The following is a 55,888-nucleotide window of genomic DNA, read 5'->3' on the forward strand; positions in this document are numbered from 1 at the left end:
AGCGCAAGCTCGACTCCGGCAGCGGCACGCTCGCCATCACCCAGCAGGAGATCAGCGAGATGGTGGGGATGACGCGCGAGAGCATCAACAAGCAATTGCGCGCCTGGGCCGGCCGCAACTGGGTTCGTCTCGAGCACGGCGCCATCGTCGTGCTGGATACCGATGCGCTGCGCGAACTCGCCGAGAGCGGTCTCGCCGGCGAGTGACGCCGTCCGCCTAAAGCGGAATGGCCTTAGGTTGAATCGATTGCCGCGGGCTCGGTGCAACCTCTCCCGCTTGCGGGAGAGGTCGCGCCGAAGGCGCGGGTGAGGGCTTTCTCCTCTAGGGGATTATCCCATCGCGGAAACACCCTCTCCCCAGCCCCTCCCGCAAGCGGGCGAGGGAGTGCACCTCCGTTTTAGCGATCGAACTGATCTCATCCGCTCTAGCTATCGATGATGGCGACCGCGCGGGTCCAGCCTGCGGAGGCGCGTTCGATCTTCACCGGAAAGCATGAGACCATGAATCCGGTCGAGGGCAATTGATCGAGATTGTGCAGCTTCTCGAGATGACAATAGCCGATGTGCCGTCCCGCCTTGTGGCCTTCCCAGATCACGCCGGCATCCCTTGTTTCGGCGTATCTCTTCGCGGTGTAGACGAACGGCGCGTCCCAGCTCCAGCCATCGGTGCCGGTCAGGCGGACGCCGCGTTCGAGCAGGTACATGGTGGCTTCATAGCCCATGCCGCAGCCGGAATTGACGTAGTCGGCTTGGCCGAATTTCGCGCCGGCGCTGGTGTTGATGACGACGATCTCCAGCGGCGACAGCGTGTGCCCGATCCGTTTCAGCTCCTTCTCGACATCGTCGGCGCTCGCCACGTAGCCGTCGGGCAGATGCCGCAAGTCGAGCTTCACGCCGGGTTGAAAGCACCATTCCAGCGGCACCTCGTCGATCGTCCATGACCGTTCGCCGCGGTTCATGGTCGGATGGAAGTGCCAGGGCGCATCGAGATGCGTGCCGTTATGGGTCGACAGCGAGACCTGCTCGACGGCCCAGCCCTGGCCATCCGGCAGGTCTTCCGCCTTGAGGCCGTCGAAGAACTGCAGCATGCGCGGCAGGCCCTGCTGGTGATCGATGTACTGGATCGTCGGATGGTTGCCGGGCGGATCGGCCGTCACGTCGTTTCGGAGCGGCACTGAGATATCGATCAGCTTCCGCGGCATGGGCATTCCCTCGAGATGGTCCGCTGTTTCGAACATGTTGAGGGGGCTCCGTAGGTGGCGTCAAGTCACGTGCCGGCGACGTCGAGCGAGTGCCGTACCCCACCTAATGCGAATTGCGCCAGAAATTGATCGATGCAACTCTTGCATCGATCAATGCTGGATTTGGCTTGGACTCAGAATGCCGCCCGCCCTAGGGACGACATTGGCGCTTGACTTCACACCGGAAGTGGGGCGACCCAAGGCGGCCTGCAGCCGGCCCGACAACGACATAATCAACCCAGTCGACCAGGAGGAAAGCCCAGATGAAGACGCTCACCGGTATCATCACAGCCGTTGCACTGGCGGTCTCAGCGCCCCTGGCGACAGCGCGCGATTTCCGCTCCGCCGACGTCCACCCTGCCGATTATCCGACCGTCGAGGCCGTCAAGTTCATGGGCAAGCAGCTCGCGGCGGCGAGCGGCGGCAAGCTCGGCGTGAAGGTGTTTCCCAACGGAGCCCTGGGATCCGAGAAGGACACCATCGAGCAGCTCAAGATCGGCGCGCTCGACATGATGCGGATCAACGCATCGCCGCTGAACAACTTCGTGCCGGAAACCATCGCGCTGTGCCTGCCTTTCGTCTTCCGCGATACGCAGCACATGCGCACCGTCCTGGACGGTCCCATCGGCGATGAGATCCTGGCGGCAATGGAGCCCGCGGGATTGGTCGGACTTGCCTATTACGACAGCGGCGCCCGGTCCATCTACACCGTCAAGGCACCGGTCAAGTCGCTCGCCGACCTCAAGGGCCTGAAGATCCGCGTCCAGCAATCCGACCTGTGGGTCGGCATGATCCAGAGCCTCGGGGCCAACCCGACGCCGATGCCCTATGGCGAGGTCTATACCGCGCTCAAGACCGGCCTCGTGGACGCTGCCGAGAACAACTGGCCATCCTACGAGTCCTCGCGCCATTTCGAGGCCGCCAAGTTCTACAACGTCACCGAGCACTCGCTGGCGCCGGAAGTTCTCGTGATGTCGAAGAAGGTCTGGGACACTCTGAGCAAGGATGATCAGGCCATGATCCGCAAGGCGGCCAAGGAATCGGTGCCCGTCATGCGCAAGCTCTGGGACGAGCGCGAGCAGGCCGCCCGCAAGACCGTCGAGGCCGCCGGCGTTCAGGTCGTGACCATCGCGAACAAGGCGGAGTTCGTCGACGCGATGAAGCCGGTGTACACGAAGTTCGCCGGTGACGAGAAGCTCCAGAGCCTCGTCAAGCGCATCCAGGACACGAAGTAAACACAGCGGTGTCGGGTCCGGAGTCGCCCAGTTGCGGCACCGGACCCTCGCGAGGGAGGCGCGGGATGACAGACCCACACGTCGCAAGCCACGAGCACGAGGCGGTCACTGGTCGCCCGTCCACCGGATTGCTGTCGCGGATCAATGCCCCCGTCGCGCGTGCGGGCATGTATCTGTCCGTGGCCGGCCTGCTCGTCATCGTCGTCATCGTGTTCTACCAGGTGTTCGGACGCTACGTGCTCAATTCCAGCCCGACCTGGACGGAGAACCTCGCGCTGGTCCTGATCCTGTATGTCACCTTGATCGGCGCCGCCGTCGGCGTGCGCGATGCCGGACACATCGGCATGGACAGTCTCTTGGTGATGCTTCCGGATCACATGCGGGAGAAGGTCGAGCTCGTGATCCACGTCCTGGTGGCCGTGTTCGGCATTGCGATGGCCTACAATGGCTGGATCCTCGGGGCGTCGGTCGGAACCGTGAAGATCCCCAATCTCGGCCTGCCTGAGGTGATCCGCTACGTGCCGCTGATCGCCTCCGGCATCCTGATCATCTCTTTTTCAATCGAGCACATCATTGCTCTCTTGCGCGGCGAAGAGGTCGTCCCCTCATGGAACTGATCATCCTCGGCGCCACCTTCTTCGGCTTCCTGATCCTCGGTGTCCCGGTCGCGTTCGCGATCGGCCTCTCGGCAATCTGCACCATCCTCTACGAAGGCCTGCCGGTCGCCGTCATCTTCCAGCAGATGATGTCGGGGATGAACATCTTCTCGTTCCTCGCCATCCCGTTCTTCGTCTTCAGCGGTGAGCTGATGCTGCATGGCGGCGTCGCCGACAAGATCGTGCAGCTCGCCAAGAATCTCGTCGGGCACATCCGCGGCGGGCTCGGCATGTCGAACGTGGTCGCCTGCACCCTGTTCGGCGGCGTCTCCGGCTCGCCCGTCGCCGACGTGTCGGCGATGGGCGCGGTGATGATCCCGATGATGAAGAAGGAGGGTTTCGACACCGACTACGCCGTCAACGTCACCACCCATGCCTCGCTGGTCGGAGCCTTGATGCCGACCAGCCACAACATGATCATCTATGCCCTGGCCGCGGGCGGCAAGGTCTCGATCGGCGCGCTGATCGCCGCCGGCCTCTTACCGGCGCTCGTGCTGATGGTCTGCATGCTGGTCGCCGCTTACGCGGTCGCGGTGAAGCGAGGCTATCCGGCCGGCAAGTTTCCGGGCTGGGCCGAGGTTTTCCGCTCGCTCGCGGCCGCGCTGCCCGGCCTTCTGATCGTCGGCATCATCCTGGCCGGCATCCTGTCCGGCGTCTTCACGGCAACCGAATCCGCAGCCGTCGCGGTCACCTACACGATCCTGCTGACCTTCTTCATCTACCGCACCATGACCTGGGGCAACTTCCTGCGCGCCGCCGCCAAGGCGGTGAAGACGACGGGCGTGGTGCTGCTGCTGATCGGCGTCTCCACCATGTTCCAGTACCTGATGGGACTCTACGAGGTCGCCGACCTCGCCGGCGAGATGATGAGCAAGGTCTCCACGCAGCCCTGGATGATCTTCCTGCTCATCAACGTCATCCTGTTCGTGCTCGGCACGTTCATGGACATGGCCGCGACCATCCTGATCTGCACCCCGATCTTCCTGCCGATCGCGATGAAGGCCGGCATGGACCCGGTGCAGTTCGGCATGCTGATGCTGATCAACTGCGCCCTGGGGCTGAACACCCCGCCGGTCGGAACGACGCAATTCGTGGGCTGCGCCATCGGCGGCATCTCGGTCGGCGCCGTGATGCGCACCATCCTGCCGTTCTATGCCGCGCTGATCGCAGCACTGATGTTCGTGACCTACGTCCCTGCATTCTCGCTGTGGCTGCCGCGCCTGCTGATGGGCTACAAGGGCTAGCAGCACCAGGGAGAAGCCATCAGTGACGGACTATCGCAAGCTCTTCGATCTCACCGGCAAGACCGCAGTCGTCCTCGGCGCCGCTTCCGGCATCGGCAAATCGTCCGCCGAGGCGCTGGCTGGGCTCGGTGCCCGCGTCGTCTGCGCCGATCGCGCGCTCGACGCCGCGGAGGCGACCGCCGCCGGCATTCGCGACAAGGGCGGCTGGGCGGAAGCGGCTAGCTGCGACGCCGCGAGCGCTGCGGACGTCAACGCGCTGGCCAAAACCGTGATGCAGAAGTTTCCGCGGCTCGACATCGCCGTGACGACGCCCGGGCTCAACATCCGCAAGACCATCCTCGACTACACCGAGGAGGATCTCGATCGCGTCCTGAACCTCAACGTCAAGGGCACGGTCTGGTTCTTCCAGGCTTTTGGCCGCATCATGGTCGAGCAGAAGGGCGGCAGCATCATCGCCTGCTCCTCGGTGCGCGCGGTCACCATCGAGCCGGGCCTCGGCGTTTATGGCTCGACCAAGGCGGCGATCGGCCTTTTGGTGAAGGGCTTTGCCTCCGAGGTGGGCCATGCCGGCGTGCGCGTCAATGCGATTGCGCCGAGCATCGCCGAGACCGCGCTGACCGGCCCGTTCAAGCAGCGCCCCGATATCTACAATCTCTACGCCGGGCACACCGTGTTCAATCGCTGGAGCAGCGCCGACGAGGTCGCCACCGCTGTCGCCTATCTCGCCTCGGACGCCGCAAGCTATGTCAGCGGCAGCACGCTGTTCGTCGATGGCGGCTGGACTGCCGTCGATGGGCCGCCGACCGGCCTCACCCAGCTGCACAAATAGGGCGGTCATCGGCATCTAGCCGGTAAAGCCCACGCGCTGGCGCAGCTCCTTCCGGTCTGCGCTGGTCAGCAGCGCGATCAGGGCGGCCGCTTCGTTTGGGTGCGTGGCCAACGCGGAAACGCCGGCCGTGTACATTGTCACGAGTTCGCAGCCGGGCGGCAGAGATCCCGACAGCGCGATGCCCTCGGTCGCGATGATCTCGGTCGCCTGCGTGCAGCCGATCGGTCTTTGCGCGGTGGACGCCGCAAGCTCCCGCATCGCGGTTGCGCCGTTCGGAAAGATCTTCAGACGCGAGGCAACCTCATAGGCGATGCCGAGCTGATCCAGCACTTTTGCGACGTGCTGTCCCGCCGTGGACGCCTTCGTGTCCGGAACGTAGATGGCATCTGCGGAGCGCAGGACCTCACGCAAATCGGCTTCGTTTTTCACCGTCACCCTGGGATCGCGGCTGCGGACGGCCAGGGCAGTCTCGACTCGGCCGACATCGGCGATCGAGGAGGGAGTGACGAGCTTCTCCTGGGCGAGCTTGGCAAGAAGCGCTTGCGTCAGGATCACGAGATCCGCCGGCGTTCCCGCTCGCAGCTTGTCGGCCATGAACCCGACCGCGCCGAACTCGCCGTCGACACTGAGGCCGGTCTGCGCCTTGAACGCGTCGGTAAGGCCGCGTACCAGGCCCTGCGCTGCGCCACCGCTCAAAATGTTCACTGTCGTCACGATGCAAGCTCCATGGCTGCAATGATCCTGTCGCGCGTGATCGGCAGGTCGCGCACGCGCACGCCGAGGCAATCGTAAACCGCATTGGCGATCGCTGCCGTCACCGGGCCGTGCGCGGCCTCACCGGCGCCGACCGGCTCGATCTCCGGCCGGTGGATGATCTCGACATCCACCGCCGGCACCTCACTGAACCTCAGGATCGGATAGTCGGTCCAGGAGGTCGAATTGATGCGCGTCCGATCGAAGCGGACACGCTCCTTCAGCACCCAGCTCGTTGCCTGGATCGCGCCGCCCTCGATCTGGTTGATGACACCGTCCGCATTGATGGCCTCGCCGACATCGACAGCAAGCGTCAGCCGCTTCACGCGGATGTCGTCGGTGCCCTCGATCTCGGCAATCGCGGCGCAATAGGCTCCCATGTTCTTGTAGCGCGCAAATCCGACGCCGTGACCGATGCCGGTTCGCTTCTGCGGCTTCCACGCGGCACGTCGCGCCGCGGCGCGGATGACGTCCTTGGCGCGCTCGTCGCGCAGATGACGCAAGCGGAATGCGATCGGGTCCTCGCCGCGCAGGGCGGCGATCTCGTCGAGCAGGGACTCGATGGCGAACACGTTGCCTTGCGCGCCGAGGGTCCGCAGCGCCGAGGTGCGCACCGGCATCGTCAGCAGCCGGTGGCTCGTGATCGTCCAGGCCGGGAGATCATAGAGTGGAACGGAGTTGCGATCAGCGCCGCCGCCATTCGCAGCCGGCGGGTTGGACGAGATCATGCGCGGGTAGGGGTTTGCGATCTCGGTTGCGGCAAGCAGCGCCGGCTGCGCCGCGCGCCCCGGCCGCGCCGCATGGCCATTGCTCCAGATCGCATGGCGCCAGCCGGTGATCTCGTTGTCGGCATCGAGATCGGCCTCGACCTCGATGGCCATGGCTGCGCCGAACGGCGCATGGGTCATCTCGTCGTGGCGCGACCATTGCACCCGCACCGGACGGCCATCGGCAGCCTTTGCCAGCAGCACGGCATCGAGCGCGACATCGTCGGCCGCATTGTGCCCGTAGCAGCCGGCGCCCTCCATGTGCTCGACGACGATGTTTTCTGCCGGCAGCTTCAGCACGATCGCGAGATCGGCGCGCAGCAGATAGACACCCTGGCTGTGGGTCCAGACATGGATGCGATCGCCATCCCATTGCGCCATGGCGCAGGACGGCGCGATCGAGCCGTGCGCGATGTAGGGGCGGGTGTATTGCCGGCTCAGGGTTTGGGCCGGCCTTTCCGTCGCCGCTGTCCTGGTGTCGATGATGGTGGTCTCGACCGGCTGGCTCTTCAGAAAGCCCGCCAGATCATTTTCATCGGGCAGCGGATCGCCGGCCGACCATGCCGCGCCCTTGCGTAAGGTTTTCACCGCGGCTTCCGCCGCGGCCTCGCCATCGGCAACCACGCCGGCAAAGCTGCCGTCGCGGACGATCGCGACGAGGCCAGGGACAGCGCGCGCAGCCTCCTCATTGAACGCAATCAATTTGGCGCCCGAAACCTCCGGCCGCAGCACGCGTCCGTGCAAAAGGCCCGGTAGCCCGCAGTCGTGGATGAAGCGCGGCCGCGCGAACACCTTGTCGGGAATGTCGACCCGCTGGACGGAATGTCCGGCGAGGGCGCGCTCGGCGGTGCTCTTCGCTGTCGCGCTCGCGGTCGCGTCGTGATCAAGAGAAACCTCACCAGCCAGCTCCCAATAGCTGGTCCTGACATTGCCCGGTCCCGAGATCGTTCCGTCGTCGATGCCGAGCAGCGCCGCATCGACGCCGAGACGCTCCGATGCAGCGGCGAGGAAGCGCCGGCGCACCTCGGCACAGGCCTGGCGCAGCGCGCGGCCGGATTGCTGAATCGACAGGCTACCCGAGGTGACGCCCTCGTTCGGGCTCATCGCCGTCGAGGCGCGGATCATCTCGATGCGCCCAATATCAACATCGAGCTCGTCCGCCGCAATTTGCGCCAGCGCCGTGACGATGCCCTGGCCGATCTCGACCTTGCCGGGCGAGATCGCCACGCGGCCTTCGCTGGTGAACCGCACCCAGGACGACAGCTTTGGGTTGGCTGCGAGGCTGACCGGCAGTTTCGGGGCAGGGGGCGGCACGCTCATGACGTCGCCATCTCCGACGCGGCCCGGAGCACGGCGCGGACCATGCGATTGTGCGATCCGCAGCGGCACAGATTGCGATCCAGCGCGGCTCTGACCTCGGCCTCCGTCGGTGACGGATTGCGCTTCAGCAGCGCCGCCGCGCTGATCAGGATCCCCGAGACGCAATAGCCGCATTGCATCGCCTGTTCGGAGATAAAGGCGCGTTGCAGCGGGTGCGGTTGCTCGATCGTGCCGAGGCCCTCCACCGTGACGACGTCTTTGCCCGCGACCGACCACATCGGCATGTCGCAAGACGCCATCGCGCGGCCGTCGACCATGACGTAACAGGCGCCGCACTCACCGGCACCGCAGCCGAAATGCGCACCGGTGACACCGAGCCGGCTGCGCAGCACGTCGAGCAGCGTCCGATCCGGATCGGCATCCACAGTAGCGGCTGCGCCGTTGAGCTGGAATTGAATGGCAGGCATTCTCGCGCTAAGGCCTCACGACTTATCGAACTTCTTGACGACGTCGGCCCATTTCTCGATGTCGCCGCGCAGGAAGTTTTCGAACTGTTCCGGTGTCATCGACATGGGCACGGCGCCCTGTTCTGTCCAGAGCTTGACGATGTCGGGCCGCTTCACCATTGCGTTGACGGCCGCATTGAGCTTGTCGATCACAGGCTTCGGCGTACCCGCGGGAGCCATCAGGCCTAGCCAGATCGTCGCCTCATAGCCTGGCATTCCGGCCTCGATCGCCGTCGGCACGTTCGGCAGCACGGCCGAGCGCTGCTTGCCGGTGGTGGCGAGCGCGCGCACCTGGTTCTCGCCGATGTTCGGCGCCATTGCCGGCACCGCGTCGATCATCATCTGCACCTGTCCGCCGATCACGCCGCTGCGCGCCTCGCCGCTGTTGCGATAGGGCACGTGGACGATCCCGACGCCGGCCATGGCTTTGAACAGCTCGCCGGCCATGTGATAGGGCGTGCCCTGGCCGGAGGAGGCGTAGTTCAATTTGCCCGGCTGCGCCTTGGCGAGCGCGATGAACTCTTGCAGCGTCTTCGCTGCGACTTGCGGGTTCACCACGATGACGAGATCGGAATAGTTCACCGGCGCGATCGGCGCGAGGTCGCGCATCAGCTCGTATTTGCGCTTGTCGGGTGTCAGCAGCGATTCATTCGCGGTCTGGGTGTTGGACATCATCAGCAGCGTGTAGCCGTCGGGTGGCGACTTCGCCGCTTCGACCGTGCCGATGACGCCACCTGCTCCTGTTCGGTTCTCGATCACGAAGGGCTGGCCGAAGCTCTCCTGGAGCACGTTACCGATCAGCCGGGCCGCGACGTCGGCCGGCCCACCGGCGCCAAAGGGCACCACGATCCGGACTGCACGAGTGGGATAATCCTGTGCCAATGAGGGAGCTGCGGAGAAGGCGCCGAGCAGGCCGACGGCGACCAGCAGCACGAATCTTCGGGCTTTCATGCCCACCTCCCTGATGTCGTTCTTGTTGGTCGGCACTGTAGCGGCAGGGGATGTGGACTGTCGACGGCTCACAGAGCCGATCGTGCCGGGAATATCGGGACGGTCTCGGTGTGGCTGCGCGGCTCTTCGCAGTCGCGGCAGGAACCGGCCGCGCACGTGATCTGAGCAAATCGCATGGGCATTGCCGGATAAATGCCCTCGGCTGACGGGTATTTTGGTGTTACGAAATTGGCCATGAACCAGCACGCCAAGATCGAAATCCGCCATTCGACCTGTCCGCATGATTGCCCCTCGGCCTGCGCCCTCGATGTCGAGGTGATCGAAGGCCGCAGCATCGGCCGCGTCCGCGGTTCGAAGCAGCAGACCTATACGGCCGGGGTCGTCTGCGCCAAGGTCGCCCGCTACGCCGAGCGCATCCATCACCCCGAGCGGGTGACGTTTCCGATGCGCCGCATTGGGCCGAAGGGCTCCGGGCAATTCGCGCGGATCTCCTGGGACGACGCGCTGGACGAGATTGCCGATCGCTTCAATCAGGCCGAGCGCGAGTTCGGCGCGGAATCGATCTGGCCCTATTACTACGCCGGCACGATGGGCCTGGTGATGCGCGACGGCCTCAACCGCCTCACCCATGTGAAGAAATATTCGCGCTTCTATCAGACCATCTGCGCCAATGTCGCCCGCATCGGCTTCGCGATCGGCACCGGCAAGATCGCCGGCGTCGATCCGCGCGAGATGGCGCTGTCCGACCTCGTCGTGATCTGGGGCACCAATCCCGTCAACACCCAGGTCAACGTGATGACGCACGCCTCGCGCGCGCGCAAGGAGCGCGGCGCGAAGATCGCGGCGGTAGACATCTACGACAACGAGACCATGAAGCAGGCTGACATCAAGATCATCCTGCGGCCCGGCACCGACGGCGCGTTCGCCTGCGGCGTGATGCATGTCCTGTTCCGCGATGGCTATGCCGACCGCGCCTATATGGACAAATACACCGATTGCCCGGATGAGTTCGAGGCGCATCTGAAGACGCGCACACCGGAATGGGCGTCCGCCATTTGTGGCGTGCCGGTGTCGGAGATCGAGGCCTTCGCCAAGGCGGTTGGCGAGACCAAGCGCACCTTCTTCCGCTTCGGCTACGGCTTTACGCGCAGCCGCAATGGTGCCACGCAGATGCACGCGGCAAATTGCATTCCCGCAGTGACCGGCGCCTGGCAATATGAAGGCGGCGGCGCCTTCTTCAACAATTACGCGCTGTGGCATTTCAACGAATCCATCATTGAAGGTCACGACGCGATCGACAAATCCACGCGCGCCCTCGACCAGTCGCAGATCGGCCGCATCCTCACCGGCGATGCCGAAGCCCTGCAGGGCAAGGGCCCGATCAAGGCGATGCTGATTCAGAACACCAACCCGATGACGGTTGCGCCGGAGCAGGCGCTGGTTCGGCAGGGTTTTGCTCGCGAGGATCTGTTCGTCGCGGTGCACGAGCAGTTCATGACCGAGACCGCCGAGATGGCCGATATCGTGCTGCCGGCAACTATGTTCATGGAACATGACGATCTCTATTACGGCGGTGGCCACCAGCACATCTCGGTCGGGCCAAAGCTGATCGACCCGCCCGGCGAATGCCGCTCCAACCACGAGGTGTTGCAGGCGCTGGCGCCGCGGCTCGGCGCCAAGCATCCTGGTTTCGAGATGACGCCCCGTGAATTGATCGACGCGACCTTGAGGCTCAGCAATCACGGCGACATCGCCGGCCTTGAAGCTGATATCTGGCGCGACCTGCAGCCGGATTTCCGCACCTCGCATTATCTCGACGGCTTCGCCCATGCCGACGGGAAATTCCATTTCAGGGCGGATTGGGCGCACCCGCCATTCGGTCAGACCATGGGCGATTTCGATAAGATGCCGGCGCTGCCGGACCATTGGGCGGTGATCGAGCACAGCGATCAGGCCCATCCGTTCCGGCTCGCGACCAGCCCGTCGCGCAGCTTCCTCAACACCACCTTCAACGAGACGCCGTCCTCGCAGGCGCGCGAGGGCAGGGCCAGCGTCATGATCCATCCCCTCGACGCGGCCGCGCTCGATATCGCCGATGGCGATGCGGTGACACTCGGCAACGGCCGCGGCGAGACCACGCTGGTCGCAACGCTGTTCGAGGGCGTGCGGCGCGGTGTGCTGATCGCCGAATCCGTTCACCCGAACAAGGGTCATATCGGCGGCCGCGGCATCAACATGCTGACGGGCGCGGACACCATCGCGCCGATCGGCGGGGCTGCCTTCCACGACAACAAGGTCTGGATCAGGAAGGCGCTCGCGGATTGAAGCGTGATCGCACGCTGATCCTCCTGCATATTGTGTCGAGGCGCTAAAGCGGCGCCTCGTAGCAGATTGCCCTTGCGCGCGCTGCCCGAGCTGCCGCAAATGATAGCAAAACGGAGCCAAGGAAGCGAGCGTGTCATGACCAACACCACAGCTGTCGTCACCGAAAAGCGCGGGCAGGCGTTCTGGATCACCATCAACCGGCCGGAGAAACGCAACGCGCTGAACGGCGAGGTGATCGCCGGCATCGCCAAGGGCTATCGCGACGCGCATGACGACAAGGACGTCCGCGTCATCGTGCTGACGGGCGCGGGCGACAAGGCGTTCTGCGCGGGCGCCGACCTGCAGAATTCCGGCGCGGCTTTCGCAATGGATCATTCCAAACCAAATGTCGACTATGCCGATCTGCTACGCTTGTCACAGAACGCCACTAAGCCCGCGATTGCGCGGGTCGGCGGCGTCTGCATGGCCGGCGGCATGGGCCTTTTGTGTATGACCGACATGGCGGTTGCGGCCGACCACGTCGTCTTCGGCCTGCCGGAGGTGAAGGTCGGCGTGTTCCCGATGCAGGTGCTGAGCCTGCTGCAGGGCATCGCGCCGCCGCGGCTCGTCAACGAATGGGCGCTCACGGGGGAGCCGTTCGACGCCAAGGCGGCGCAGGCCGCGGGCCTCCTCAATTACGTCGTGCCCAAGGCCGAGCTCGACGCCAAGGTCGAATGGCTGATCGGCCGCATCGTCGACAAATCGCCGACCGCAATCCGCCGCGGCAAATACGCCATGCGCGCGATCGCCTCGATGTCGTTCGACGAGAGCATCGCCTACACCGAAAGCCAGATTGCGCTGCTTGCGATGACCGAGGATGCCAAGGAGGGCTTGAAGGCGTTCAGCGAGAAGCGCTTGCCATTGTGGACGGGAAAATAGGCGATCGTTTCGGGCACGGTTGGATGCTGTAGTCGTTCAATGCAGCGCTATTCCGCGGAATGATCGGCGCTTAGTCGAATAAGGAGTGATCTTGTCCGCTCCTCGCGACGCTTCTTTGTGGCCGTGATCAACTGCTTCCCGGTGCGCTTGGCGTAGGTTGGCAGTTGGCGGCTTGATCTATGACGGCCTGCGGCGCGCAACTCTGCGTCCGTGAGATCGCTGTCGGCACCTTCGGTGAAGCCTCCGTGCCGGAAGGAAGTAAAGGAAAGTTCCTGACGAAGGCCGGCCTCCGCGATGATCTTTTTTACCACGCTGCGCAAATAACGCAGGTCCTTGCGTGGCGTAATCCATGGAAGCGGGGTTGCCGACCGACGATGGGCATGGTCACGCCGGAATACCAGGCCCGGGAGCGAGGTCTTTTTAATCTCGTCGAGCTCGTCCATAAGTTCAGGAAACAGAGGGGCGCCCGTTTCATCTAATAATGGCCACCAGGCTTCCTCTCCATTCTTTGGGTGCACGATCCTGACGCTGTTTGCCCGTTCGCTAGGACGGTAGTGCGACATGTCGAAGGAGCCAAACACGTGCTGCTCCCGCTGCAGCCATTCCCATGACAACAAAGCAGCAGTTGCGATCGAGCGATAGTCGAGCCTTTTCGCGGCAGCCCTGAACGCGACCAGTTCATCCCAAGTTGCGGTTGGTGTGGGCCGTATGGGCTGGCCGGGCGCACGTGATCTTAATCCCATCCGTGAAAATGGATTGCTCGCCGGTACCACTTTTTCTTGGGCGCGCTGGCCAACGAACCAGGCGCGTCGGCAGCTCGCCATGGCCACATTTGCATAGCGACGACGCTCGCGGACGACGACGTCTCCATTCTTGCGTACTTTTGTTACGACTAGCAGCTTTCCATAAACTGCGTCGACGAAGGCCTTCGTGAAATCGGACAATTGCTTCGACCCAACGCGACTTCCGTCTTTAAGCTCGTGATTGGCAAAGAGCGCGAGACTCTTTTTGTACTGACGCTGAGTGGTGCTTTCGATTTCGCCCCACTTCTGGTGATCTTGGAAGATGCCGATTAACCAATCGAACGTGCCGAGCTCGGGAGAGGCCGGCATCATGTCACTTAGACCCCGTGAGCGCCAACTCTCGAATGCGGGCAAGAGGACTTTCTCTACCCGTTCGACGGCACTGGCATAATCGCTCCCTAAAGCTTCAGGGCTCAAATCGCAGCCCTGCCGACGAGCCCAGGTTGGCGGGGAAAAATAATAAGCCACCGTATTGTTCGCCAACAGCTTTCGTTGACAATATCGAGGAGGCTTTGGTGCCGTATCAGCTGAGATCATACCAGACATAAGAGATCCTCCGGCTCCCTGGCGTCACTTCTTCCAATAGGTGCGGCGAAGTGGTCCATGGTCGCCTTCGACCAGACTGGCTGCCGCAGCCGTCCTGTTCCACGACAGCTGATCGGTGGCGGTGCGTCTCCACGGCGGATCGCGCGCGCAAGTTCGCCTGTGTCTTTAAAATCCAGGTAGGCGGCCGCCATATCCGCTCTCATTATCGCTGGCCAGGTTCCAGCGGGTGGGTAGCGAGCAGGCAGCGCTGTGCGTCGTGAAGATGGGCGGTCTGATCTCACTGATGGGGCCCGCTTAGGTCCAACAAGAGCTGAATTCGCTGAACAATGACGTCCGATCTGGAAGATCTAGATGATCTCTACTCGTGGTCGGTGGAGCGAGTAGTCGCCATGGGTGATAAAATGGATTTTTACGATCAAAGATTTTTTCGCTCTACTGCGCAGTGCGACCTAGCGGGGGATAGGCGAAGTTAGCGCGCGAAAAGGAGACCTTGGCGTGCAGTTCTCGAGGAGAATCAATTCTGATCGGCAGGATCCCCAAAAGTGGACATAGTCAGTATCGCCGTTGGCGGTCGTCGGGGGCCGCTAGCAGGCAGTCAACTGCTTTAGATGCATCATCAATGGCTTTTCCGACAGAGTCGCCGGTGGACTTGCATTAAGTATATCGGAGCGCTGTCCGGTGTCGGAATTTGGATGTGCGCGCTGCACCAGACCGGCTCTTGTCGAAGCATGGCAAATTCGAATAGGTGCTCGGCCGCTTATTTTTCGATCCATCCGGTCATTCCCGACCACCTCATTACATAGGCCAGCCGCGAGTTGACGGCCTGTAGCTACACGCTTGAGGCAGCCGGTCGATTCAAAGCCGAATTTGTAACCAGAGACGACACCGGTTCGGGTGAGAAGAACTAAAGAACATGTTCCCATGCTCCAGATCAGGATCTGTGGAACGCAGAGCAGTGCGCGTTAGGAAATTTCGTTCTCCGACTGGCGGATTCCCTCGCTTGCGCGCGTGCGGCTGCCGCCGCACCGGGCTCTCGTGAACCGAGCCGCTTTGCGTCTCGGCCTGCGGCGTTGATCCCTCGCGCAAAGACTAGCGGTGCTCCTCGCCGGGGGCACTCGGGAAAGGGGCTCGCCTGCGGCGATCGCTATCACTGCCCCGTTCCCGGGTGCCGCTATTGAACCGATCTCGTCGCTGCACTCGGACCCGCGTGCCCCTTCGGGTCGCTATGCTCACGCTCTCCGGGTGCCATTTTTGGTTGAGGCGACGTGCCGTTGGCGCGCGCCTAGCCGCGCCTGCAGCCCAAGGCGCTTCAATCCCATCAAGAATCGGGCGCTGCGGTCTGCGTCGCAGAGTTCGCATTCTCTGATACAGACGCCGATCTTGCCGTGGCGGGTTACACGGCTGCCCTCGACGACGACAATCGCGCGATTGTGAGGACTTTTTCAAAAGCCAGCAAGCTCATGAACTAGCTCGTTGGAGTCTTGCCGGAGCCCGCGTTCGACATGATGACCGCGAGCGGAGCGGGAGGCGGGAGGAGAGTGAAAGGGGTGCGGCGGTTTTCGCGATGGGTTGGAGGCCGAGAGAGTGGCTCCCGGCCGCCCGTCGTGGAGAACCAAGATGACGGAGGCTGTACAAAAGATCACCCTGTCGCCTTCGCGCGACATCCGCTTCAACAAACTGGTCCTCAGACAATCGAAGGTTCGGCCTCTCAAGGCCGGAATTTCGATCGAGCAATTCGCCAAAAGTATCACACACCGTACGCTGCTGCAGAGCCTCAACGTATGGCCGATTGTGGAGGCGGAAGCCAATGATACTGGCATGTTTGAGGTGCCGGCGGACGGCCTTCGCTATCGCGCGCTAGGACTTCTCACGAAGCAGAAGCGAAGGGCGAAGGCGCAAGCGGTTCGTTTTGTCGTGCGCGAGGGCGGCGTCCTTGAAGACGAGATCATCTCCTGGGAGCTGCTCATGTTCGTGCCCACGGACGCAAGCGGCATCGAGATCCAGTCGAAAGTGCTCGCCAGCTATCCGCCTGCACCCATCGGCGAGCGGGAGGCTGCGTGATGTCCCGCGAGCCTTGCGAACTGGCACGCCGCCTCGCGCGCGAGGCTGAGGCGGTGTGCCGACACTATCTGTCCAATGGCAAGCGGTCGGGTCGGTACTGGGTCGTCGGTGACGTCCACAACACGCCCGGGCGCTCGCTGTTCGTGCGCCTCCAGGAATCACCTAAAGGCCCAGCTGGCAAGTGGATTGATGCTGCGACCGCGGCGCATGGCGATCTGCTCGACATCATCCGGGAAAGTCTGGCTTTGCGGAGTTTCCGCGAGGTCGCCGAGGAGGCGAGGCGCTTTCTGAAGCTACCTCGTTCTGAGCGGCAATCTACCCCGAAACTCGTTCGTCCAACAGTGCTGGCAGGATCGCAGAAAGCTGCCCGCCGGCTCTTTGCGATGTCCAACCCGATTGGAGGGACGGCGGTCGAAACATATTTGCACCGTCGTGGGATAGCGCGTATCCACGATGGTGGCAGCCTGCGCTTCCACCCACGATGCTACTATCGAGCCAACGAGCATTCGCCGACCGAGACCTGGCCAGCGATGATTGCCCGCGTCACGGACCTCGATGGACGGATCACCGGTGTGCACCGCACCTGGCTCGATCCAGATAGGTTTGATCGGAAGCGGCTTGGCAAGGCTCCGCTTGACACACCACGACGTGCCATGGGCGACCTGCTCGGCAACGCCGTTCGCTTTGGTGCGGTAGACGATGTGCTCGTTGCTGGTGAGGGTATCGAGACCATGCTGTCGCTGCGGCACGTGTTGCCGACGTTGCCGATGGCAGCTGCGCTTTCGGCCAACCACCTCGCAGCTATGTTGCTGCCGACTGGCCTGCGTCGGCTCTATATCGCACGCGACGCCGATGCCGCAGGAGATGCGGCACAGGCTATTCTCACCCAGCGCGCGCAAGCCGTCAGCATTGAATTGATCCCGCTATCGCCGCGGGTCGGCGACTTCAACGACGATTTGCAAATCTTCGGCTCCGATGCCGTCCGAGAAGCGATACGGCGTCAACTCGTCCCAGAGGACGTCGCCCGTTTCCTGCACTCATCGACGGTAGCCGCTGGATAGCTCCGGTGCCTCGATCGAAGTCGACAGATCGATCATCGAGAGGCCGTTTCCGGAAGAGCACGCGTCCTCGGCCTTCTAGAGGGCGATCGGACGGCAAGCGGCCCGGGCCGGCAATGGCTACATCCGGCTATTTTCCGCCGCGCGCGGGCAACACGAAGACAAATTATCCATCTGGCCGGCGCGCTTTGCATCGCGAAGCAAAATAGCCGGCCTCCGCCATCCTCCGCTGCCGCTCCGGCCCCTTTCGGGTTCTGACCCATTCCGCCCGCCGTCTGAGTGATCGCCACGAAGGCCGCGATGGGCGCGGCCGATCCGGCAAAGGACCTCTTCCATGACCGACCACGACGACATCGAACCGCCGCACACCTCTTCTCCAACTGACCACATCCTCACCGAATTACAGCTCTTCGGCTACCGTCCTTTCGACGACCAGCCCGATCCACGGCCGCTTCCCGAGGGCAGGATTATCGCCCACGCCGTCGCAGATATCTTTGATGCCCTGGTCGCGACGTTGAGCGACACGCGGCTTGAGCCGGACCTCAATGATCTGCTCTGGTCGACCGTCAACCTATTCCATCGGGCCGTCGACCGCATCGGACGTCAACTCGACGACAACGAACAGGCGCAACAAAAGAGCCAGCGCGAGCAGAACGGCTCCGAAGTCCGATCGGTCGAACTCGAACGCCTGACGGCGGAAGGCATCACACTGATCGAGCGCCGCAACTGCCTGGAGCTCTTCCGCGATCAGGCCATCGAACGCTTTGAGATACACACTGGGTCATTCTGGCGCCCTCGGTCGGGATCCCTGGTGAATCACCGCGCATTGACCGCAGCGATGATCGACTCCCGCGACTTCATCGCGGCCAGGCGTCGCGCCGAAACCGAGGTCATGTTGCCGCCGGGCCCGAAGATCGCACTCACAGGCGGACTCGACTTCAACGACTATCACCTCATCTGGGATCGTCTCGACAAGGTTCATGCCAAGCATCCCGACATGGTCCTGCTCCATGGTGGCTCTCCCAAAGGGACCGAACTGATCGCCTCCAAGTGGGCGACTAACCGGAAGGTGCCTCAAATCGCCTTCAAGCCCGACTGGACGAAGCACGCCAAGGCAGCACCGTTCAAGCGCAACGACGCCATGCTCGAACTCTTGCCGATCGGCGTCATGCAATTCCCGGGCACGGGAATTCAGGACAATCTCGCCGACAAGGCGAAGCGGCTCGGCATCCCCGTCTGGAGGTTCGGCGGCGCGTGAGCGCCGTCGTCTCCACTCCAAGCCAGAGAGGCGGATTTGCTTAAGGCGAAACTCCGCCTCCTTTTGCTTTCATATTCCAGAGTTGCGCCGTGGTGGTGGAAGGCGCGACGGGTACATCTATGCACATGGAGCCACCACCATGCTCGCTATTGCGCTTGTTTCTGAACACAATCGGCATTGGCTTTGTTCTGCTGGGCCATCGTTGCGAGTGCTGTGTAATGTCCTTCAGTTTTTCCTCGCACTGAGTATCGGGATGATCGCATTTCATGGCGGCGCCGGATCGTTCTGGGAGCAGTTCGCGAACCGTGAGCGGCGAGACCGCCGAGCGAATGTAGATATGAAGCAGATCGACATGGCGAGAGCCGCGGAACAGTTGCTGGCGACGACCGCTTGGCGCTCACTGCTGAGCGCTCACTGCTGAGAACGACCAAGCCGGAGAAACGGGCGGCTGCGCCAAACGAGGCGCAAGGTTGTGATGCATACTCGCTGCGGAGGACACAAGAGCCGGTGCCGCCTGAGCGGTCCCGGTCAGCATCAAAGTTTCGGCCGCGCGCCTGCCCGGCGCGCGGCCGATTTTTGCGCACAGCGGCGTCCGCTAAATGGAAGGCATGCCATGATCAAGGCCTCGATCCCTCTGATCTATGCCGCTTGCGGCAGCAAAGGGGACGGCTGTATCGTGCTCGTCAATCAGCAGCAAGCGATGAGGCTGGACGCATTGATCGTGTGATGCCTGGAGCATTTGAGATTGCTGTCTGGGGATTACCCCGGTCGCATTCCCGCACCTAGCACGCGGGAATACGAAGTCGGGCGCTAGCGTTTGCCAAGATGCGTCTTTCTTGCCGTTGATGCTCCGGCGCCAGCAGGCGTTCGATCGACCCAGGTATGTCCTTGTGCTGCGTCGGCATCGGCCGCCATGGTTGTCTCCGTCAGTTCGTTCAGGGCGCGTCCAACGCAACCTCGAATGGGCTGATCAGGCCCGAGGGACGGCAAGAGCCTCGATCGCCTTCCCGCAACGGCTGCGCCTGCTTTTTTCCCCTGCCGCGAAGAGGCGACATTCCTCGCGGAAGACAAAAAAGCAGGCTATCGCCGTCCTCCGCTAGCGCTGCGGGCCTGAAGGCTGCGGGCCGATCGCTCCCCGGGCCAAGGATCGCCATCGAGGCTGCGATAGGCGCGGCCCGAGCAACAAACGGAGACCACCATGGCTACCATCGGCAACTTCACCGCTTCGGACAATGGCTACATCGGCTCGATCAAGACGCTGACGCTGAACATCAAGGCACGCTTCGCCGCATCCGAGAAGGACAACGAGAAGGCGCCGGACTACCGCATCTTCGCCGGTATGATCGAATTCGGCGCCGCCTGGAAGAAGACCGCCCGCGACAGCGACCGTGAATACCTCTCGGTCAAGCTCGACGACCCGAGCTTCCCGGCCCCGATCTACGCTTCGCTGGTGAAGGTCGAAGGCGACGAGGGCTTCACCCTGATCTGGTCCCGCCGTAACGGCGACTGATCCCTCGGCATCATCGCCCCCGCCTCCTCGGAGGCGGGGCCTTTTTTTTGCGTTTCCCACGCTGCTTTGCGGGAAGAAAAGCATTTTTCTTTGAAGAGATGGCTAAGGGCTTCGCCCTCGCGCGGGCAAGGGTGAAGCACGGCTCGCCGTGCCGGCCGGAGCGGTATCCCCGGTCTTCCGCGTTTCATGACGACGTCGTCGTCAGGCGCGTGCAGACGCGCGCTTTTAGCGCGCCCTTATCAGGCGGGTGATCCCCCTCCGCGTCCTGCCGCCCTTGCCCTTGCTACCCCAGGTCTCGCCGACGGGCAGGGTTGCAGCGCAGCGCTGCGCTTCAACCTCAGCCCATAGGAGAATGACCATGAACATGATGACCCTATCCCAGAGCGAGCAGCCTGCTTCGGGCGGTTTTCGCGTGGATGTATCGCGCGGCCAGCGGATCGGCCGCGTGTCGTCCGAGTGGTTTGCGCGACCGGATGACGAGCGCTTTCTGAATTTGCCGGACCTCTATGAGGCGGTACGAGGACGAGCCGAGCGCGCGCAGGCGCGAACGGTGGAGAGCCGGGCCATTCGGGTGGAGGCAAATCGAGACAATTTGGAGCGGCTGGCCCTGACGGTACCAGGACGTGACGAGCCGGTGGTGCCGACCCATTGGAGCTTTGGCCAGTTGTGCACGCTGGTCGGTGCGCCGACATCCTATCTGAGGCAGCTTCCCGCGGCCCTGTCCGCCATCAATCTGCAACACGGCCTGCTGTCGCATCGCGCCGAGCTCGTGAAGACCCTGGAGACCAATAGCGGACGTGTTGAGCTTCGTGCTGTCACCGGGCCGGACTATGGCCGCATTTGGGATCATGAGTTGGTCGCCGCGGTCATGAAGATCGCGGGCAATGGCACCGGTGACACGCGGTGGAAGGTGCCGGGCGTGATGGATTGGGCGACCATGACCCATAATCCCTTTGTGGACGTGACCAAGGACACGACCACGCTCTACGCCAGTGACCGCGACGTGTTTCTGTTTCTGGTCGACGACACCAACCCAATCGAGGCGGGGCGCCTCCCGGATGGGGCGCCGGATTTGTATTTCCGGGGATTTTATTGCTGGAACAGCGAAGTTGGTAGCAAGACGCTGGGTATTGCCAGCTTCTATCTTCGCGCCGTCTGCATGAACCGCAATCTCTGGGGCGTGGAGAATTTCGAACAGATCAACATCCGGCATTCGAAATTCGCCGCGCAACGCTTTGCGCATGAAGCCGCTCCCGCGTTGACGACCTTTGCCAATTCCTCGCCCGCGCCATTCGTCGCCGGTATCAAGGCGGCTCGGGAGCGGATTGTTGCCCGCACGGAAGAGGACCGGGAGACTTTCCTCCGCAAAGGCGGGTTTTCCAGATCCGAGACGGCGAAGATCATCGAAACCGTTCTAGGTGAAGAAAACCGAAAGCCGGAAAGCATCTTCGATTTCGTGCAGGGGATCACGGCGCTTGCGCGAAACAAAGCGCATCAGGACGCGAGGCTTGAACTGGAAGGAAAGGCAAAGCGCTTGATGGAACGAGCAATCTGAGAGAGCGAGCCGCGCAATCAAGATCGGTCGCGCGGCTACCTCCATCGTGCCCTGTGCATCGCCACCCGTCCGGCAAGCCGGACCGGTGGCGATGACGCGTGTCCGCGTCCGGCGCTCGCCGAGCCTTCGGCCCGGCTCGCGAGTCGGGTCGCGCCTACTTGGCGCGACCTCTCTTTGCCGTCCGTTTTAAGAATTCATCAGGCTCGACGTCGAGCTTATCGGCAAGGCGACCAATGACCTTTATGCTGACGTGGTATACGCCCTTCTCGAGCTGACTCAGATAGCTCCGACTTATCTCAGCTTCCAGAGCCAGTTCGTCTTGAGACCATCCCCTCGCATTGCGTAGACGACGCAAGTTAGTGGCGAATGTCTCCCGCAAATCCATGCGGGCAAAGATGCCGCTTGTTCAGTATATTGCACCTCGATATACTTAACAAAGTGCGGCTCCTGAACCATTAGACAGTGAACTCTACGACCTTAAGATCATGCAGACATCGCCGCTCGATCCCAATGTGGCTGACGTAGCTCCCAGTGGGCCAGTACTGACATCTTACGATGAGGAGCACATTGTAACGTATATTCGCCTTCTGCAGGCGGAGGGTGAGGGGGCGGACTGGCGAGAAGTCGCTCGAATCGTCTTGCATATTGATCCGGAGCGAGAGCCGGACCGTGCGCGGACCGCATATCAGAGTCATCTTGCGCGCGCCAAATGGGTCACCGAGCAGGGACGCCTCTTGCGTGGCGCCGGCTCAAAATAGAAGAGAACTGCCGACTAGAGACTTGCAGCCAAAACGATTTTCTCCGGCTGACCGGTGGTCATTCTCATGCACCACGTGGTGCCAAACTAGGGGCTTCCTACAACCGCCTCGTTCATAATTATTGCGCCGCAATCCTTGTTAGCTGCGTGCAATGGGGCGGAAGCAATGCCTGAATTTGACTGGCGATCGCCAGATTCGTTTAAGAGCCTAGAGAACGCTGAGATCACTCACATCGCCTGGGAAGGTCTTCGCATGAACGTGGACTACCAACGCGATTACGAAACAATGATTGCGAACAGCCCGGATGGCGAAGTGACTGAGGAATTCAGGAGGAGGTGGGGCATCTGCTTTCGCCCATGATCCGCAAAAGTCCTCCAAAGAACAGGCGATCTTTTGGACACCTGAAGTTCTGGCGTCCGTTGTCCCCGTGACAACCGCGCCAGCTGTTTTTCACAGATCGCCGTCTCAGCCACTGCTCGACATTACTGCCGGACAGGTGTGTCGCGCCGCAGACGGTTGGCACGCGGTGCTGCACATCGGCTCGGTGGAGCATCGCATCTGGTCAAAACAGCCGCTGGCCGGAGGCACTCACTATGCAGTCGAGTTGCCGCTCGACCGCGATTTCGAAGCGCGCGCGCACGCTGCCACGCGGCTGTGGCGAGCGATGAACGGACGCGCGCCGCGACCTGCCTTTCATCGCTTGCCCAAACGGCGGCGCGAACGACTATGCGCAGCCCTTCGCGCGGTCGCCGCGTATTTAGCCGGCGCGACTTATCGTAGCATCGCTGAAGCTCTGTTCGGGGAAAAGCGCATACCCGATGGTGCCTGGAAAACGCACGATTTGCGCAGCCGAACCATCCGTCTCGTAAAAAGTGGCCTCGCGTTGGTGCGCGGAGGCTATCGCAAACTTCTGCGGCCCGGGCGCGGGAACAAGTAGCGCCGTCCGCCAGGGGTGCCGAAAATCAGCCCCCCAATATTCGGCATCCCCTCCGAGAACTTGCTTCTCCATGATGACCGCACACACGCCGGCCTAGCCAAGCGTAGTGCGCTGTCCTCTTGGAGTTCTCAAATGCCCGATCCGATGGCCGGTCTTCCCCCGCGATTCCTGCGTACACCTGAGGCCGCGCGCTATCTTGGCCTGTCCGGTCGCACGCTCGAGAAGCACCGCACGTACGGTACTGGACCGACGTATCGGAAGATCGGCGGACGTGTTGTCTACGCCGTCGATGACCTGAAAGCTTGGGCCGACCGGGGCGCCAAGACCTCGACGTCCGACCCCGGCAAGGGGACCGTGCTGCCAGCTAAGAAGCACCCAGCGCTGCGCCCGTATGCGGGCCAGGAACGTCGGTGACACCGCGTGAGAGCAGTGACCATGCGGCGAAAACACCAATCCGAGCGTGACCAGCTTGAGCTCTTTCGAGCACTACCTGGCAATCTTGCGCCCCGTGACGCGCAGGATCTGATGGCTTATCCATTCTTTTCGCTCGCAAAAACAAAGAGGATCGTGCCGATCGATTTCCGTGCGGGTGCAATCGCAATTCGTGTCGAAGCCGTGCCGGAACATGGCATGGCGACGATCTGGGATGCGGACGTTCTGATCTGGGCTGCGTCCCAGATCGTCGAAGCCCGCGACGCAGGTCTGAAGACTTCGCGTCTGATGGCTGCAACGCCGTACGAGATTCTTACGTTCGTCGGCCGCGGCACCAGCGCACGCGACTATGACCGGTTGAAGGCTGGTCTCGACAGACTTCAGTCAACGACTGTGTTGACATCGATCCGCCAGCCAGCAGGACGACGGCGGCATCGCTTCTCGTGGATCAACGAGTGGAAGGAGACGGTCGATGCAAATGGTCGTCCATTTGGGCTCGAGCTGATTCTGCCTGATTGGTTCTACGCGGGCGTAATCGATGACGCGCTCGTGCTCACGACCGACCGTGCCTATTTCGATCTGACGGGCGGACTTGAGCGCTGGCTTTATCGGCTTGTCCGCAAGCACGGCGGTCGGCAGGACGGTGGCTGGAGTTTTGATCTTGTGCACCTCCATGCCAAGTCCGGCATCCTCTCACCGCTCAAGCACTTCACGTACGACGTACGTCAGATCGTCCAGCGTCAGACATTGCCGGGCTATCAGCTCGTGCTCACGCGCGATCCGAACGGCACCGAGCGACTGAACTTCGCGCCTACGCCTGTTGATCCCTTAACGGCACGCCTGCGCCAGCGCGGTCTCATTCCAAATTCGGAGGACAACCTGTGAATCAGCTCGTGTCGTGCTATCCGGGACCCGATCCTCGTGCTATCGGGGACCGGAATCGAGCCGAAGTGCTTGTTTCTCCACACTTTCCAGCTGCTCTAACTCTACTAACCAGAAATCCTTCGGATTTCTTCTAACGGATCAGGCCGAAAGCCGCGTTGGCAGCGCTTGGCAACGGCAGTCCGACAGTCCAGCCGGCCTTTGCAGGCCATACACACTCTCCACCGAGCCCCAAGCTCACGGCTGCCAGCTCCAGCGTCAGGGAGCCGCCGCATGAGCGATCTCACGGAAGTGGAAGTGTTGTGGCTCGAGAAGCGTATCGAAAACCGCATTCGGTTCGGTCGCATCATCGACGAAGGCAAGCTTGATCGTCACAGGCGTGTCCTGTCATTTGCACCGGGCAGCATCTTTGCCTTCGTCCGTTGGACCTCCAACGACTTTGGCACGATTATCTCGCGGATTGACATCTTGCGTGCGGTCGCACCGGGACAGCGCTGCTCGACCGTCCCGTATGTGAAGCCCGGCGGGGAGATCTTGCTGCGGCTCTCCGGTTGGCCGACAGTCGAACGGGTGCTGCAGATGGTCGACGCCATCGAAGCGCTCGGCATTGATCCCGCCGACGTCGCTCCTAACCACTGGCATCACATTCACAATCGTCTGTCCGTCAACGAAAACCCGCGCCCCTACACGAAAGCCCGCCACCAGGCATGGCTTCACCGGCAGAGGGTCATGCGATGAAACCGCGGCTCAAGACGCTGACCACGATGCTCTGCGGTGCTGTCGCACTTGTCGCACCAACCGTTCTGGAGATTACGCCGGCCTACATCTGGAATGCATCCGAGAGCGTACCCATCGGGCTCTACCGCGTGCAGCCGGTGGACAAACTGTTCGTTACGGAACTCCTCACCGTACAGCCACCGGAGCCGCTCGCGACGTTCCTCGACCTGAACGGCTATCTGCCAGCCGGATTGCCGATGCTCAAACGCGTGCTGGCGCTTCCCGGGCAGACCGTTTGCCGAAGCGGGCTCACCATTTCGGTTGACGCCATCGAAATGGGTGAAGCCCGAGATCGCGACGGCCGCGGCCGTCCCCTCCCACAATGGCAGGGCTGCAGCCTCGTCGGTGACGGCGAGCTCTTTGTCATGAACTGGCAGTCCACCAGCTCGCTGGACGGCCGTTATTTCGGGCTCTTGCCGGCATCGGCTGTCATTGGCCGCGCGCTGCCGGTGTGGACCTGGGAGGATTGATGGTGCGTATGCTGCGAGTCCGATCTGCCATTCCTCTGTTCGGCCGAGTGCTGTACCATTCCTCCATGCCGACCAACCTCTGCTCAGCCGTCGCGTGGAGCGGCAGTCCAGGGCGGCCGGAAGGCCGGCGCGAAGCAGCTTACCCTGGACGGGCGCGAGCACGGCGGCACGCTTGCACTTGTTTGAGAGGAGCCTGCGCGTTGTCGCGCCGTTGTTTGTGGCGCTGACTGTGAGCAACGATCATGCTGTCGCCGAGACGCCAACCGCGGATCCTTCAGCGAGTCATCGAACTAGCGTTCCATTTGCTGATTTCGTCGAGCAGGCCACGCGTCGCTTTGGCATCCCGACGCACTGGGTACGCGCAGTCATACAAGTCGAAAGCGGTGGCGACGTGCGCGCCAGGTCACCGAACGGTGCCATGGGGCTGATGCAGATCATGCCAGCGACGTGGGCTGAACTACGTCTGCGGTTCAGCCTCGGCGACGATCCCTACGATCCCCACGACAACATTATTGCGGGAACCGCGTATCTTCGCGAGCTGCACGACCGGTATGGTTCACCGGGCTTCCTGGCGGCCTATAACGCAGGACCTGCTCGCTACGAAGAGCATCTCGCTGGCCGCGCATTGCCAGCCGAGACGAAGGCCTATTTGCAGAAGCTTGCGTCAGTCATCGGCAGCGACATTGCAGCTTCCAGCGCAGTCGCGAGTCTGCGGTCATCGGCGGGAGCGCTCTTCGTTGGGCGCTCTGAGATCTCGAAGACCGTTGCCGGGCTCCAATCTGGGAGTCCCTCGAACCGAGCTACGACAGCTGCCTCCGTTCACGACGTCTCGGCCATTGCGCCACGAGCAATAGGGTTGTTCGTCCTGAGATCTGATGCGGGAGGCTCGCGATGAGCGAATGCGCAAGCTCGCATGCTTTAGCGCGGCCTGGAGAAGAATGGGCGGAAAGGCGAGCGCAGTGGGGAGGCACGACGTATGCGTCCGGATCCTGCACATGAGACTCAGGTCTTGACAGGATGCTGAGCGTTCCAAGCCCACGGCAGCAGTTCGTCCAGACGGTTGATCGGATGTCCGTCGATCATTCGCTGCAGCACGTCACGCAGGTATGCGTAAGGCTCGACGTCATTGAGCTTACACGTCTCGATCAGCGAACAGAGGATTGCCCATCGTTCCCCGCCGCCGTCGCTACCGGCAAAAAGATGGTTCTTGCGGCCGAGCGCCACAGGTCGGATCGCCCTCTCGACGGGGTTCGTGTCGAGTTCGATGCGGCCGTCATGGAGGAAGCGGGTCAATCCATCCCAGCGCGACAGGGCGTATCGGATCGCTTCGGCGAGATTGCCGCGGCCGGGCAGTTGCGGGAGCTGGACCTCGAGCCAAAGGCGAAGGCTATCAATGATCGGCTTGGCGAGCGCGCGTCGCGTGGCCAGCCGATGTGCCGGCGATTGACCACGTACCTGCGCTTCGACGGCATAGAGGCTGGCGATGCGGCGCAGGACCTCGTGCGCGATGGGCGTGTCCTCGGCTTGCGCAACCTCGTAGAACTTGCGCCTGGTGTGCGCCCAACATGCGGCGAGAGTGATCTTTCCGGCGTCGGTCAGCCGCTCGAATCCCGCGTAACCGTCGACATGCAGGACGCCCTTGAAGTGTGTCAGATGCGCCGCCGGGCGCTCCGCTTTCCGGTCGGGCGCGAACACATAAACCGCAGCTGGCGGCTCAGGCCCAGCCCAGCTCCGTTGATCACGGGCATACACCCACAGCCGTCCGGTTTTGGTGCGCCCGCGGCCAGGATCGAGCACCGGGATTGGAGTGTCGTCGGCAAACAGGTGATCCGACGAGAACATGTGCTCGCACAGCCGATCGTGCAGGGCCGCAAACCACCAGCACGCGCCGCCAACCCATCCGGCCAAGGTCGAGCGCTCCAGTTCGACGCCATGGCGGGCAAGAATCTGCGCCTGTCGATAGAGCGGTGTGTGGTCGCAGTATTTGCTGATCAGCACCTGCGCGAGCATGGCTGGCGTGGCCAAACCGCCGGCGATCGGTCGTTCGGGCGCCGGCACCTGGGTGATCGTTGCGCAGCTGCGGCAGGCATATTTCGGGCGGCAGACGCGCACCACGCGCAACTGCGCTGGTACCCAGTCCAGCATCTCGCTGACACTCTCACCGATCGCATGCAGCGCGCCGCCGCAACGCGCACATGTCTCGCTATCGATGTTGAGCACGACCTCTTCGCGGGGCAGATGATCCGGCAGCGGCTTACGCTTCGGCCGCAGTTTTTGCATCGGCGCAGATGCTTCCACCGAGGCTTGCTCTGCCTCGACAGCCGACAGATCGACGTCCAGGTCTTCCAGTCCAAGGGCGAGTTGATCGGCGTCGAGACGCTCGGTGCGCCCAAATTGTGCACGCTGAAGCTGTTTGATGATTGCTTGGAGACGCTGGATCTCGCTGTTCCGATGCATGATGACCGAAGAAATGTCGCGCACCAGGCGATGCAGAAGCGCAGTATCCGACGGCAGATTGTCGAGGTCGAGCTGCATGACCGATTCTACTCGGGCATGCTGATTCGACGAAGCAGATTCCCTATATTTTATACGGGTTTTTGCAATTTATCAGCCAGCGACTGCGGGCCGCCATCGACGCTCCGGCGTGCGCCAGTCGATGCCTTCGATCAGCATGGCCAACTGCGCCGGAGACAGCGTCACCGTGCCGCCGGGATCGCTCATTCTTGGCCAGATAAAGCCGCCTTGATCGAGCCGCTTGCTGAACAGGCAAAGCCCGTTGCCATCCCAGAACAGAATCTTCAGCGTGCTTGCCTTCTTGCCTCGGAAGGCAAACAAGTGGCCAGAGAATGGATCCTTCTTGAGGTGTTCCTGAACGAGCGCGGCGAGGCCGTCCAGGCCCTTGCGCATGTCGGTATATCCCAAAGCCAGATGCACCTTCACGCCGGCCGGCACGATCATCATCGCGCAGTCTCCTGCTCGATGACGTGGCGACGGACTGCATCCGGATCACTGCCGATCGGTGCGAAGACGCGACGCCCATCGTGCAATTCGACAACCGTCATGCCGTTAGGCGGCTGCAACAGATCGCTCAGGACGAGCGTTGCGGATTGTGCGCCGGCGACCTTCACAGCCGCCAATTTCGCCGGTACTCGCTTGCTGAACCCGAGCTGGACCCGCCACCGGAACAACATGCTGGTGACGATGCTGTGGCGCCGGCAAACCTCGGCAGCGGTGGCACCGGGGAGCTCGGACTCGGTCGCGATCGCGAGCTTTTCCTCCTCACTGAAGCGACGCCGGTTGGCGCGTTCGTCGCTCGGCGGATCGGCGGTTGGTGCATCTGTCAAGCGGCTTCTGGCGCGAGACCCCTTAGCAGCGCTGCTAACACTAGTGCTTATTAGTGGGCGGGCACTCGGATGAAGCTGCGTCCGCCAGTCGATTTCCACCTCATTGGCGTCGATCAGATCGCGCCACCGCTTCAGGCTGTGCTGCGATATGCCATGTGCCCGGGCATAGGCTTGCATGCTCAGTCCGCACCACCTCATCGCTTCAACGTGCATTGCCCAGAACGCTTGGACGGCTCTGCAGCGCTGGTCCTTCGACACTGGAGCCTGATTCTTGCGGAGCCGCTCCCGGCGTTCCTCTCGGCGCAATTCCGCACGTATTTTCAGTGTTTCAGCGTCAATCAGATGGTGCAGCCAGCGATCGAATGTGCCGCCACTGAGACGATGCTGACGACAATATTTGCGCTTGCTGAGACCGCTTCGCCGCCAGGCTTCAACGTGTACCGACCAAAACGAACGGCGCGCTTCGTTCTTGAAATATTCCGTACCCACCGGAGATCCTCCAATGCAGCAAGGAACCCGATATGGAACGACAACGCACTATCGAAAAGTCGTGCAGGATCCGGACGCTTACGCACGACAGCAGCACGGCGAGATAAAAGGGGCTCGCCGGTCGAACCGCAAGCCATTGACATGGCTTGGGTTCCGGCGTGCCGGTCGGTCGGGGCGCGTGCCGCGCCTAGCATTTTGACGAATGCAATCAAGGACGTTTTCGGCACCATTTGCGCTTTTGACCGTTGGAGGGCCTTGCCGTGAGCATGGGCGACAGCGACCTGCGTATTCGACCGGGGCGCATCCGCAGCACCCGCGCGCCGAAGCAAAAGAGCTTTATCAACCAGGTGCTGCGGGCGGCGAAAAAAGCCGGACACACCTCGGGTCAGACCGTGGCCGGCAGGCGTTCGGTGGCCTATGGGCGCTCGACGTTTGGCCGCGGGCGCATCGCCTTTAGCCGCGCCAGATTGTTCAGCCCGACGCGGCGCGTTGTGGTGAAGGCGCGTGTGGTTTGCCACAAAGGGCGCGCCTTCCGTTCAGCACCGCTGAGCGCCCACCTCGCCTATCTGAAGCGCGACGGCGTGACCCGGAGTGGTGAGCGGGCCGAGATGTTCGATGCCTGCAGCGACCGCGCCGATAGCGCGGATTTCGCGGAACGCTGCAAGGACGACCGGCATCATTTCCGGTTCATCGTCTCACCCGAGGATGCCGGCGAGATGACCGACCTGAGGGCCTTCACCCGGGATCTCGCCAAGCAGATGGAGACCGATCTCGGCACGCGGCTCGATTGGGTCGCTGTCGATCACTGGAATACCGACAACCCTCACGTCCACCTTCTCGTTCGGGGAGTAGATGAGGAAGGGGCGGATCTCGTGATCTCCCGCGACTACATCAGCCAGGGCATGCGCTCGCGCGCCGAGGAACTGATCGCGATCGAACTGGGTCCAAAAGCGGAGCACGAGATTCGCAATTCGCTGGAGAGGGAGGTCACCGCAGAGCGCTGGACGCGGCTCGATCGGGAGATCCGGCTGACGGCAGATGAGACCGGCGCTATCGATCTTCGCCCGGAGAGTCCCGGCCAGTCCGATCCCGAGATCCGGCGCCTGATGGTCGGTCGCCTTCAACATTTGGAGAAGATGGGCCTTGCCGCATCGGAGCTACCCGGCGAATGGATGGTTGGGCTCGAGGCCGAGCGCAGCTTGCGCGACCTCGGTATGCGCGGCGATATCATCAAGACCATGCACCGCGCCTTTGCCGAGCGTGGGGAAGCGCGCGGCGTTGCCGACTTCGTCATCGAAGGCGGACAGCCGTCGTCCCAGATCATCGGACGATTGGTCGACCGGGGATTGCATGACGAACTGACCGGTGAGGCGTACGCCCTGATCGACGGAACAGACGGGCGCGCTCACCACGTGCGTTTCCGAGGGCTCGAGGCTTTCGAGCATGCACCGCCGGCGGGCGGCATCGTCGAAGTCCGACGCTTCGGTCCGGCCGGCGATACGCGCCCCACCTTGGTCCTCGCAACCCGTTCTGATCTCGATCTTGGTGGCCAGATCACCGCAAAGGGGGCGACCTGGCTTGACCACAGGCTGGTCGAACGCGAGCCCATGCCGCTTGCCATGGGCGGATTCGGCCGCGAGACGCGCGAGGCCATGGAAGCCCGTACCGAGCAGCTGATCCAGCAGGGTCTGGCGCGGCGGGAGGGCCAGCGCATCATCCTGCAGCGCGACCTGTTGAACACGTTGCGCCGGCGCGAACTGGACGAGGTGACCGCAAAGGTCTCGGCCGACACCCGCCTGCCTCACGTGAACGCCGCCACTGGGGAGCATGTGGCGGGCACATATCGCCAGCGGCTGACGCTCGCTTCGGGACGGTTCGCCATGATCGACAATGGACTCGGCTTCCAGCTTGTGCCCTGGTCGCGCGAACTCGAAAGGAAGCTCGGCCAACACGTCACCGGCGTCGTGAAGGACGGTGGTGGCATCGAATGGGGCTTTGGTCGGAAGCGCGACATCGGCCTCTAGCAATCTCTCCAATTCAGTTGCGGAAAGGGCGTTCGGGATGTCCGGAACCAAAATCCTCTGGGAACAGGTGATCGTTGTCGGCCTGATCGTCTTGCTGGCCATTTGGGGAGCAACCGAGTGGACGGCTTGGCGGCTCGCCTGGCAACCGGAGCTTGGGCGGCCCTGGTTCGAACTGTTGGGTTTCAAGGTCTACTACCCGCTCGTCTTCTTCTGGTGGTGGTTCGTCTACGATGCCTATGCGCCACAGGTCTTTGTCGAGGGTGCCTTCATCGCGGCGTCGGGGACCTTCGTTTCGATCGCGGTGGCGATCGGCATGTCAGTGTGGCGCGCGCGTGAGGCCAAGAATGTCGAGACCTATGGTTCGGCGCGCTGGGCTGACGCAGCGGAGGTTCACGCCGCCGGACTTCTCGGTCCGGATGGTGTGGTGCTGGGCAAGCTCGACCGCGACTACCTCCGCCATGACGGACCGGAGCACGTGTTGTGTTTTGCGCCCACCAGGTCCGGCAAGGGTGTCGGTCTTGTCATCCCGTCCCTGCTGGCTTGGCCCGGCTCGGCCATTGTGCACGACATCAAGGGCGAGAACTGGCAACTGACCGCCGGCTTCCGCTCGCGGCATGGACGCGTCCTCTTGTTCGACCCGACCAACCCGAAGTCCTCAGCCTACAATCCACTCCTCGAAGTGCGGCGCGGGGAATGGGAGGTTCGCGACGTCCAGAACGTGGCCGATGTCCTGGTCGACCCCGAAGGCTCGCTCGACAAGCGGAACCACTGGGAGAAGACCAGTCATTCGCTCCTGGTCGGCGCCATCCTCCATGTCCTCTATGCCGAGGCAGACAAAACCTTGGCCGGCGTCGCAGCCTTCCTGTCCGATCCGAAGCGGCCGATCGAGGCGACGCTGAAGGCGATGATGACCACGCCGCACCTCGGCGAGCAGGGCGCCCATCCCGTGGTCGCCTCGACCGCGCGCGAACTTCTCAACAAGTCCGAGAATGAACGCTCCGGCGTCCTGTCCACCGCGATGTCGTTCCTCGGACTCTACCGTGATCCCGTCGTGGCCCGAGTGACTAGCGGTTGTGACTGGCGGATCGCTGACCTGATTGCAGATGCCAGCCCCACAACGCTTTATCTCGTGGTGCCGCCATCCGATATCTCGCGGACCAAACCGTTGATCCGCCTGGTGCTGAACCAGATTGGCCGGCGGCTGACCGAGGACTTGCATGCCCGAGATCGCCGGCATCGTGTCCTGATGATGCTCGACGAGTTCCCGGCGCTCGGGCGGCTTGATTTCTTCGAGTCCGCGCTCGCCTTCATGGCGGGCTACGGCATCAAGAGTTTCTTGATCGCGCAATCGCTCAATCAGATCGAGAAGGCCTACGGGCCTAACAATGCCATCCTCGACAACTGCCACGTCCGCGTCAGCTTCGCGACCAACGACGAGCGGACCGCCAAGCGGGTATCGGATGCGCTGGGTACGGCGACAGAGATGCGCGCGATGAAGAACTACGCCGGGCACAGGTTGAACCCATGGCTGGGGCACCTGATGGTCTCACGGCAGGAGACTGCGAGGCCGCTGCTGACCCCGGGCGAAGTCATGCAACTTCCGCCGATGGACGAGATCGTCATGGTGGCGGGCACGCCGCCGATCCGGGCGAAGAAGGCCCGCTACTACGAGGATCGGAGATTCACCGAGCGGCTTCTGCCGCCGCCCGATCCGGTGAGCGCCGGCCCGTCATCGCGAACGGACGGATGGTCAGCGCTCGGAACACCGATGCCGACGGGAAGTCCCACTGACAAAGCCGCGGAGGCCGAGGAAGACACGGCGAACAGCGGGCTCCGTCGTGAGCCCGAACTCCCCGATCACGTCGCGATCGCTAAGGAGACGACCGAACCGACGCCGGCCGAGGAATTTGCGGCCGTTCTCGACGATGACGAGGATGCGGTCCGCAAGTCTCGACTTACGCGTCAGCAGATGCGCGGTGTCGCGCGTCAAGTCGCCATGGACCCGAATGACGGTATGGAGCTCTGAGGCAATATGCGCGACCGAATGAACGTCTATTTCCCGCCAGAGCTTCTGAAACAGATCTCGGAGCTTGCCGATCGCAAGAAGCTTTCCCGGTCTGCGATCGTGGAAGCAGCTGTCGCCTCCTTTCTTTCACCCGACGGAGCGGACAGGCGAGAAGCTGCGTTTACCCGTCGCCTGGATCGGCTTTCCCGTCAGATGCAGAGGCTGGAGCGTGACGTTGGCCTGACGGCCGAGACCTTGGCCCTGTTCATCCGCTTCTGGCTGACGATCACGCCGCCGCTACCCAACGACGCGCAGGCGGCCGCGCAGGCAAAGGGCCGCGAGCGCTTTGAAGGATTTGTCGAGGCGCTTGGACGTCGTTTGCAAAAGGGGCAAAGCTTTCTCCGGGAGATTCCAGAAGATATCCGCCGTCAGGAAACGGAGCAAATCTAGCGGTCTAGCGTCTCTTGTTCCGTTTTCGAACCGAAAGTCGATCAGCGCAACCGAGATCGGCCCGTCGCGCCCCCAAACGCGACTGACGATCGCAATCCTTCGCCTGGCTCGTGCCGAGACATTCGCCACGATCCAGAAGCGGAGCGTAACACGCTGGAGAGAGCCTCCCCCTCGTCCTACGAGCGCACCTGAATGATCGTCTTGCCCTGGCGTCGCTGGGCCGAGCTGAAGGTGGCGACAACATCGTCGAGGGAGGAGACCTTTCCGATGTTTGTCCGCAGTCTTCCGTCCCGCACCCTCTGGACGATCTCGCTCAATTTGCCGCGATCGGCCTCCACGACGAAGTCGATGGCCAATCCGTCCAGCGGCCGAGCCTCCGCCGGGCCGACGATACTCACCAGCGTGCCTCCGGCTCTCACAAGGGCTGCAGACTGCTTCTGGATGTCGCCGCCGATAACGTCAAATGCGAGATCGACGCTGCCGATATCTTTGAGGGCGTCGTTCTCGAGGTCGACGAATTCATTGGCGCCGAAGTCGAGCGCTTTCTGCCGGTCGGCCGCGCGTCCTGTTCCGATGACATAGGCGCCAGCCTCTCGTGCGAGTTGAACGACCATAGAACCGACCGCGCCGGCCGCACCATGCGCAAGCACGCTCTGACCGGCCTGAAGACGGCCGTGCTGGAAAAGCCCTTGCCACGCGGTCAAACCCGAGATCGGCAGACTCGCGCCCACCTTGAAATCGACGTCACCCGGCAATGGCGCCAGATTGCGCGCCTCGATGGCAATATATTCGGCGAGCGTGCCGTCGCGATACCAGTCGGCAAGGCCGAATACGCGCTGCCCCACCGACAGTCCCGTCGTGCCGTAGCCAAGAGCGGTGACGATGCCGGAGAACTCGTGCCCAGGGATTGACGGAGTTCTGTCCTGTTCGCGGCGATCGGTCCACGTCGACGGCCATTCCAATTCCGTCGGAACGAATCCCGATGCGTGAACCTCTACGATCACGTCGTTTATCGCTGGTTGAGGTTCGGGCCGTTCCGCCAGCTTCATCCCGGCAAATCCGGCAGCTTGGTCCGTCGCAATAATCGCTTTCATCTTCGACTCCTTTACGTGTGGTGTTTTTCAGATTCCGAACTTCCCGATCTGCGAACCGAGACGACCGTGCTCAGATCGAGCCGGCCGGTGCCACCGCGGGGAAGTCCTTGTCGGGATGGAACACGTTGTTGAAGAAGTTCGTCAGCGAGTACATGGCCACAAGCGCGACGATCTCTATGATGTTCGCATCCGTGTAGCCCGCATCGCGGACGGCTTGCAGATCGGCGTCCGTGACGTGGCCACGGCTCTCGATGATCTTGCGTGCAAACTGAACGGCGGCATCCCGCTTTGGATCCCTGGCATGCCCCTTTCGGGCGAGAACAATGTCCTCGGCCGGCAGCTTGGCCATATGCTCCGCCGTGAAGCTGTGCAGCGTCAGGCAATAGTCGCAGCCGTTCACTTCGGAGACCGCAAGGCCGATGCTGTCGCGCGTCTTGACGTCGAGCGCCTTGCTCAAGGAGCCGAGGAGAGCGGCCCATGCGTTGAACGCGATCGGGCTTTGCGCGAAGGTCGCCATCATGTTTGGCGTGAACCCGATGTTCTTGGTGAACATATCGAGGGTCGGTTTCGAATCAGCCGGAACGTGTTCCGGCTTCAGAGCAGCAGCTCTGGCCATGATATTCTCCTTAGTTGATTGATTTCAGGGTTGGTTATGCGAAGTGCAGCACATCGGCCACGGGCAGGCGCGGCTTCTGCGGCCAGTTGCCGGGCCGCTCCGGCCCGACGGTCAGCAGCATGACCGGGATTTCGTCTTCGGCCAGGCTGAACTCTCTGTGCACGGCTTCTGCATCGAAACCGATCATCGGTGTCGACCCCAGGCCTAGCGAGCGGGCCGCATAGACAATAGCTGCGGCGCCGAAGGTAGCGGAGCGTAGGGCCTCGTCGCGCTGGCGCTGCGGCTGGTTGTCATACAGGCCGCGAGCAGGCCCCTCCCATTCCGGCACCACATGTGCCGGCATGATTCCGGCTTCCACGACCGGCGCCAGGCGGCTGGGGACAGTGCTGGCATCAGCCAATTGGCCGATGATGATGAAGGTAACGGCAGCTTCGGTGATTGCGGGCTGATTCCAGGCAATCGGACGCAGCCGCGCCTTCGCTTCGGGTGAGCGCACGGCGATGAAGCGCCAGTTCTGCAGATGGAACGATGTCGGCGCTGAAGTACCGATCCGCACCAGGTCACGGATCTGTTCATCGCTCAGGGTGGTGGTCGAGTCATAGTACTTTGCAGCACTGCGGCTCAGAATGGTCTCGATGACGGCGTTTGTCGGCAGCGGCCCCGCGCGCCAGCGGGCGGTTTCGAGATCGGCAGCGGTTGTAGCGGTGTTGCTCATTGGGTGACTCCGTTATCAAGTGATGACGGAGCCAATTTACCGCTGGGCGTGATCGTTTCGAGCCTCTATTGGCGCAATTTGGTGCTCAAAAGGATCATTCTGACGACGACCCAGACTCATCGCCGTTATGCGCCAGTCGGCGCCATTCCCCTGGCGTCATCCCCATCCTCTCCGCAAAGACACGTCGGAATGCCGAGACGGATTGATACCCGACCGTCTCAGCCACGGCTTCCGTGCTGATCCTCGGCTTCTTAAGCTCGTTGGCGGCCATGCTCATGCGCAGATCGGTCAACAGGTCGAGGGCGGAGCGACCCAGCTTGTCCTGAAACTGGCGCATGAATGTAGCGCGTGACATGCCGCACAGATCGGCCAGTTCGGGAAGTTTCCAAGGGCGCGTCGGATCAGCGAACATCGCCGCAATGGCCGGTGCCAATCTCGGGTTGCCGGCAAGGGCCAACAAGCCTTCGGTGGATTTGCCGGCTTCGCTCGCGGCGCGGAGAACCAGAGTGAACAGGACCGAAGAAAGCGCGTTGAGAATGGCGCGTCCTCCCGCTCTGTCACCAGCGGACTCCATTCGCATCAGGCCGACCAGTCCGGAAAGTTGAATCGATGCCGACGCGATGTCCTCTTCTCCATGGTTTTTCATTGCCCGCACGACCAGATTTGCCGGCAGGTAGTTGCGGATTAATCGATCATGGGGTGGCACGACGAAAAACCGTCCGCACAGCAGATCTAGTTGCTCACCCGGTTCATCGTTCTCGCTCAACATCCATCCTGCGGAGCCCCAGCTTTGGTGCGTGCTGACTGGCGTCTTGCCGCTGCCGTCGTGCAGCACATGCGCTGAACCGTGAGGGAGCAGCACGATATCCCCGCTCCCAAGCTCCTGCACTGTTCTCGAATCGGGGTCCTCGAAAATGGCCCGGCCCTTGACGATGACATGGTAGGGGATCTCGTTCGCCGCTGCCCTGGGCCAGATGACACGCCATGGTGCGCCGTAGGCGCAGCGGACCTCGAGTTGACCGGTCACGGCGACGATTTGCAGGAGATGACTCAACCAATCGACTTGAGACACATAAGACCTCGAAAACGTGAATTGCCGGCGCAGCATATCAATTTAGCGACGCGTTGGCCCAAAAGCTTAGCGTTCCGTCCTCATTGATTGCAGCGACGTACGCCAGCACGCTCATTGCTGATTGCCTCCATACGGCGGTGAGTTCAGTCATCGTCAATACCCACTTTGGACATGGGTGCTCAGGACGCCGCACGAGGTCAGCCGGCGCGAGCTATAACTTTGAGCGGCCTCTATCTGGTCGACTGCGGCGCCCCGTTTTGCCGGACGGGCGATGCGGGGCATCGATCTTTACGGGCGCGTCACCAGCAACGGCAACGCGGTAGCCATCGTCGAAATCCTGAGAGGAGGAAAGGCGAGTCGGCTTGTGCCCCCGAGCGCGCATGCACCAGTGTCCGGTTGATTGTCGCCTTGCGAGGGTAGAGCGGAGCTGATGAATTTATCGATTCGCGCCCGAGCAAAAGTCACATCGGCCTTCCTTTTTCTACGCCAGCCTACCATGGCAACAATTTAGCCAAGCGCACAAAAAGCTGGTCGCGCTATCGGCTCGCACGAGCTGACAGCAAGAGGGGCCAGCATGCAAATTTCCGGGACATGGCGACTTATCGCGCGCATTTTTCTCCCTTTTGCTCTTGGATATTACCTTTCGTACCTGTTTCGAACGATCAACGCCTTGATCGCCAATCATCTCAGCCCGGACACCGGGCTTGGGACTGGCGACCTCGGATTGCTTACGTCAGTCTATTTCCTTGTTTTCGCGACGGCTCAGATCCCCGTCGGTATGTTGCTGGACCACTTTGGTCCGCGCCGCGTCCAGAGTGCTCTGCTCTTGCTCGCAGCAGTGGGCGCCGGACTGTTCGCGGTATCGACCGGTTTCCTGTCGCTTCTGATCGCGCGTGCAATGATCGGGCTTGGCGTGGCGGCGGCGCTGACGGCAGGGCTGAAGTCCATCATCCTTTGGTTTCCCAGGGAACGAGTTGCCTTGCTGAACGGCTACATGATCATGCTGGGATCGCTAGGAGCGGTGACCGCTACAGTTCCGGTCGAATACCTACTCGCTTGGATGGGGTGGCGGCAGCTCTTTGAGGTCCTGGCGGTCGCCACCGGTGCGACAGCCATTCTCATCTATGTCGTGGTGCCCGAACGAGTCATTGTCCCATCAACAGCGCGCGTCACCCTTAGCTCTGTTCTCGGTGATCGGCGCTTTTGGCGAGTGGCGCCGTTATCGGCGACTTGCGTTGGATCATCCTGGTCCCTGCAGGGATTGTGGGCATCGCCGTGGCTGACAGACGTAGAGGGGCTTGATCGCGCAAGTCTCGTCAGGCTGCTTTTCATAATGTCGATCGTCTTGAGCTGCGGTGCCTGGTTGTTCGGTTTGACGGTCCATTGCATCAAACGAAGAGGAATCGGGGCGGAGACGATATTGGCGCTGGTTGCAGTGCTGTTCATCGCAGCCGAGCTAGCTCTGATTTTGCGAGCGCCTCTGCCCTCCATCCTGCCCTGGTCAATTGTCGCGATTGTCGGAACGGCAACCGTGGTCAGCTTCGCGGTGATCGCGGATTACTTTCCATCGGAGCTTGCCGGTCGTTCCAATGGCGCCTTGAATGTCTTGCACTTTGGTTGGGCATTTCTGGCGCAATACGCGACGGGGCTGATCCTGGAGCAATGGTCTGCGAATGATGGCCATAGGCCCCTCCAAGCCTATCAAGTAGCGTTCGGTCTCAACGTAGCACTGCAGATCGCGACGTTGGTTTGGTTCGCGCTGCCCTGGCGCCGATCCATCGCTTCGTGGATGAGTTCAATCCTCATGTTCAAGCCGGCTGATGTTTCCTACGCTGTTGAGTCAGTTGGGTTGTATGATGATTCGGTCATCCTCCTGCCCGCCGATGACGATGCGGAATGGTGAGGCTGAAACTCGCGGCGAACTGATACGACTGCGCAGCCGCTAAATTTGCTTTCAGTCTTTCTTTTTCTACGCCAGCCTACGATCACCGAAAGCGCTTGTTGCACCAAGTGCATTGGTGCCTTTTCTAATCATCCCCATCTGAGGGCCCCCTGCGGATGCCCTCAATGGGTGGGGACGAACGTGGCAATCCATTCCTTTCAATCGGAAGCGAGTTCGCGCGGTGCACGAATGCTGCGTAGCGCGCTCGGCGCGGCGATCGCCGGCTACCTCGAAGACGAAGCGATCATCGAGGTGATGCTCAACCCAGATGGGCGGCTGTGGATCGACCGCTTGTCGAATGGTCTGATCGACACAGGCGAAACCCTGTCGGCTGTGGATGGCGAGCGCATTGTTCGCCTGGTAGCGCATCACGTAGGCGCCGAGGTGCATGCCGGCGCGCCACGGGTCTCGGCCGAATTGCCTGGGAGTGGCGAGCGCTTCGAAGGTCTCCTGCCTCCGGTTGTTGCTGCACCGGCCTTTGCGATCCGCAAGCCCGCTGTCGCTGTGTTCACGCTCGACGACTACGTCGGCAGGGGGCTTATGACCTCGGAGCAGGCCAAGGTCCTGCAGAACGCGGTCGCCGCGCGGAAGAACATTCTTGTCGCCGGTGGGACATCGACCGGCAAGACCACATTGACGAACGCACTCTTGGCCGAGGTTGCAAAGACCTCCGATCGGGTTGTTCTGATCGAGGATACGCGCGAACTTCAGTGTACAGCGCCCAATCTCGTGGCTTTGCGGACCAAAGATGGCGTTGCCACGCTCTCGGACCTCGTTCGCTCCTCGCTGCGATTGCGTCCTGATCGCATTCCGGTTGGCGAGGTTCGCGGTGCGGAAGCACTCGATCTGCTCAAGGCATGGGGCACGGGCCATCCCGGCGGCATCGGCACCATTCATGCGGGTAGCGCGCTCGGTGCGCTGCGGCGGCTCGAGCAACTCATCCAGGAAGCTGTCATCACGGTTCCTCGCGCCCTGATCGCCGAGACCATCAACCTCGTTGCCGTGCTTGCGGGGCGCGGCGCCGATCGTCGCCTCGCTGAACTCGCCCTCGTCAACGGGCTGGGCGTCGCCGGCGACTACAAACTTTCATCAGCAGGAGACTGACATGCGTCCGCAATTTCGTTTTCGTCGAGATGCCGCTTCACCAGCGATATCCGGGATGGTGCTTTTGGCGTCGGCACCGGCGTGGGCGGCCGGCTCGAACATGCCGTGGGAACAGCCACTCAATCAGATCTTGCAGTCGGTTGAGGGGCCGGTCGCCAAGATCATCGCCGTCATCATCATCGTCGTGACCGGGCTCACGCTCGCGTTCGGAGACTCGTCAGGTGGTTTCCGCAGGTTGATCCAGATCGTGTTCGGTCTGTCGATCGCGTTTGCGGCTTCGAGCTTCTTCCTGTCGTTCTTCTCCTTCGGCGGCGGCGTGGTGATCTGATGGGGGATCAGGTCGCAGGCTTTGTCGTGCCCGTTCACCGCGCGCTCACCGAACCGATCCTGATGGGCGGCGCGCCGCGGTCGGTTGCGATTGTGAACGGCACGCTTGCGGCAGCCCTTGGGCTCGGATTGCGGCTCTGGATCGCAGGTCTTGTCCTCTGGTTCATCGGCCACATGGCCGCCGTCTGGGCCGCCAAGCGCGATCCCGCCTTCGTCGATGTGGTGCGCCGACATCTGCGCATTCCCAGTCATCTCAACCTCTGAGTTCTCGGTCATGATGAACCTTGCCGAATACCGCCATTCCAACGCGCGTCTTGCCGACTTCCTGCCGTGGGCCGCCCTGGTCGACGAGGGAGTCATCCTGAACAAGGATGGCTCGTTCCAACGGACGGCGAAGTTCCGCGGCCCCGATCTCGACAGCGCAGTGCCGGCTGAACTTGTCGCCGTTGCCGGCCGTCTGAACAACGCCGTGCGTCGTCTAGGATCGGGTTGGGCCGTTTTCGTTGAGGCGCAACGTCACTTTGCGGGGACCTACCCGCCTAACTCCTTTCCGGATGTCGCGTCCGCGCTGGTCGACGCCGAGCGCAGAGCTCAGTTTGAAGAGGCCGGCGCTCACTATGAGTCCAGCTATTTCCTCACCTTCCTCTATTTGCCCCCCGAGGAGGGGGCCGCCCGAGCAGAGCGACTGCTCTACGAGGGTCGTGGTCGTACCGTTGGAGCCGACGCGCGCGAGGTGCTGCGCGGGTTTATCGACCAAACAAACCGTGTGCTTCAACTCGTCGAAGGGTTCATGCCGGAATGCACTTGGCTCGATGATCAGGCCACGCTGACCTACCTGCACTCGACGATCTCGACCAAGCGTCACCGCGTTCGGGTGCCAGAAATTCCGATGTACATCGATGCGCTGTTGGCCGACCAGCCGCTCACTGGCGGGCTAGAGCCGATGCTGGGCTCGGCCAATATTCGGGTCCTGACGATTGTCGGCTTTCCGGGTGCGACGACGCCGGGGATCCTGGATGATCTGAATCGTCTGGCATTCTCGTATCGCTGGTCGACGCGCGCAATCATGCTCGACAAGACCGACGCTGCCAGGCTGCTGACCAAGATTCGGCGGCAGTGGTTTGCGAAGAGAAAATCCATCGGCGCCATTCTCAAGGAGGTCATGACCAACGAGGCCTCGACGCTGCTCGATACCGACGCCCACAACAAGGCGATAGATGCCGACGCGGCGTTGCAGGAACTGGGGTCGGATCAGATCGGGCAAGCCTTTGTCACGGCAACCATTACCGTCTGGGACCGTGATCCCAATGCTGCCGATGAAAAGCTGAGGCTGGTCGAGAAGGTCATTCAGGGCCGCGATTTCACCTGCATGATCGAGACGGTGAACGCGGTTGAAGCCTGGCTCGGCAGCCTGCCTGGCCATGTCTACGCCAACGTGCGGCAGCCTCCGGTTTCGACTCTTAACCTCGCTCACATGATTCCGATGTCAGCCGTGTGGGCGGGCGAGGCGAGGGACTTCCACTTCAAAGGCCCGCCTCTGTTGTTCGGCAAGACCGAGGGATCAACGCCGTTCCGCTTCTCCCTCCACGTCGGCGACGTCGGCCACACCCTCGTGGTCGGCCCGACTGGCGCCGGCAAATCCGTGTTGCTGGCTCTGATGGCGTTGCAATTCCGCCGCTATCCGAACTCTCAGGTCTTTGCGTTCGACTTCGGCGGTTCAATTCGGGCGGCCGCACTTGCCATGGGCGGCGACTGGCATGATCTCGGCGGCGCATTGTCCGACGGAGGTGAACAACCCGTCGCCCTGCAGCCGCTGGCCTGGGTTGATGATCCTTCCGAGCGCGGATGGGCGACGGAATGGATCGGCGCGATCCTGGCACGGGAAAAGGTCGAGATCACCCCGGAGGTCAAGGATCACCTGTGGTCGGCGCTGACATCTCTCGCTTCGGCGCCGAGGGAGGAACGCACCCTCACGGGCCTGTCCGTCCTGCTGCAATTGAACTCCCTGAAGCGCGCCTTGCAACCTTATTGTCTGGGCGGTCCCTCCGGGCGTCTGCTTGATGCTGAATTCGAGCGCCTGGGCGAGGCCTCGGTCCAGGCGTTTGAGACCGAAGGTTTGATTGGGACGAGCGCAGCCCCGGCCGTGCTGGCGTACCTCTTTCATCGTATTGGGGATCGGCTCGATGGTCGGCCGACACTCCTCATTGTCGATGAAGGCTGGCTTGCCCTCGACGACGAGGACTTTGCCGGCCAGCTCCGCGAATGGCTGAAGACGCTTCGGAAGAAGAACGCGTCCGTCATCTTCGCCACCCAGTCGCTGTCGGATATCGACGGCTCCGCGATCGCACCAGCGATCATCGAAAGCTGCCCAACGCGATTGTTGCTCCCGAACGAACGGGCGATCGAACCGCAGATCACTGCCATCTATCGCCGCTTTGGCCTCAATGACCGCCAGATCGAGCTTCTGAGCCGGGCAACGCCAAAGCGCGACTACTATTGCCAGTCGCGTCGCGGAAACCGGATGTTCGAACTTGGCCTTGGTGAGGTCGCGCTCGCATTCACTGCAGCCTCTTCCAAGATAGACCAGGCTGCCATCGCGCAACTCTTCATCGAACATGGCCCTGACGGCTTCGTGCCAGCCTGGCTCCAGCACCGTGACGTGGCCTGGGCCATCGACCTGATCCCCAATCTCGTCAATCTGGAGAAATCGCTATGAGGCGTCTTGGTCTATTGGCGGCTGCTGGCACGGTCGCGCTGATTCTGGGCGTCACGGTGCCTGCAAGGGCGCTGATCGTCTTCGATCCCAACAACTACGTTCAGAACGTCCTGACTGCCGCACGAGAACTGCAGCAGATCAACAATCAGATCACCTCGTTGCAGAACGAGGCGCAGATGTTGATCAACCAGGCGAAGAACCTGGCAAACCTGCCATACTCGTCGCTACAGCAACTGCAATCTTCGATCCAGCGGACTCAGCAATTGCTGGCCCAAGCCCAGCGCATTGCCTACGACGTCCAGCAGATCGATCATGCCTTCTCGACGAGCTACGCGCCAGCTACCAGCAGCCAGTCGGATCAGTTGCTGATCGCCAATGCTCAATCGCGTTGGCAGAATTCGTATGCCGCGACGCAAGATGCGCTTCGCGTCCAGGCCGGCATCGTTGGCAACCTCGACACCAATCGCATCCAGACGTCCGCGCTTGTAACGTCCAGCCAAAGCGCCAGCGGCGCGTTGCAGGCAGCGCAGGCTGGCAATCAGATTCTTGCGCTGAACGCGCAGCAACTTGCCGATCTTACCGCTGTCGTGACCGCGCAAGGTAGGGCGCAGAGCCTTGAAGCGGCTCAGCGCGCCTCGGCTCAGGATCAGGGACGAGAACAGCTTCGGCGCTTCCTGACACCGGGGCAGGGCTATCAATCCTCCAACGTGCAGATGTTCCACTAATGACCGACATAAAGGCGTTCAAGGCATTGTCGCTGCTTACGACGACCGGCGTATTAGTGGTCTCGGCCTGTACGATTCAGCTTCGCGGTGGCGACGAGCCGCCCGCGCTGCCGAAGGCGGAGCAGACGACAGATGCAACCAGCTCTGAACTCGCACGCTGCAACAGTGTCACTGCGGAGGGAGCAGCGGGTTATCAGCACTGCAAGCAAGTATGGGCCGAAAACCGGCGTCGCTTCTTCGGCAAGAAGAACGGTCCGACAGATCCTGGCCGAGATGATTCTGCAGGCTTGGCGCCGGGTCCAAAAGACCAGAGCCGGATCCCGCAAGGTTATCCGCAACCGGCGATACCTGAGGCGAGCAAGCCATGACTGGTACCGGGATCATTGACCATTTCCTGGAAACGTTCACGCGATATATCGACAACGGCTTTGGGCTGCTCGGTAGCGAAGTCGGGTATCTCGCAGCGACCCTTGCGGCGATCGACATCACGCTTGCTGCGTTGTTCTGGAGTTGGGGGCCGGACGAAGACATCATCGCGCGCCTCGTCAAGAAGACGCTCTTCGTCGGCGTTTTTGCTTACCTTATCGGCAACTGGAACAGTTTGGCGCGCATCGTCTTCGAGAGTTTCTCCGGTCTTGGGCTGAAAGCAACGGGCGCAAGCCTGTCCGCATCCGATTTCCTGAGACCTGGAAAGATCGCTCAAGTCGGACTCGACGCTGGCCGACCCTTGCTCGACTCGATCTCCAACCTGATGGGTTACATCAGCTTCTTTGAGAATTTCGTCCAGATCGTCGTTCTCCTGTTCGCCTGGGTCGTGGTGTTGCTCGCCTTCTTCATTCTGGCGATCCAGCTCTTCGTCACCCTGATCGAGTTCAAGCTCACGACGCTGGCCGGCTTTGTGCTCATTCCATTTGGCCTGTTCGGCAAGACCGCCTTTGCCGCAGAACGGGTTTTGGGCAACGTCATATCTTCAGGGATCAAGGTCCTGGTTCTGGCCGTCATCGTCGGCATTGGATCGACGCTGTTCTCGCAGTTCACCGCTGGCTTTGGTGGCAATCAGCCAACCATCGAAGACGCGATGACTCTGGTGCTTGCGGCACTCTCCTTGCTGGGCCTTGGTATCTTCGGTCCGGGTATCGCAAACGGCCTGGTGGCGGGCGGACCCCAGCTTGGCGCGGGTGCCGCGATTGGAACAAGCCTTGCTGCCGGCGGCATTGTTGCGGCAGGCGCAGGTGTCGCAGCCGGCGGCGCTGGTCTCGCTGGCGGCGCGATTGCAGGCACCGCGCGCGGTGGCGGCGCTGTCATAAGGGGAGCATCAGCCGCCTATCGAAGCGGCGGCCTTGCTGGCGTCGCGGAGGCGGGCAGCTCGGCTGCGATGAGTCCTTTGCGTCAAGCAGCGGCTGCCTTCGGGGGTGGGCAAGCGGGCGAGCAGGCCGCGAGCACTTCGGCTGAAGGGCAGCCTGATTGGGCGCGCCGCATGAAGCGTGCCGAGACCATTCGGCATGGTGCCTCGGCTGCTGGCCACGCCGTCCGCTCGGGCGATCATGGTGGCAGCGGCTCCTCCGTCGATTTGTCCGAAGGAGAGCGCTGAGACGCGCCACAGCACCTCCGCCGCATAGCAGCGCCTCAAACTCTTCCATCGCACGACTCGAAACCGACCACTTGATCTCAGGGGCAATTATCGATGTTCAAACGACCATCAGTGCACTACGGGCGCATGCCCGAACCGGTTACGCCGTATCAGAAAGCAGCGCAGGTTTGGGACGAACGCATTGGATCGGCCCGCGTGCAGGCCAAGAACTGGCGCTTGATGGCGTTCGGCTGCCTGATGCTATCGGCCGGTCTCGCCGGTGGGTTGGTCTGGCAATCGAGCCAGGGCTCGATCACGCCCTGGGTAGTTGAAGTCGATCACCTTGGCCAGGCTCAAAGGGTTGCGCCGGCCAACATCGACTATCAACCCACTGATGCGCAGATCGCCTACCATCTGGCACGCTTTATCGAGGATGTCAGAGGTCTGCCGGCGGACGGCATCGTTCTGCGTCAGAACTGGCTCCGGGCCTATGATTTTACGACGGATCGCGGCGCCGCTGCGCTCAACGACTATGCGCGCAACAATGACCCATTTGCCAAGCTGGGTAAGGCGCAAATCTCTGTCGACGTCTCGAGCGTCATTCGCGCGTCGTCGGAAAGCTTTCGGGTCGCGTGGACCCAGCGCACCTACGACAACGGTTCGCTGAGTTCGACCGAACGTTGGACTGCAATCCTCACGATCGTGATCGAGCCTCCGCGCGATGCCGAACGCCTGCGCAAGAATCCCCTTGGCGTCTATGTCCGCGCCATCAACTGGTCAAAGGAGTTGGGTCAGTGACCAAGACGCCGTCTGCCATTCATCCCAAGCATCCCTTTGGGCAAAGCAGGCTCAATTCAGCTTGGTCCGAGTTCGTGAGCTCGAGGCGTGCATTTCTGTCCGCTCTTCTGCTTTGTTCGTCTGCGCTCGGCGGGTGCGCCACCTACATTCCGCCCGCAATCAGCTACGATGCTGAAGTTCCTCCGTTACCGGCGACGCCAGTGGCTCTCGACGACAGATCGCGACCGCTCCACGTTCCACCGCTCTGGAAGCCGGCTCTCGGCGGCAAGTTGGGAGGGAAGGAGGACGCTGAACCCGTGGGACGAGTTGAGGCCGCAAACAGCGCAGCCCGGGTCGAACCGCGCAAGCGGGGGTATTACAACGCTGCGCAAATCTACGCCTACAGTCCTGGGGCACTCTACCAGATCTACGCCGCACCGGGGCAGATCACAGATATCGCGCTCGAGGAGGGAGAACAGTTGACTGGATCCGGGCCGATCGCGGCTGGAGATACCGTGCGCTGGGTCGTGGGCGATACCGAGAGCGGGAGCGGTGACACGCGGCGCGTCCATATCCTGGTCAAGCCCACCCGAGCTTCGATCGAGACTAATCTTGTCGTCAATACCGATCGGCGCACCTATCTGATCGAGCTCCGCTCTCGCGAGAGGCCATACATGCCATCCGTTGCCTGGTACTATCCTGAGACTGTACGCGAACGGTCGCGTTCAGCATCTCTCAAGCCCGTTCTTCCGGATCCAGCGCAGCGTATCTCCCGCTATGCCATCGAAGGCGACAGTCCTCCTTGGCGGCCGCTCGCCGCATATGACGATGGCCGCAAGGTCTATGTCGAATTCCCGCAAGGCATCGTGCAAGGCGAGATGCCTCCGCTCTTCGTCATCCGTCCAGACGGCAAGACTGAACTCGTCAACTATCGCGCTTACGGCAACGTGCTGATCGTCGATCGACTGTTTGCGGCAGCCGAACTGCGGCTTGGCGGCGAGCACCAACAGAAGGTCCGTATTGTTCGGACCGACGGGAGGCCGTCGTCATGAACACCCGGAATGGAAACGATCAGGAGCAAGCGGCTCCGCCTGAGACCCAAGAGGATCAGTCCGGAAGCTTTCGCTTGAGAGCGGAGCACCCGCCCGTGACGCGGTTGTCACGGAAAGTACTGGCGGGAGGGAGCGCGGTGGCCCTGCTTGTCATCGGGGGAGCCGTGCTGTGGTCGCTGCAGGAGAATCGCCCTCGAGAGCAGGCGGCCGATGAGCTTTACAGTACCGACCATCACAATGTCGCCGACGGTATTACGGCGCTACCGAAGGACTACGCTGGCATTCCACGCCAGCCAATCCCGCAACTGGGGCCGCCGCTTCCCGGGGACCTTGGTCGGCCGATCCTTGCGGCCCAAGGACAGTCGCCGACGATCGGCGCTAATCCGGACCAGCAGCGCCGGGATCAAGAGACGGAAGCTGCTCGTGTCAGCCATCTGTTCGCCTCGACCAATGGGAGAGAGGCGCGTGAGCTTACGCCTGCAGGTGTAGGGAGCGATCGCATCGCATCACAAAGCCCGACGAATACTAATGACGATGGATTTACGCAGAACGGTCAGGGCCGCAAGCTTGCCTTCGTGAACGCCTCTGTGGATCGCCGCACGGTCAGCCCTGATCGCCTCACCAAACCAGCTTCACCATATATCGTGCAGGCGGGGACAGTTATTCCGGGAGCCCTGATCACCGGAATCCGGTCGGACCTGCCAGGCCAACTTACGGCGCAGGTCACCGAGAATGTCTATGACACGCCGACTGGCCGCTTTCTGCTTGTGCCTCAGGGAGCGCGTTTGATCGGGATCTACGATAGTCAGGTCACTTTCGGCCAGTCACGTGTCCTGCTCGTCTGGACCCGACTGATCATGCCAAATGGACGCTCCATCGTGCTCGAGCGGCAGCCCGGCGCTGACACCGCTGGATACGCCGGGCTTGAAGACCAGGTCGACAATCACTGGGGTGAGCTCTTCAAGGCTGCGGCACTGTCGACGTTTCTGGCGGTCGGGACCGAACTGGGTGCCGGATCGGACAGCAACAGCAACGACAGCGCGATCATCCAGGCATTGCGGCACGGCGCCTCGGACTCACTGAACCAGACCGGACAGCAGGTAGTTCGGCGGAGTCTTAACGTCCAGCCGACGCTGACCGTGCGACCTGGTTTCCCGGTTCGCGTTGTCGTCAATCGCGACCTCATACTTGCACCTTACGGAGGATAGGGGATGCCCAAGCTGAGAATAGGAGCGCTGCCAGACGACAAGCCGGTTAAGGTCACCACCGAGCTTCCAGCGTCAGTCCATCGGGATCTCGTCGCCTATGCAGAGGCTGTGGCACGCGAAAACGGGCAGCGCATCGATCCGGCAAAACTGATCGCGCCCATGTTGGCACGCTTCATGGCCGCAGATCGCGGATTTGCAAAGGCGAGACGAACTGGTCATTCCCCAAGGGTCGGCGAGGGTGAGGGATAGCGGTCTGCCAACAGATTGAGGAAACGCTTCAGAGCCGGATTCTCATTGTCGTCGCGCCAATGCGCATAGAAGTCCACCCGGCTTGGTCCCGCTCCGTCCTGCAACTCTCGATACACAAGGCCAGCGAAACTTGCACCAATATCCGATTCCATCGCCAGGCTTAGCCCCATGCCCATACTCGTTAGACTCTTGATAATTCCACGGCTCACGTCATGTCGCTCTACCGTAGGGCGGTCGTCAGCTGGCACGAGCTTCGAAATCAGAAGATCCTCGAGCTCTCGCCCAGGATCATACTTGCTTAGAAGGATCTTCTCGTTACGCAAATCGGTCCAATAGGTGATCTCGCGTGCGGCCAGCCAGTGATCTTGGGGCAGCGAGATCAGGATGCGCTCGCTCCACAGCAGCAGTGATCTGGTGTCTTTTGAAGGCAGACGTCCAGGGCTAACGACAACGTCGACGGTTCCGTTACGGAGAGCGGTCACCAGACGGAAGCGTGAGCGCTCCATCGTTGCTATTTCGAGGCCTGGTAGTAGTTTCTTGAGCTCACCTATCGTCGCTCGCAAATTGCCGGTGGACATAGATGTGAAGAAGCCGATGACAAGATGGCCAGTGTCGCCGCGACCACCGGACCTTCCTGTGTCAAGGAGCATGTCGACTTGTTCCAGAATCAACCGCGCGATTCGCAGAACCTCTCGGCCTGCCAGTGTAGGCTTTATTCCCCCACTTGAGCGCTCAAACAGTGAAGTTCCCAACAGGTACTCAAGCTGGCCAATAGAACGGCTAAAGGCGGTGTGCTTCATCGAAAGCGCTTCCGCGGCTCGTCGAAAACTTCCATGGTCACAAGCGGCAACCGCAAGTCGAAGCTGTTGCAGGTCAACAGCTCTTGCCGCGTTTCGCTGACCGTTCCTAGTCTCAATTTCCGTCATGTTCATAGCTCGGTAAGCGAACCGCAAGACACGGCGTCCCCGCTCTAGGCGGGAACGGGCATATCGTTTGTTGGCCTGTATCGTTCTACGCGGCCGCGAAGATTACTGGCGTCCAAAGGGCCGGTGTCGAAAGCCCGCCGGCTTTACGAAGGTTGGCCAGAGTATCGCGCGAGATCTCAAGGTAACCCGCCACGGCTAAGGTGTTGCCAATTGCGGAAGGATTGCCAATGCGCCGCAGGGGCCAACCGGCTCGTCGAAGGATTCGCTCCATACGGACGTCTGTGACGGTAACGATGTCAGTGAGTTGTCTTGAGAGGCCGAACTCGACCATTCCCGCAAATAGTTCGTAAGCAGCACGAGTAAGACCGTGATCCCCCTTCGGCGCATCGGCAGCAACATCGATCGCGAATCTACTACTTTCCCAAACGAGAGGAGTTGACGGCGCGGGTTGGCCTTCGAGAAGCCTAGGGAAGGTGTCGCAAAGCATGGTCGGGCCAATTGTGGGGAGGAGGCGTACGGAACCTTGCACCTGCCCGTTGTCACATAGCTGGACTAGGTAAGCGGGATGCAATGCATCGAAGTCGTCGATCTCCATGCCGCCGCTGGTTTGAACGTCCCATGCCATGCGAAGTTTGAAAACGCGATACCGTAACCGATGCATTTCGGCGAGGGTTTCGGCGAACTGGCCATACAAGGGCGGTGTGATTAGCTGAATCATAGTCCCTCCAGGGGTGTACATCGTCACCTTTGGAGCGGATCACGGATCCCAAGTCATTACCTGTAGTTGTAGGGGGCTCCGCCCCTAATTTTGCTGCTTTCTTTTCACAGCGGCTAAGCGGGCTACCGCTTGCACAATCGTCCGAACACCGAGTTTTTTCTTCGCGCCTTCTAGGTAGAAGGCAACCGTATTGCGCGAGATGCCGAGAATGCATCCGATCTCCCAAGCGCTCTTGCCTCGAGCTGCCCACTCCAAGCATTCGAACTCACGCGGAGACAGACATGTCCCGTCGATATTGTATACGCTCGCTAGCTTTCGGCGGGTATGAGCATGGAAATACATCGCCATAAGCTGAAGAACACGTCCATGTGATTCAATGAACCGTTCGAATTGTGGGCGGCTCTGGTCAACGGAAAAGGTCAATGCAGCGATGGGGCCGTGGCCATCGTGAATCGGCACCGTAAAGCCAAACCGAATTCCGAATTTCGCGGCCTCTTCGAAAAGCCGATGCTGTGCCATCGATGTGAACTTCGAATTGAAATCGATCCCCCAACGAAAGGGCTCGGGAGTTCGAAGAGCTTCTCCGATAACGGGATCAAGTGTTTGGTAGTTGTTTTTCTGATAGTGCGCTACCCACTGCGATGGATATGTGGAAATTATGCGCGGTTTGCCTCCGCCGGCTCGCTGGAGGGCTAGATAAGCAAAGCTTGATAGGTCCAAAGCGGTCGCTGTGTACGCCATGGCTTTGGAGAAGTCTTGGAGATCTTCTGCGGTCGCTAGGAGATCAATGAAATTTTGAAAGATGCGGTGCATCGCTGCCGAGAAAACCGTGCATAGTGCGAGAGCCGAGATCTCGCCCAGTTCCTTGATTGTGCCCGCAATAAAGGACGAAAGAGCAGCCCTTCGCAGCCGGTGAAGTCAAGGCAAACCCTCTGGTAACCAACCACAGAGTTGTGCCTCGTACATTTTGTTGTCTTTGCCTATTCTCATAATAAGCCCGGCATTTTATGCCGAAATTGCAGCCGTCACCCCCAAAGTGCCGAATGGGATGCGGCTATGCAGCTGGCCAGGGGCCTGTTCGTGCTGCGGATACTGCGCTGACCGGCTAGCGAGACCGGTTTGCAGTCCAGTGTTGGGCGTCGAAGGCTGCTGCATCTTCAAAGCGCTCCGGTATCGCTGCTGCTGATCGCAAGAGACGCAAGATGCGTGACCCCAGCATTTTCGTAGTTGTTGGATTGGGGCTATTGTCGCTATCGATCTGAATTGTCACGGTCCGTCCAACGATCAGTTCATCCGCATTATTTTTCGCATGGAGCTTGATCCGTACTGGAATTCGCTGTGCAAGCCGAACCCACGAGAAGGTCGGATTGATGTTCGCCAGCATGCTCGCACCGGAACTCCGTTCGCGATCTTCAATTCCGCGGGCGATGCTCTCGACCTCTCCTCTCAGTGTCGAGCCTCCCATCAGGATGACGTCGGCAGGGTCGCCTACATGGATGCGCGCGAGCTTTGTTTCTTCGAAGTAGCCTTCCGCACGCACCGTATCGGTTTCGATCAGCGCCATTATGCCTCGTCCCGCCGGCAGATAGGCGCCCGGCCGCAGATCGAGGTTCGTTACGCGACCACTCACCGGCGCTCGGATTTCTGATCGGATCAGGTTAAGATGTGCGATTTCCAGATCCGCAAGCGCTTGATTGTAGGTAGCCTTCGCCTGGAGGTCAGCGGCGCGGACCGTCTCGCGCTGCTGTTGAGAGACAACGCCGTCGCTAAGCTTTTCATAGCGGGTACGGTCATTAGAGGCCCGTTCAAGCGCGGCTTCGCGGCTTGCGACCACGGCTTCTGCCTGCTGGACGGCCAGGCGGAAGCGCTGCGGATCCAGCCGGATGAGTACGTCACCTTTGCGAACCGCCTGATTGTCCTTGATCAGAACCTCTTCGACCAGCCCGGAGACGTCCGAAGCCACGGCGACGACGTCGGCGCGGACGTGGCCGTCACGCGTCCAGGGAGCCTCCTCGTAGTGGTCCCACAATTTGATGGCAATCGGCGCCGCAATTGCGACGACCAGACCAGTAACAACGATGCGCGGAATCGAACGTCTGGTAGTCACGGCAGAAACTTTCCAAGTAGCGTGTAGCAGATGTCGACGAGAATCAAGAAGATTGCGAAATCGAATAGCGCGGGGTGCCATGCGAAGCTCTTGATCTCGAATGAAACAGCGCGGTTGAGTGTTGCGGACAGTGCCATCCCTAGCCCGAGCGCGAAGATACAGGCGACGACAAAGGTCGGTATGAACACACCCGCGACGTTGATCTCTTCAGTCATCACGCAACTCTGCTACAAGTAGGAGCTGGTGCATCTGGAAACAGGGCGCGGCGTAAGCCGACCAGCGCGGTTAGTCTTGCTCGCTGGATTGCGGCGTCCCATTTGCAGTATTCGCGAAGTTCGGTATCAATGGTCGCGCACAATGCCTGCGCTTCCTCGAGAGGGAGCTCGATATTCCCAGATGCAAACCATCGGAAGGCGTGCGACAGTTTGACAACAAGACCTTCGAGATGCTCGCTCCCGTGTTCGTTCGCGTTCGCCACGCTTGATTTCAGGTCGAGCAGATCCAGTCCCATCTGTAGAGCGGCAAGCGAGCGGCCAGCTTCTGTTTCTACGTCCGCGCCGGACAGCGCCAATCTCGGAACGATCAGGCCGAGACGGTCGAGCATTACGCCCACCCAGCGTTCTCGGTTCATCGATCTGTGGGCACCGGCCAGGATTGCTAGATCGACCCAGCCATGCCGGATCAGGCGTTTGGCCGCGTGCTTTGCAGTCACAGAGCGAAATGCGCGAACTGCCAAGAACGCCGCAATAAGACCGATTAGTGACGCTGCATTGACGTTAGCGAACGAAGCGAAGTCCGCCAAGAATCTGGTCTGCAGATCGAGTGCCCCGATCAGACCGAGTCCGAGGGCCAACGCTTTGACAATGTGACGCGGATTGGCCTGTAGATAGCCGATGACGAGAAACGGCGGAGCCAGCGAGGCCGCCAGCATCGGAAACCCATCGATTGCTGGGAAGATGACAAAGAGGTAGATGGCTGCGATCGGCAGCGACGCCACAGTCCAGAGTGTGTAGGACATCAGCGTGGGTGCAGGATCGTCGAGGCTGCTGTAGAGCGCTGCAGCAATAGCGGCGATCTGCGCGGCGATGCCGCCTTCCGGCCATGCCGTGGCGATCCAGACCGCGGCGCAGCCAAGGACCGCCGCAAAAAAAGCGGCGACGGATAACGCCGCGAGGCCCTGGTCACGATGGAGGGTTCTCTTGGCACGATGGATTTTGGAAGCAGATGCCGTCGCTAGGTGGGAAGCAGGCTTGGATCCCTGGATGACCCCACTTAGTTCCAGGATCGCGCCCAATGTTTCGATCATCGCCGATGATTTGGCGATCAAGCTGGATACGAGCAACGTATCCCATTCGTTTTGCGTGGCAGGAGGTGCGACTTTGAATTCTGCGCAGAAGCGCATCAGGTCGTCTGCGCTGTGCTGCGATTTAGCGGGGGCCCGCACCCATTCGCCCAGCTTTGAGAGAAGCAGATCGAGTTCCGGCGTACGCCGCTCCCCCAGTGCATCCAGCCTGTCTTCGATCGCTGTCAGCGTTGGAAGGACGAGCGCGAGCTTGTCCTGCAGGGCCCGAATCGCCCAGATCGGCGGTTTCGCTGCTGCTGTGTCGAAACGGAGGTGGGTCAACTGTATTTCGAACTGCGTAACGTCCGAAGCTAGCCGCCAGCGTGCCGCGTTGCTCTTGGTCGGAGCGTGCTTGAGGAAGACATCTGCTGTCCAAGCGGAGGCATCACGAACCGCTGCATCAATCGACTTGATAAGGGCACTGGTGACGTCGCTTGGAAAGAGCAGAGTATGAACGGCCGTTGCGCAGCAGATGCCGAGCACAATCTCCTCGACGCGGGCCAGAGCGACGTCGAACACCAGATGTGGAGCGGCTACACTCGAGAACGCGACGGTCGTGGCTGTGTATCCTGCCAGCACAAAGGCGTAACTGCGAGGAGTGCGATGCTGAAGGGAAACGTACAGACAGAACGCGGCCCAGCTCGTGATGGCGAGTGTCATCAAGGATGGCTGATTGACCAGCAGTGGGACAAACGCCACGGCTGCGCTGGCGCCGAGCAGAGTGCCGAGCAAGCGGTAAACGGCTCGCGAACGAACGGCGCCGGCGAGCGGTTGGGCGGTAAGGTAGACAGTGAGCATCGCCCAGTAGGGCCTCTGCAGGCCCAGACGAAACGCCAGGTAGATTGCGAGCATCGCCGCGATGAACGAATTGGCCGAAAACAGCGCCCATCTGGGGTCGAAGCTGCCGGGAAAAATGGCGTCTCCGAAAATGCGGGAGAGGAGCGTTCGGGTCATCGTTCGAATTCCAGGTCTGACAAGCACCCGAACGATAGAATTTGCGGCCCTCCAGGAATTTCGTTACTTTACCAAAAAATTGCTAAAAGATGACAATGCGCGGCTCTCTCCTCCAGTACTTTCGTGAGCTTGATCCGGACTCGCTTGACCGTCCCGTCGTGGCACTCATGGTCGATACGCAGGAGAAAGAGGACGAAATTCCGATCCACACGCATCGGAAAGGACAGCTGGTTCTGGCCCAACGGGGGGGCGTGACCTGCGAGGCTCCTGGTGGACTTTGGATGGTGCCTCCGCGATGCGGCGTCTGGATTCCCGGAGGCATGCCGCACAGCAACCACGCGACCGCCAATGCCAGCATCTACTTCCTGTATGTGGATATGAATGCGGCGTCCGTTCCGCGGGAGTGCTGCACGTTGTCGATCTCTCCTCTGCTGCACGAGGTCATTCATCGACTGGCAACACTGACGCCCCTCTATGATCAGGAAGGTCCGACGGCTCATATAGTCGCGGTTTTGCTGAACGAACTCATCGAGATGCCGACTGAGCAATTGCATCTTCCGGTTACGCGCCA

General features: G+C 61.5%; 56 protein-coding genes and 1 pseudogene (2 of these 57 only partly in view). 37 read left to right on the forward strand and 20 right to left on the reverse strand.

Annotated features, from left to right (window positions below; genetic code table 11):
* Window positions 1–206 carry the 3' portion of a Crp/Fnr family transcriptional regulator gene (locus BLV07_RS23350; RefSeq protein WP_091890023.1) on the forward strand. The gene continues 523 nt to the left of window position 1, outside the view, so 206 of the gene's 729 nt are visible here — the last part of the coding sequence; its start codon lies off the left edge, out of view; it ends in the stop codon at window positions 204–206.
* Between the two features lie 218 nt (window positions 207–424).
* Here the strand turns inward: BLV07_RS23350 and BLV07_RS23355 are convergent, their stop codons facing one another.
* Complete coding sequence (locus BLV07_RS23355) at window positions 425–1,201, reverse strand: cyclase family protein (protein WP_091890268.1); 777 nt, start codon at window positions 1,199–1,201, stop codon at window positions 425–427.
* 302 nt (window positions 1,202–1,503) lie between these two features.
* On the opposite strand from BLV07_RS23355, the gene BLV07_RS23360 reads away from it, so the two are divergent.
* The 4 genes from BLV07_RS23360 to BLV07_RS23375 all read left to right on the forward strand — a co-directional run bounded on the left by BLV07_RS23360 (window position 1,504) and on the right by BLV07_RS23375 (window position 5,204).
* Window positions 1,504–2,475 carry a TRAP transporter substrate-binding protein gene (locus BLV07_RS23360; protein ID WP_091890026.1) on the forward strand — a complete coding sequence of 324 codons (972 nt, stop codon included), beginning with the start codon at window positions 1,504–1,506 and terminating at the stop codon, window positions 2,473–2,475.
* A gap of 65 nt (window positions 2,476–2,540) precedes the next feature.
* A complete protein-coding gene (locus BLV07_RS23365; RefSeq protein ID WP_091890029.1) occupies window positions 2,541–3,092 on the forward strand; it encodes a TRAP transporter small permease in 552 nt (183 codons plus the stop codon).
* A complete protein-coding gene (locus tag BLV07_RS23370; protein ID WP_091890032.1) occupies window positions 3,083–4,375 on the forward strand; it encodes a TRAP transporter large permease in 1,293 nt (430 codons plus the stop codon). The genes BLV07_RS23365 and BLV07_RS23370 overlap by 10 nt, the downstream gene beginning before the upstream one ends.
* Window positions 4,376–4,397: 22 nt before the next feature.
* A complete protein-coding gene (locus BLV07_RS23375) occupies window positions 4,398–5,204 on the forward strand; it encodes an SDR family NAD(P)-dependent oxidoreductase (RefSeq protein ID WP_091890035.1) in 807 nt (268 codons plus the stop codon).
* 15 nt (window positions 5,205–5,219) lie between these two features.
* On the opposite strand, the gene BLV07_RS23380 is transcribed toward BLV07_RS23375, so the two are convergent.
* The 4 genes from BLV07_RS23380 to BLV07_RS23395 are packed head-to-tail and all read right to left on the reverse strand — an operon-like array spanning window position 5,220 to window position 9,501.
* On the reverse strand, window positions 5,220–5,918 hold the full coding sequence (locus BLV07_RS23380; protein WP_091890038.1) for a molybdate ABC transporter substrate-binding protein: 699 nt from the start codon (window positions 5,916–5,918) through the stop codon (window positions 5,220–5,222).
* Window positions 5,915–8,044, reverse strand: coding sequence for a xanthine dehydrogenase family protein molybdopterin-binding subunit (locus tag BLV07_RS23385; RefSeq protein ID WP_176945710.1), 2,130 nt, complete (start codon window positions 8,042–8,044; stop codon window positions 5,915–5,917). The genes BLV07_RS23380 and BLV07_RS23385 overlap by 4 nt, the downstream gene beginning before the upstream one ends.
* Window positions 8,041–8,511 carry a (2Fe-2S)-binding protein gene (locus BLV07_RS23390; protein ID WP_091890041.1) on the reverse strand — a complete coding sequence of 157 codons (471 nt, stop codon included), beginning with the start codon at window positions 8,509–8,511 and terminating at the stop codon, window positions 8,041–8,043. Before BLV07_RS23390 ends, BLV07_RS23385 begins: the two co-directional genes overlap by 4 nt.
* A gap of 15 nt (window positions 8,512–8,526) precedes the next feature.
* Window positions 8,527–9,501, reverse strand: coding sequence for a Bug family tripartite tricarboxylate transporter substrate binding protein (locus BLV07_RS23395; RefSeq protein ID WP_176945711.1), 975 nt, complete (start codon window positions 9,499–9,501; stop codon window positions 8,527–8,529).
* Window positions 9,502–9,735: 234 nt separating this feature from the next.
* Between BLV07_RS23395 and BLV07_RS23400 the strand changes: the two genes are divergently transcribed.
* Entirely contained in the window at window positions 9,736–11,826 is a 2,091-nt protein-coding gene (locus BLV07_RS23400; protein ID WP_091890045.1) for a molybdopterin oxidoreductase family protein, read from the forward strand.
* Between the two features lie 135 nt (window positions 11,827–11,961).
* Complete coding sequence (locus BLV07_RS23405) at window positions 11,962–12,744, forward strand: enoyl-CoA hydratase/isomerase family protein (protein ID WP_091890278.1); 783 nt, start codon at window positions 11,962–11,964, stop codon at window positions 12,742–12,744.
* 47 nt (window positions 12,745–12,791) lie between these two features.
* Here BLV07_RS23405 and BLV07_RS23410 read toward each other — a convergent pair whose 3' ends face one another.
* Entirely contained in the window at window positions 12,792–14,030 is a 1,239-nt protein-coding gene (locus tag BLV07_RS23410) for a site-specific integrase (RefSeq protein ID WP_143035478.1), read from the reverse strand.
* 1,680 nt (window positions 14,031–15,710) lie between these two features.
* On the opposite strand from BLV07_RS23410, the pseudogene BLV07_RS23415 reads away from it, so the two are divergent.
* From BLV07_RS23415 to BLV07_RS23440, 6 genes and pseudogenes are all read left to right on the forward strand, one after another.
* Window positions 15,711–16,046: pseudogene (locus BLV07_RS23415) on the forward strand (ParB N-terminal domain-containing protein); the annotation flags it as partial.
* Window positions 16,047–16,153: 107 nt separating this feature from the next.
* Entirely contained in the window at window positions 16,154–17,215 is a 1,062-nt protein-coding gene (locus tag BLV07_RS23420; RefSeq protein ID WP_091890051.1) for a DUF7146 domain-containing protein, read from the forward strand.
* A 331-nt stretch (window positions 17,216–17,546) separates the two neighbouring features.
* Window positions 17,547–18,470, forward strand: coding sequence for a DUF2493 domain-containing protein (locus BLV07_RS23425; protein WP_091890053.1), 924 nt, complete (start codon window positions 17,547–17,549; stop codon window positions 18,468–18,470).
* 139 nt (window positions 18,471–18,609) lie between these two features.
* Window positions 18,610–18,891 (forward strand): hypothetical protein, encoded by a 282-nt coding sequence (locus BLV07_RS23430; protein WP_143035479.1) that lies wholly within the window; start codon window positions 18,610–18,612, stop codon window positions 18,889–18,891.
* Between the two features lie 777 nt (window positions 18,892–19,668).
* Window positions 19,669–19,980: a DUF736 domain-containing protein gene (locus BLV07_RS23435; RefSeq protein WP_091890059.1), complete on the forward strand. Its 312-nt coding sequence runs from the start codon at window positions 19,669–19,671 to the stop codon at window positions 19,978–19,980.
* Between the two features lie 364 nt (window positions 19,981–20,344).
* Entirely contained in the window at window positions 20,345–21,535 is a 1,191-nt protein-coding gene (locus BLV07_RS23440) for a DUF932 domain-containing protein (protein ID WP_502690205.1), read from the forward strand.
* Between the two features lie 154 nt (window positions 21,536–21,689).
* On the opposite strand, the gene BLV07_RS23445 is transcribed toward BLV07_RS23440, so the two are convergent.
* The gene (locus BLV07_RS23445) at window positions 21,690–21,920 is read right to left on the reverse strand and encodes a helix-turn-helix domain-containing protein (RefSeq protein ID WP_091890065.1); all 231 of its coding nucleotides are present in this window, start codon (window positions 21,918–21,920) and stop codon (window positions 21,690–21,692) included.
* Between the two features lie 100 nt (window positions 21,921–22,020).
* Between BLV07_RS23445 and BLV07_RS48960 the strand changes: the two genes are divergently transcribed.
* From BLV07_RS48960 to BLV07_RS23485, 8 genes are all read left to right on the forward strand, one after another.
* Complete coding sequence (locus BLV07_RS48960; protein ID WP_091890068.1) at window positions 22,021–22,293, forward strand: DUF2285 domain-containing protein; 273 nt, start codon at window positions 22,021–22,023, stop codon at window positions 22,291–22,293.
* Window positions 22,294–22,458: 165 nt separating this feature from the next.
* The gene (locus BLV07_RS48965; protein WP_091890073.1) at window positions 22,459–22,653 is read left to right on the forward strand and encodes a transcriptional regulator domain-containing protein; all 195 of its coding nucleotides are present in this window, start codon (window positions 22,459–22,461) and stop codon (window positions 22,651–22,653) included.
* A 166-nt stretch (window positions 22,654–22,819) separates the two neighbouring features.
* Window positions 22,820–23,230, forward strand: a complete 411-nt coding sequence (locus BLV07_RS23460) for a DUF2285 domain-containing protein (RefSeq protein ID WP_244551194.1) — start codon at window positions 22,820–22,822, stop codon at window positions 23,228–23,230.
* A 132-nt stretch (window positions 23,231–23,362) separates the two neighbouring features.
* Window positions 23,363–23,644 (forward strand): helix-turn-helix transcriptional regulator, encoded by a 282-nt coding sequence (locus BLV07_RS23465; protein ID WP_008561544.1) that lies wholly within the window; start codon window positions 23,363–23,365, stop codon window positions 23,642–23,644.
* A gap of 21 nt (window positions 23,645–23,665) precedes the next feature.
* Complete coding sequence (locus tag BLV07_RS23470) at window positions 23,666–24,547, forward strand: replication initiator protein A (RefSeq protein WP_091890079.1); 882 nt, start codon at window positions 23,666–23,668, stop codon at window positions 24,545–24,547.
* Window positions 24,548–24,817: 270 nt separating this feature from the next.
* Window positions 24,818–25,282: a DUF2840 domain-containing protein gene (locus tag BLV07_RS23475; protein WP_091890082.1), complete on the forward strand. Its 465-nt coding sequence runs from the start codon at window positions 24,818–24,820 to the stop codon at window positions 25,280–25,282.
* The gene (locus BLV07_RS23480) at window positions 25,279–25,791 is read left to right on the forward strand and encodes a S26 family signal peptidase (protein WP_091890086.1); all 513 of its coding nucleotides are present in this window, start codon (window positions 25,279–25,281) and stop codon (window positions 25,789–25,791) included. The genes BLV07_RS23475 and BLV07_RS23480 overlap by 4 nt, the downstream gene beginning before the upstream one ends.
* Before the next feature lie 178 nt (window positions 25,792–25,969).
* Window positions 25,970–26,686: a lytic transglycosylase domain-containing protein gene (locus tag BLV07_RS23485; RefSeq protein WP_091890283.1), complete on the forward strand. Its 717-nt coding sequence runs from the start codon at window positions 25,970–25,972 to the stop codon at window positions 26,684–26,686.
* Window positions 26,687–26,793: 107 nt separating this feature from the next.
* Here BLV07_RS23485 and tnpC read toward each other — a convergent pair whose 3' ends face one another.
* The 3 genes from tnpC to tnpA form a co-directional block, all read right to left on the reverse strand.
* Window positions 26,794–28,326 carry an IS66 family transposase gene (gene tnpC, locus BLV07_RS23490; RefSeq protein ID WP_091890089.1) on the reverse strand — a complete coding sequence of 511 codons (1,533 nt, stop codon included), beginning with the start codon at window positions 28,324–28,326 and terminating at the stop codon, window positions 26,794–26,796.
* Window positions 28,327–28,398: 72 nt separating this feature from the next.
* Window positions 28,399–28,752, reverse strand: a complete 354-nt coding sequence (gene tnpB / locus BLV07_RS23495) for an IS66 family insertion sequence element accessory protein TnpB (protein ID WP_091890092.1) — start codon at window positions 28,750–28,752, stop codon at window positions 28,399–28,401.
* Window positions 28,749–29,624 (reverse strand): IS66 family insertion sequence element accessory protein TnpA, encoded by an 876-nt coding sequence (gene tnpA, locus BLV07_RS23500; RefSeq protein WP_091890095.1) that lies wholly within the window; start codon window positions 29,622–29,624, stop codon window positions 28,749–28,751. Before tnpA ends, tnpB begins: the two co-directional genes overlap by 4 nt.
* Window positions 29,625–29,884: 260 nt before the next feature.
* Here tnpA and BLV07_RS23505 point away from each other — a divergent pair, with 260 nt between their 5' ends.
* Genes BLV07_RS23505 through BLV07_RS23515 form a run of 3 tightly spaced genes read left to right on the forward strand, consistent with a single transcriptional unit; the run spans window position 29,885 to window position 34,103 of the window.
* The gene (locus BLV07_RS23505; protein ID WP_091890286.1) at window positions 29,885–31,648 is read left to right on the forward strand and encodes a relaxase/mobilization nuclease domain-containing protein; all 1,764 of its coding nucleotides are present in this window, start codon (window positions 29,885–29,887) and stop codon (window positions 31,646–31,648) included.
* Between the two features lie 37 nt (window positions 31,649–31,685).
* Window positions 31,686–33,674: a conjugal transfer protein TraG gene (locus tag BLV07_RS23510; RefSeq protein ID WP_091890098.1), complete on the forward strand. Its 1,989-nt coding sequence runs from the start codon at window positions 31,686–31,688 to the stop codon at window positions 33,672–33,674.
* Window positions 33,675–33,680: 6 nt separating this feature from the next.
* Entirely contained in the window at window positions 33,681–34,103 is a 423-nt protein-coding gene (locus tag BLV07_RS23515; RefSeq protein WP_091890101.1) for a ribbon-helix-helix domain-containing protein, read from the forward strand.
* A 176-nt stretch (window positions 34,104–34,279) separates the two neighbouring features.
* Here BLV07_RS23515 and BLV07_RS23520 read toward each other — a convergent pair whose 3' ends face one another.
* From BLV07_RS23520 to BLV07_RS23535, 4 genes are all read right to left on the reverse strand, one after another.
* Window positions 34,280–35,197, reverse strand: a complete 918-nt coding sequence (locus tag BLV07_RS23520) for an NADP-dependent oxidoreductase (RefSeq protein ID WP_091890105.1) — start codon at window positions 35,195–35,197, stop codon at window positions 34,280–34,282.
* Window positions 35,198–35,267: 70 nt separating this feature from the next.
* Window positions 35,268–35,813 (reverse strand): carboxymuconolactone decarboxylase family protein, encoded by a 546-nt coding sequence (locus BLV07_RS23525; protein ID WP_091890108.1) that lies wholly within the window; start codon window positions 35,811–35,813, stop codon window positions 35,268–35,270.
* Between the two features lie 34 nt (window positions 35,814–35,847).
* Window positions 35,848–36,528 carry a nitroreductase family protein gene (locus tag BLV07_RS23530; protein ID WP_210187817.1) on the reverse strand — a complete coding sequence of 227 codons (681 nt, stop codon included), beginning with the start codon at window positions 36,526–36,528 and terminating at the stop codon, window positions 35,848–35,850.
* Window positions 36,529–36,622: 94 nt separating this feature from the next.
* Complete coding sequence (locus BLV07_RS23535; RefSeq protein ID WP_091890292.1) at window positions 36,623–37,600, reverse strand: AraC family transcriptional regulator; 978 nt, start codon at window positions 37,598–37,600, stop codon at window positions 36,623–36,625.
* A 574-nt stretch (window positions 37,601–38,174) separates the two neighbouring features.
* On the opposite strand from BLV07_RS23535, the gene BLV07_RS23540 reads away from it, so the two are divergent.
* The 12 genes from BLV07_RS23540 to BLV07_RS23595 all read left to right on the forward strand — a co-directional run bounded on the left by BLV07_RS23540 (window position 38,175) and on the right by BLV07_RS23595 (window position 49,270).
* On the forward strand, window positions 38,175–39,503 hold the full coding sequence (locus BLV07_RS23540) for an MFS transporter (protein ID WP_091890111.1): 1,329 nt from the start codon (window positions 38,175–38,177) through the stop codon (window positions 39,501–39,503).
* A 228-nt stretch (window positions 39,504–39,731) separates the two neighbouring features.
* The gene (gene trbB, locus BLV07_RS23545; protein ID WP_143035480.1) at window positions 39,732–40,646 is read left to right on the forward strand and encodes a P-type conjugative transfer ATPase TrbB; all 915 of its coding nucleotides are present in this window, start codon (window positions 39,732–39,734) and stop codon (window positions 40,644–40,646) included.
* A 55-nt stretch (window positions 40,647–40,701) separates the two neighbouring features.
* Window positions 40,702–40,974 (forward strand): TrbC/VirB2 family type IV secretion system protein, encoded by a 273-nt coding sequence (locus BLV07_RS23550; RefSeq protein ID WP_244486413.1) that lies wholly within the window; start codon window positions 40,702–40,704, stop codon window positions 40,972–40,974.
* The gene (locus BLV07_RS23555) at window positions 40,974–41,237 is read left to right on the forward strand and encodes a VirB3 family type IV secretion system protein (RefSeq protein ID WP_091890117.1); all 264 of its coding nucleotides are present in this window, start codon (window positions 40,974–40,976) and stop codon (window positions 41,235–41,237) included. The genes BLV07_RS23550 and BLV07_RS23555 overlap by 1 nt, the downstream gene beginning before the upstream one ends.
* 10 nt (window positions 41,238–41,247) lie before the next feature.
* Window positions 41,248–43,689 (forward strand): conjugal transfer protein TrbE, encoded by a 2,442-nt coding sequence (gene trbE, locus BLV07_RS23560; RefSeq protein WP_091890120.1) that lies wholly within the window; start codon window positions 41,248–41,250, stop codon window positions 43,687–43,689.
* The gene (trbJ, locus tag BLV07_RS23565; RefSeq protein WP_091890123.1) at window positions 43,686–44,414 is read left to right on the forward strand and encodes a P-type conjugative transfer protein TrbJ; all 729 of its coding nucleotides are present in this window, start codon (window positions 43,686–43,688) and stop codon (window positions 44,412–44,414) included. Before trbE ends, trbJ begins: the two co-directional genes overlap by 4 nt.
* The gene (trbK-alt, locus tag BLV07_RS23570) at window positions 44,414–44,782 is read left to right on the forward strand and encodes a putative entry exclusion protein TrbK-alt (protein ID WP_091890127.1); all 369 of its coding nucleotides are present in this window, start codon (window positions 44,414–44,416) and stop codon (window positions 44,780–44,782) included. The genes trbJ and trbK-alt overlap by 1 nt, the downstream gene beginning before the upstream one ends.
* Window positions 44,779–46,005 carry a P-type conjugative transfer protein TrbL gene (gene trbL, locus BLV07_RS23575; RefSeq protein WP_091890130.1) on the forward strand — a complete coding sequence of 409 codons (1,227 nt, stop codon included), beginning with the start codon at window positions 44,779–44,781 and terminating at the stop codon, window positions 46,003–46,005. The genes trbK-alt and trbL overlap by 4 nt, the downstream gene beginning before the upstream one ends.
* A 93-nt stretch (window positions 46,006–46,098) precedes the next feature.
* Window positions 46,099–46,782: a conjugal transfer protein TrbF gene (gene trbF, locus BLV07_RS23580; protein ID WP_091890132.1), complete on the forward strand. Its 684-nt coding sequence runs from the start codon at window positions 46,099–46,101 to the stop codon at window positions 46,780–46,782.
* Window positions 46,779–47,813, forward strand: a complete 1,035-nt coding sequence (gene trbG / locus BLV07_RS23585; protein ID WP_176945713.1) for a P-type conjugative transfer protein TrbG — start codon at window positions 46,779–46,781, stop codon at window positions 47,811–47,813. Before trbF ends, trbG begins: the two co-directional genes overlap by 4 nt.
* Window positions 47,810–49,021 carry a TraB/TrbI/VirB10 family type IV secretion system protein gene (locus BLV07_RS23590; protein WP_091890135.1) on the forward strand — a complete coding sequence of 404 codons (1,212 nt, stop codon included), beginning with the start codon at window positions 47,810–47,812 and terminating at the stop codon, window positions 49,019–49,021. Before trbG ends, BLV07_RS23590 begins: the two co-directional genes overlap by 4 nt.
* 3 nt (window positions 49,022–49,024) lie before the next feature.
* Window positions 49,025–49,270 carry a DUF2274 domain-containing protein gene (locus tag BLV07_RS23595; protein WP_091890138.1) on the forward strand — a complete coding sequence of 82 codons (246 nt, stop codon included), beginning with the start codon at window positions 49,025–49,027 and terminating at the stop codon, window positions 49,268–49,270.
* On the opposite strand, the gene BLV07_RS23600 is transcribed toward BLV07_RS23595, so the two are convergent.
* The 6 genes from BLV07_RS23600 to BLV07_RS23625 form a co-directional block, all read right to left on the reverse strand.
* Window positions 49,237–50,196, reverse strand: a complete 960-nt coding sequence (locus BLV07_RS23600; RefSeq protein WP_091890300.1) for a LysR family transcriptional regulator — start codon at window positions 50,194–50,196, stop codon at window positions 49,237–49,239. The genes BLV07_RS23595 and BLV07_RS23600 overlap by 34 nt on opposite strands.
* 85 nt (window positions 50,197–50,281) lie before the next feature.
* Window positions 50,282–50,914, reverse strand: coding sequence for an acyl-homoserine-lactone synthase (locus BLV07_RS23605; protein ID WP_091890304.1), 633 nt, complete (start codon window positions 50,912–50,914; stop codon window positions 50,282–50,284).
* 84 nt (window positions 50,915–50,998) lie between these two features.
* Window positions 50,999–51,727, reverse strand: coding sequence for a LuxR family transcriptional regulator (locus BLV07_RS23610; protein ID WP_091890141.1), 729 nt, complete (start codon window positions 51,725–51,727; stop codon window positions 50,999–51,001).
* Between the two features lie 292 nt (window positions 51,728–52,019).
* Window positions 52,020–53,021, reverse strand: a complete 1,002-nt coding sequence (locus BLV07_RS23615; RefSeq protein WP_244551196.1) for an efflux RND transporter periplasmic adaptor subunit — start codon at window positions 53,019–53,021, stop codon at window positions 52,020–52,022.
* Window positions 53,018–53,236 carry a DUF1656 domain-containing protein gene (locus BLV07_RS23620; RefSeq protein ID WP_091890147.1) on the reverse strand — a complete coding sequence of 73 codons (219 nt, stop codon included), beginning with the start codon at window positions 53,234–53,236 and terminating at the stop codon, window positions 53,018–53,020. Before BLV07_RS23620 ends, BLV07_RS23615 begins: the two co-directional genes overlap by 4 nt.
* A complete protein-coding gene (locus BLV07_RS23625; protein WP_091890150.1) occupies window positions 53,236–55,317 on the reverse strand; it encodes an FUSC family protein in 2,082 nt (693 codons plus the stop codon). The genes BLV07_RS23620 and BLV07_RS23625 overlap by 1 nt, the downstream gene beginning before the upstream one ends.
* Before the next feature lie 95 nt (window positions 55,318–55,412).
* Between BLV07_RS23625 and BLV07_RS23630 the strand changes: the two genes are divergently transcribed.
* A protein-coding gene (locus tag BLV07_RS23630; protein WP_091890153.1) for an AraC family transcriptional regulator crosses the window boundary here: on the forward strand, window positions 55,413–55,888 show its 5' portion. It continues 349 nt past the right edge of the window; 476 of the gene's 825 nt are visible here — the first part of the coding sequence; it begins with the start codon at window positions 55,413–55,415; its stop codon lies beyond the right edge, outside the window.

Origin of the sequence: Bradyrhizobium sp. Rc2d, assembly GCF_900099855.1 — a bacterium.
Lineage (GTDB): Bacteria > Pseudomonadota > Alphaproteobacteria > Rhizobiales > Xanthobacteraceae > Bradyrhizobium.

What these genes read in the sequence shown, in the direction of transcription:
- BLV07_RS23355 (WP_091890268.1), bottom strand. Translation starts at nt 1,201, where the DNA reads ATGCCGCGGAAGCTGATCGATATCTCAGTGCCGCTCCGAAACGACGTG.
- BLV07_RS23360 (WP_091890026.1), top strand. Translation starts at nt 1,504, where the DNA reads ATGAAGACGCTCACCGGTATCATCACAGCCGTTGCACTGGCGGTCTCA.
- BLV07_RS23365 (WP_091890029.1), top strand. Translation starts at nt 2,541, where the DNA reads ATGACAGACCCACACGTCGCAAGCCACGAGCACGAGGCGGTCACTGGT.
- BLV07_RS23370 (WP_091890032.1), top strand. Translation starts at nt 3,083, where the DNA reads ATGGAACTGATCATCCTCGGCGCCACCTTCTTCGGCTTCCTGATCCTC.
- BLV07_RS23385 (WP_176945710.1), bottom strand. Translation starts at nt 8,044, where the DNA reads ATGAGCGTGCCGCCCCCTGCCCCGAAACTGCCGGTCAGCCTCGCAGCC.
- BLV07_RS23390 (WP_091890041.1), bottom strand. Translation starts at nt 8,511, where the DNA reads ATGCCTGCCATTCAATTCCAGCTCAACGGCGCAGCCGCTACTGTGGAT.
- BLV07_RS23395 (WP_176945711.1), bottom strand. Translation starts at nt 9,501, where the DNA reads ATGAAAGCCCGAAGATTCGTGCTGCTGGTCGCCGTCGGCCTGCTCGGC.
- BLV07_RS23400 (WP_091890045.1), top strand. Translation starts at nt 9,736, where the DNA reads ATGAACCAGCACGCCAAGATCGAAATCCGCCATTCGACCTGTCCGCAT.
- BLV07_RS23405 (WP_091890278.1), top strand. Translation starts at nt 11,962, where the DNA reads ATGACCAACACCACAGCTGTCGTCACCGAAAAGCGCGGGCAGGCGTTC.
- BLV07_RS23420 (WP_091890051.1), top strand. Translation starts at nt 16,154, where the DNA reads ATGTCCCGCGAGCCTTGCGAACTGGCACGCCGCCTCGCGCGCGAGGCT.
- BLV07_RS23425 (WP_091890053.1), top strand. Translation starts at nt 17,547, where the DNA reads ATGACCGACCACGACGACATCGAACCGCCGCACACCTCTTCTCCAACT.
- BLV07_RS23430 (WP_143035479.1), top strand. Translation starts at nt 18,610, where the DNA reads ATGCTCGCTATTGCGCTTGTTTCTGAACACAATCGGCATTGGCTTTGT.
- BLV07_RS23435 (WP_091890059.1), top strand. Translation starts at nt 19,669, where the DNA reads ATGGCTACCATCGGCAACTTCACCGCTTCGGACAATGGCTACATCGGC.
- BLV07_RS23440 (WP_502690205.1), top strand. Translation starts at nt 20,345, where the DNA reads ATGATGACCCTATCCCAGAGCGAGCAGCCTGCTTCGGGCGGTTTTCGC.
- BLV07_RS23445 (WP_091890065.1), bottom strand. Translation starts at nt 21,920, where the DNA reads ATGGATTTGCGGGAGACATTCGCCACTAACTTGCGTCGTCTACGCAAT.
- BLV07_RS48960 (WP_091890068.1), top strand. Translation starts at nt 22,021, where the DNA reads ATGCAGACATCGCCGCTCGATCCCAATGTGGCTGACGTAGCTCCCAGT.
- BLV07_RS48965 (WP_091890073.1), top strand. Translation starts at nt 22,459, where the DNA reads ATGCCTGAATTTGACTGGCGATCGCCAGATTCGTTTAAGAGCCTAGAG.
- BLV07_RS23465 (WP_008561544.1), top strand. Translation starts at nt 23,363, where the DNA reads ATGCCCGATCCGATGGCCGGTCTTCCCCCGCGATTCCTGCGTACACCT.
- BLV07_RS23470 (WP_091890079.1), top strand. Translation starts at nt 23,666, where the DNA reads ATGCGGCGAAAACACCAATCCGAGCGTGACCAGCTTGAGCTCTTTCGA.
- BLV07_RS23475 (WP_091890082.1), top strand. Translation starts at nt 24,818, where the DNA reads ATGAGCGATCTCACGGAAGTGGAAGTGTTGTGGCTCGAGAAGCGTATC.
- BLV07_RS23480 (WP_091890086.1), top strand. Translation starts at nt 25,279, where the DNA reads ATGAAACCGCGGCTCAAGACGCTGACCACGATGCTCTGCGGTGCTGTC.
- tnpC (WP_091890089.1), bottom strand. Translation starts at nt 28,326, where the DNA reads ATGCAGCTCGACCTCGACAATCTGCCGTCGGATACTGCGCTTCTGCAT.
- tnpB (WP_091890092.1), bottom strand. Translation starts at nt 28,752, where the DNA reads ATGATGATCGTGCCGGCCGGCGTGAAGGTGCATCTGGCTTTGGGATAT.
- BLV07_RS23510 (WP_091890098.1), top strand. Translation starts at nt 31,686, where the DNA reads ATGTCCGGAACCAAAATCCTCTGGGAACAGGTGATCGTTGTCGGCCTG.
- BLV07_RS23515 (WP_091890101.1), top strand. Translation starts at nt 33,681, where the DNA reads ATGCGCGACCGAATGAACGTCTATTTCCCGCCAGAGCTTCTGAAACAG.
- BLV07_RS23520 (WP_091890105.1), bottom strand. Translation starts at nt 35,197, where the DNA reads ATGAAAGCGATTATTGCGACGGACCAAGCTGCCGGATTTGCCGGGATG.
- BLV07_RS23525 (WP_091890108.1), bottom strand. Translation starts at nt 35,813, where the DNA reads ATGGCCAGAGCTGCTGCTCTGAAGCCGGAACACGTTCCGGCTGATTCG.
- BLV07_RS23530 (WP_210187817.1), bottom strand. Translation starts at nt 36,528, where the DNA reads ATGAGCAACACCGCTACAACCGCTGCCGATCTCGAAACCGCCCGCTGG.
- BLV07_RS23540 (WP_091890111.1), top strand. Translation starts at nt 38,175, where the DNA reads ATGCAAATTTCCGGGACATGGCGACTTATCGCGCGCATTTTTCTCCCT.
- trbB (WP_143035480.1), top strand. Translation starts at nt 39,732, where the DNA reads ATGCTGCGTAGCGCGCTCGGCGCGGCGATCGCCGGCTACCTCGAAGAC.
- BLV07_RS23550 (WP_244486413.1), top strand. Translation starts at nt 40,702, where the DNA reads ATGGTGCTTTTGGCGTCGGCACCGGCGTGGGCGGCCGGCTCGAACATG.
- BLV07_RS23555 (WP_091890117.1), top strand. Translation starts at nt 40,974, where the DNA reads ATGGGGGATCAGGTCGCAGGCTTTGTCGTGCCCGTTCACCGCGCGCTC.
- trbE (WP_091890120.1), top strand. Translation starts at nt 41,248, where the DNA reads ATGATGAACCTTGCCGAATACCGCCATTCCAACGCGCGTCTTGCCGAC.
- trbJ (WP_091890123.1), top strand. Translation starts at nt 43,686, where the DNA reads ATGAGGCGTCTTGGTCTATTGGCGGCTGCTGGCACGGTCGCGCTGATT.
- trbK-alt (WP_091890127.1), top strand. Translation starts at nt 44,414, where the DNA reads ATGACCGACATAAAGGCGTTCAAGGCATTGTCGCTGCTTACGACGACC.
- trbL (WP_091890130.1), top strand. Translation starts at nt 44,779, where the DNA reads ATGACTGGTACCGGGATCATTGACCATTTCCTGGAAACGTTCACGCGA.
- trbF (WP_091890132.1), top strand. Translation starts at nt 46,099, where the DNA reads ATGTTCAAACGACCATCAGTGCACTACGGGCGCATGCCCGAACCGGTT.
- BLV07_RS23590 (WP_091890135.1), top strand. Translation starts at nt 47,810, where the DNA reads ATGAACACCCGGAATGGAAACGATCAGGAGCAAGCGGCTCCGCCTGAG.
- BLV07_RS23595 (WP_091890138.1), top strand. Translation starts at nt 49,025, where the DNA reads ATGCCCAAGCTGAGAATAGGAGCGCTGCCAGACGACAAGCCGGTTAAG.
- BLV07_RS23600 (WP_091890300.1), bottom strand. Translation starts at nt 50,196, where the DNA reads ATGACGGAAATTGAGACTAGGAACGGTCAGCGAAACGCGGCAAGAGCT.
- BLV07_RS23605 (WP_091890304.1), bottom strand. Translation starts at nt 50,914, where the DNA reads ATGATTCAGCTAATCACACCGCCCTTGTATGGCCAGTTCGCCGAAACC.
- BLV07_RS23610 (WP_091890141.1), bottom strand. Translation starts at nt 51,727, where the DNA reads ATGCACCGCATCTTTCAAAATTTCATTGATCTCCTAGCGACCGCAGAA.
- BLV07_RS23620 (WP_091890147.1), bottom strand. Translation starts at nt 53,236, where the DNA reads ATGACTGAAGAGATCAACGTCGCGGGTGTGTTCATACCGACCTTTGTC.
- BLV07_RS23625 (WP_091890150.1), bottom strand. Translation starts at nt 55,317, where the DNA reads ATGACCCGAACGCTCCTCTCCCGCATTTTCGGAGACGCCATTTTTCCC.